This window comes from Aminobacter ciceronei, from assembly GCF_014138625.1.
Lineage (GTDB): Bacteria > Pseudomonadota > Alphaproteobacteria > Rhizobiales > Rhizobiaceae > Aminobacter > Aminobacter ciceronei.
Genome location: NZ_JACJHY010000036.1, coordinates 1 through 57,173, shown reverse-complemented (window position 1 = coordinate 57,173; position 57,173 = coordinate 1). Strand labels below are relative to the sequence as shown.

53 protein-coding genes and 1 pseudogene (1 of these 54 running past the window's edge) are annotated in these 57,173 nt (G+C 64.0%); 34 read left to right on the top strand and 20 right to left on the bottom strand.

Going from position 1 to position 57,173, the window contains the following annotated elements; genetic code table 11:
* The 12 genes from HNQ95_RS27920 to HNQ95_RS27865 all read left to right on the top strand — a co-directional run.
* Positions 1-748 carry the final stretch of an ABC transporter substrate-binding protein gene (locus tag HNQ95_RS27920; RefSeq protein WP_246341009.1) on the top strand. It extends 779 nt beyond the left edge of the window, so the window shows 748 of its 1,527 coding nt (coding positions 780-1,527); its start codon lies off the left edge, out of view; it ends in the stop codon at positions 746-748.
* Between the two features lie 72 nt (positions 749-820).
* Positions 821-1,738, top strand: a complete 918-nt coding sequence (locus tag HNQ95_RS27915; protein WP_067956228.1) for an ABC transporter permease — start codon at positions 821-823, stop codon at positions 1,736-1,738.
* Position 1,739: 1 nt separating this feature from the next.
* Positions 1,740-2,639: an ABC transporter permease gene (locus HNQ95_RS27910; RefSeq protein ID WP_157097185.1), complete on the top strand. Its 900-nt coding sequence runs from the start codon at positions 1,740-1,742 to the stop codon at positions 2,637-2,639.
* Positions 2,640-2,641: 2 nt separating this feature from the next.
* Positions 2,642-4,276 carry an ABC transporter ATP-binding protein gene (locus tag HNQ95_RS27905; RefSeq protein WP_067956232.1) on the top strand — a complete coding sequence of 545 codons (1,635 nt, stop codon included), beginning with the start codon at positions 2,642-2,644 and terminating at the stop codon, positions 4,274-4,276.
* A gap of 1 nt (position 4,277) precedes the next feature.
* Positions 4,278-4,862 carry a chromate transporter gene (locus HNQ95_RS27900; RefSeq protein WP_182575688.1) on the top strand — a complete coding sequence of 195 codons (585 nt, stop codon included), beginning with the start codon at positions 4,278-4,280 and terminating at the stop codon, positions 4,860-4,862.
* A 3-nt stretch (positions 4,863-4,865) separates the two neighbouring features.
* Positions 4,866-5,411 (top strand): chromate transporter, encoded by a 546-nt coding sequence (locus HNQ95_RS27895; RefSeq protein ID WP_067956234.1) that lies wholly within the window; start codon positions 4,866-4,868, stop codon positions 5,409-5,411.
* 125 nt (positions 5,412-5,536) lie between these two features.
* Positions 5,537-7,435, top strand: a complete 1,899-nt coding sequence (locus HNQ95_RS27890; protein WP_154387017.1) for a sigma-54-dependent Fis family transcriptional regulator — start codon at positions 5,537-5,539, stop codon at positions 7,433-7,435.
* Between the two features lie 303 nt (positions 7,436-7,738).
* Positions 7,739-9,541: an NAD(P)/FAD-dependent oxidoreductase gene (locus tag HNQ95_RS27885; protein WP_182575689.1), complete on the top strand. Its 1,803-nt coding sequence runs from the start codon at positions 7,739-7,741 to the stop codon at positions 9,539-9,541.
* A gap of 137 nt (positions 9,542-9,678) precedes the next feature.
* Complete coding sequence (locus HNQ95_RS27880) at positions 9,679-10,644, top strand: helix-turn-helix domain-containing protein (protein WP_154387015.1); 966 nt, start codon at positions 9,679-9,681, stop codon at positions 10,642-10,644.
* An 88-nt stretch (positions 10,645-10,732) separates the two neighbouring features.
* Entirely contained in the window at positions 10,733-11,137 is a 405-nt protein-coding gene (locus tag HNQ95_RS27875) for a GFA family protein (RefSeq protein WP_067965970.1), read from the top strand.
* Between the two features lie 172 nt (positions 11,138-11,309).
* A complete protein-coding gene (gene adh, locus HNQ95_RS27870; RefSeq protein WP_067956238.1) occupies positions 11,310-12,827 on the top strand; it encodes an aldehyde dehydrogenase in 1,518 nt (505 codons plus the stop codon).
* A 153-nt stretch (positions 12,828-12,980) separates the two neighbouring features.
* Complete coding sequence (locus tag HNQ95_RS27865) at positions 12,981-13,334, top strand: DUF779 domain-containing protein (protein WP_067956239.1); 354 nt, start codon at positions 12,981-12,983, stop codon at positions 13,332-13,334.
* Positions 13,335-13,541: 207 nt separating this feature from the next.
* Here the strand turns inward: HNQ95_RS27865 and HNQ95_RS27860 are convergent, their stop codons facing one another.
* From HNQ95_RS27860 to HNQ95_RS27815, 10 genes are all read right to left on the bottom strand, one after another.
* The gene (locus HNQ95_RS27860; RefSeq protein WP_154387013.1) at positions 13,542-15,032 is read right to left on the bottom strand and encodes a sulfatase family protein; all 1,491 of its coding nucleotides are present in this window, start codon (positions 15,030-15,032) and stop codon (positions 13,542-13,544) included.
* A 69-nt stretch (positions 15,033-15,101) separates the two neighbouring features.
* Entirely contained in the window at positions 15,102-16,076 is a 975-nt protein-coding gene (locus HNQ95_RS27855; protein ID WP_371746551.1) for an aliphatic sulfonate ABC transporter substrate-binding protein, read from the bottom strand.
* 31 nt (positions 16,077-16,107) lie between these two features.
* On the bottom strand, positions 16,108-16,905 hold the full coding sequence (locus tag HNQ95_RS27850; RefSeq protein ID WP_067956241.1) for an ABC transporter ATP-binding protein: 798 nt from the start codon (positions 16,903-16,905) through the stop codon (positions 16,108-16,110).
* The gene (locus HNQ95_RS27845; protein WP_371818650.1) at positions 16,902-17,597 is read right to left on the bottom strand and encodes an ABC transporter permease; all 696 of its coding nucleotides are present in this window, start codon (positions 17,595-17,597) and stop codon (positions 16,902-16,904) included. The genes HNQ95_RS27850 and HNQ95_RS27845 overlap by 4 nt, the downstream gene beginning before the upstream one ends.
* Positions 17,598-17,707: 110 nt before the next feature.
* Positions 17,708-18,835: an ROK family transcriptional regulator gene (locus HNQ95_RS27840; RefSeq protein WP_067956247.1), complete on the bottom strand. Its 1,128-nt coding sequence runs from the start codon at positions 18,833-18,835 to the stop codon at positions 17,708-17,710.
* Between the two features lie 181 nt (positions 18,836-19,016).
* Positions 19,017-19,820 (bottom strand): sulfite exporter TauE/SafE family protein, encoded by an 804-nt coding sequence (locus tag HNQ95_RS27835; protein ID WP_182575690.1) that lies wholly within the window; start codon positions 19,818-19,820, stop codon positions 19,017-19,019.
* A gap of 98 nt (positions 19,821-19,918) precedes the next feature.
* Positions 19,919-20,863, bottom strand: coding sequence for a sugar ABC transporter substrate-binding protein (locus tag HNQ95_RS27830; protein ID WP_182575691.1), 945 nt, complete (start codon positions 20,861-20,863; stop codon positions 19,919-19,921).
* Positions 20,864-21,165: 302 nt separating this feature from the next.
* Complete coding sequence (locus HNQ95_RS27825; RefSeq protein WP_067965975.1) at positions 21,166-21,816, bottom strand: GntR family transcriptional regulator; 651 nt, start codon at positions 21,814-21,816, stop codon at positions 21,166-21,168.
* An 81-nt stretch (positions 21,817-21,897) separates the two neighbouring features.
* Complete coding sequence (locus HNQ95_RS27820; protein WP_182575692.1) at positions 21,898-22,833, bottom strand: 2-hydroxyacid dehydrogenase; 936 nt, start codon at positions 22,831-22,833, stop codon at positions 21,898-21,900.
* A gap of 100 nt (positions 22,834-22,933) precedes the next feature.
* Positions 22,934-23,338: a VOC family protein gene (locus HNQ95_RS27815; protein ID WP_182575693.1), complete on the bottom strand. Its 405-nt coding sequence runs from the start codon at positions 23,336-23,338 to the stop codon at positions 22,934-22,936.
* A 212-nt stretch (positions 23,339-23,550) separates the two neighbouring features.
* Here HNQ95_RS27815 and HNQ95_RS27810 point away from each other — a divergent pair, with 212 nt between their 5' ends.
* Genes HNQ95_RS27810 through HNQ95_RS27800 form a run of 3 tightly spaced genes read left to right on the top strand, consistent with a single transcriptional unit; the run spans position 23,551 to position 25,828 of the window.
* On the top strand, positions 23,551-24,507 hold the full coding sequence (locus tag HNQ95_RS27810) for an alpha/beta hydrolase (RefSeq protein ID WP_067956255.1): 957 nt from the start codon (positions 23,551-23,553) through the stop codon (positions 24,505-24,507).
* Positions 24,508-24,512: 5 nt separating this feature from the next.
* Positions 24,513-25,427 carry a dihydrodipicolinate synthase family protein gene (locus tag HNQ95_RS27805; protein WP_182575694.1) on the top strand — a complete coding sequence of 305 codons (915 nt, stop codon included), beginning with the start codon at positions 24,513-24,515 and terminating at the stop codon, positions 25,425-25,427.
* The gene (locus HNQ95_RS27800) at positions 25,424-25,828 is read left to right on the top strand and encodes a RidA family protein (RefSeq protein WP_182575695.1); all 405 of its coding nucleotides are present in this window, start codon (positions 25,424-25,426) and stop codon (positions 25,826-25,828) included. The genes HNQ95_RS27805 and HNQ95_RS27800 overlap by 4 nt, the downstream gene beginning before the upstream one ends.
* Before the next feature lie 104 nt (positions 25,829-25,932).
* Here HNQ95_RS27800 and HNQ95_RS27795 read toward each other — a convergent pair whose 3' ends face one another.
* Both HNQ95_RS27795 and HNQ95_RS27790 read right to left on the bottom strand, forming a co-directional pair.
* Complete coding sequence (locus HNQ95_RS27795) at positions 25,933-26,532, bottom strand: malonic semialdehyde reductase (RefSeq protein WP_182575696.1); 600 nt, start codon at positions 26,530-26,532, stop codon at positions 25,933-25,935.
* A gap of 11 nt (positions 26,533-26,543) precedes the next feature.
* The gene (locus HNQ95_RS27790) at positions 26,544-27,353 is read right to left on the bottom strand and encodes a glutathione S-transferase family protein (RefSeq protein WP_182575697.1); all 810 of its coding nucleotides are present in this window, start codon (positions 27,351-27,353) and stop codon (positions 26,544-26,546) included.
* Between the two features lie 130 nt (positions 27,354-27,483).
* On the opposite strand from HNQ95_RS27790, the gene HNQ95_RS27785 reads away from it, so the two are divergent.
* The 6 genes from HNQ95_RS27785 to HNQ95_RS27760 all read left to right on the top strand — a co-directional run bounded on the left by HNQ95_RS27785 (position 27,484) and on the right by HNQ95_RS27760 (position 32,290).
* A complete protein-coding gene (locus tag HNQ95_RS27785; protein ID WP_246787021.1) occupies positions 27,484-28,395 on the top strand; it encodes a fumarylacetoacetate hydrolase family protein in 912 nt (303 codons plus the stop codon).
* A 41-nt stretch (positions 28,396-28,436) separates the two neighbouring features.
* The gene (locus HNQ95_RS27780; protein ID WP_182575698.1) at positions 28,437-29,435 is read left to right on the top strand and encodes an ABC transporter substrate-binding protein; all 999 of its coding nucleotides are present in this window, start codon (positions 28,437-28,439) and stop codon (positions 29,433-29,435) included.
* Between the two features lie 28 nt (positions 29,436-29,463).
* Positions 29,464-30,006 (top strand): VOC family protein, encoded by a 543-nt coding sequence (locus HNQ95_RS27775; RefSeq protein WP_208993677.1) that lies wholly within the window; start codon positions 29,464-29,466, stop codon positions 30,004-30,006.
* A 154-nt stretch (positions 30,007-30,160) separates the two neighbouring features.
* Positions 30,161-30,925 carry an ABC transporter permease gene (locus HNQ95_RS27770; protein ID WP_182575699.1) on the top strand — a complete coding sequence of 255 codons (765 nt, stop codon included), beginning with the start codon at positions 30,161-30,163 and terminating at the stop codon, positions 30,923-30,925.
* A gap of 23 nt (positions 30,926-30,948) precedes the next feature.
* Positions 30,949-31,761 carry an ABC transporter ATP-binding protein gene (locus tag HNQ95_RS27765; RefSeq protein WP_182575700.1) on the top strand — a complete coding sequence of 271 codons (813 nt, stop codon included), beginning with the start codon at positions 30,949-30,951 and terminating at the stop codon, positions 31,759-31,761.
* A gap of 97 nt (positions 31,762-31,858) precedes the next feature.
* Entirely contained in the window at positions 31,859-32,290 is a 432-nt protein-coding gene (locus HNQ95_RS27760) for a GlcG/HbpS family heme-binding protein (protein ID WP_182575701.1), read from the top strand.
* 151 nt (positions 32,291-32,441) lie between these two features.
* Here HNQ95_RS27760 and HNQ95_RS27755 read toward each other — a convergent pair whose 3' ends face one another.
* Positions 32,442-34,250, bottom strand: coding sequence for a methyl-accepting chemotaxis protein (locus HNQ95_RS27755; protein ID WP_182575702.1), 1,809 nt, complete (start codon positions 34,248-34,250; stop codon positions 32,442-32,444).
* A gap of 797 nt (positions 34,251-35,047) precedes the next feature.
* Between HNQ95_RS27755 and HNQ95_RS27750 the strand changes: the two genes are divergently transcribed.
* From HNQ95_RS27750 to HNQ95_RS27720, 7 genes are read left to right on the top strand one after another with little or no spacing between them, the layout of a single operon-like run.
* Complete coding sequence (locus HNQ95_RS27750; RefSeq protein ID WP_157096981.1) at positions 35,048-35,191, top strand: hypothetical protein; 144 nt, start codon at positions 35,048-35,050, stop codon at positions 35,189-35,191.
* A gap of 59 nt (positions 35,192-35,250) precedes the next feature.
* Positions 35,251-36,219, top strand: a complete 969-nt coding sequence (locus HNQ95_RS27745; protein ID WP_067956280.1) for an ABC transporter permease — start codon at positions 35,251-35,253, stop codon at positions 36,217-36,219.
* Positions 36,220-36,236: 17 nt separating this feature from the next.
* Positions 36,237-37,187 carry an ABC transporter permease gene (locus HNQ95_RS27740; protein ID WP_067956282.1) on the top strand — a complete coding sequence of 317 codons (951 nt, stop codon included), beginning with the start codon at positions 36,237-36,239 and terminating at the stop codon, positions 37,185-37,187.
* A 5-nt stretch (positions 37,188-37,192) separates the two neighbouring features.
* Positions 37,193-38,386: an amidohydrolase family protein gene (locus HNQ95_RS27735; protein ID WP_154386998.1), complete on the top strand. Its 1,194-nt coding sequence runs from the start codon at positions 37,193-37,195 to the stop codon at positions 38,384-38,386.
* Positions 38,383-39,879 (top strand): amidohydrolase family protein, encoded by a 1,497-nt coding sequence (locus tag HNQ95_RS27730; protein ID WP_182575703.1) that lies wholly within the window; start codon positions 38,383-38,385, stop codon positions 39,877-39,879. Before HNQ95_RS27735 ends, HNQ95_RS27730 begins: the two co-directional genes overlap by 4 nt.
* Positions 39,872-40,855, top strand: a complete 984-nt coding sequence (locus HNQ95_RS27725) for an ABC transporter ATP-binding protein (protein ID WP_067956288.1) — start codon at positions 39,872-39,874, stop codon at positions 40,853-40,855. Before HNQ95_RS27730 ends, HNQ95_RS27725 begins: the two co-directional genes overlap by 8 nt.
* A complete protein-coding gene (locus HNQ95_RS27720) occupies positions 40,852-41,832 on the top strand; it encodes an ABC transporter ATP-binding protein (RefSeq protein WP_154386995.1) in 981 nt (326 codons plus the stop codon). Before HNQ95_RS27725 ends, HNQ95_RS27720 begins: the two co-directional genes overlap by 4 nt.
* 16 nt (positions 41,833-41,848) lie before the next feature.
* Here the strand turns inward: HNQ95_RS27720 and HNQ95_RS27715 are convergent, their stop codons facing one another.
* Complete coding sequence (locus tag HNQ95_RS27715) at positions 41,849-42,526, bottom strand: GntR family transcriptional regulator (protein WP_067965981.1); 678 nt, start codon at positions 42,524-42,526, stop codon at positions 41,849-41,851.
* A gap of 137 nt (positions 42,527-42,663) precedes the next feature.
* On the opposite strand from HNQ95_RS27715, the gene HNQ95_RS27710 reads away from it, so the two are divergent.
* Together HNQ95_RS27710 and HNQ95_RS27705 are read left to right on the top strand one after the other, a co-directional pair.
* Positions 42,664-43,299, top strand: a complete 636-nt coding sequence (locus HNQ95_RS27710; RefSeq protein WP_067956289.1) for a flavin reductase family protein — start codon at positions 42,664-42,666, stop codon at positions 43,297-43,299.
* Positions 43,300-43,310: 11 nt separating this feature from the next.
* Positions 43,311-44,057, top strand: coding sequence for an aspartate/glutamate racemase family protein (locus tag HNQ95_RS27705; RefSeq protein WP_067956290.1), 747 nt, complete (start codon positions 43,311-43,313; stop codon positions 44,055-44,057).
* A gap of 88 nt (positions 44,058-44,145) precedes the next feature.
* On the opposite strand, the gene HNQ95_RS27700 is transcribed toward HNQ95_RS27705, so the two are convergent.
* On the bottom strand, positions 44,146-45,621 hold the full coding sequence (locus HNQ95_RS27700; RefSeq protein ID WP_067956291.1) for an amidohydrolase family protein: 1,476 nt from the start codon (positions 45,619-45,621) through the stop codon (positions 44,146-44,148).
* Positions 45,622-45,814: 193 nt separating this feature from the next.
* Between HNQ95_RS27700 and HNQ95_RS27695 the strand changes: the two genes are divergently transcribed.
* Both HNQ95_RS27695 and HNQ95_RS27690 read left to right on the top strand, forming a co-directional pair.
* Positions 45,815-47,383, top strand: a complete 1,569-nt coding sequence (locus HNQ95_RS27695) for an ABC transporter substrate-binding protein (RefSeq protein ID WP_067956292.1) — start codon at positions 45,815-45,817, stop codon at positions 47,381-47,383.
* A gap of 118 nt (positions 47,384-47,501) precedes the next feature.
* Positions 47,502-48,980 carry an amidohydrolase family protein gene (locus HNQ95_RS27690; RefSeq protein WP_154386994.1) on the top strand — a complete coding sequence of 493 codons (1,479 nt, stop codon included), beginning with the start codon at positions 47,502-47,504 and terminating at the stop codon, positions 48,978-48,980.
* A 390-nt stretch (positions 48,981-49,370) separates the two neighbouring features.
* Here HNQ95_RS27690 and HNQ95_RS27685 read toward each other — a convergent pair whose 3' ends face one another.
* The 5 genes from HNQ95_RS27685 to HNQ95_RS27665 all read right to left on the bottom strand — a co-directional run bounded on the left by HNQ95_RS27685 (position 49,371) and on the right by HNQ95_RS27665 (position 55,646).
* Complete coding sequence (locus HNQ95_RS27685) at positions 49,371-50,531, bottom strand: M24 family metallopeptidase (protein ID WP_083948398.1); 1,161 nt, start codon at positions 50,529-50,531, stop codon at positions 49,371-49,373.
* Between the two features lie 66 nt (positions 50,532-50,597).
* Positions 50,598-52,112: an ABC transporter substrate-binding protein gene (locus HNQ95_RS27680; RefSeq protein WP_246341011.1), complete on the bottom strand. Its 1,515-nt coding sequence runs from the start codon at positions 52,110-52,112 to the stop codon at positions 50,598-50,600.
* Positions 52,113-52,218: 106 nt separating this feature from the next.
* Positions 52,219-53,814, bottom strand: a complete 1,596-nt coding sequence (locus HNQ95_RS27675) for an ABC transporter ATP-binding protein (RefSeq protein WP_067956299.1) — start codon at positions 53,812-53,814, stop codon at positions 52,219-52,221.
* 9 nt (positions 53,815-53,823) lie between these two features.
* Entirely contained in the window at positions 53,824-54,705 is an 882-nt protein-coding gene (locus tag HNQ95_RS27670) for an ABC transporter permease (protein ID WP_067956301.1), read from the bottom strand.
* Complete coding sequence (locus tag HNQ95_RS27665; RefSeq protein WP_067956302.1) at positions 54,705-55,646, bottom strand: ABC transporter permease; 942 nt, start codon at positions 55,644-55,646, stop codon at positions 54,705-54,707. Before HNQ95_RS27665 ends, HNQ95_RS27670 begins: the two co-directional genes overlap by 1 nt.
* A gap of 210 nt (positions 55,647-55,856) precedes the next feature.
* On the opposite strand from HNQ95_RS27665, the gene HNQ95_RS27660 reads away from it, so the two are divergent.
* Complete coding sequence (locus HNQ95_RS27660) at positions 55,857-56,564, top strand: GntR family transcriptional regulator (RefSeq protein WP_067956303.1); 708 nt, start codon at positions 55,857-55,859, stop codon at positions 56,562-56,564.
* 323 nt (positions 56,565-56,887) lie between these two features.
* A pseudogene (locus HNQ95_RS27655) lies at positions 56,888-57,173 on the top strand (hypothetical protein); the annotation flags it as partial.

Here is a 57,173-nt window from a genome sequence, read left to right as displayed (position 1 = left end):
CAGTGCGATGTTCCGTCTCTCCGCCGACATTCCGCCGCTCAACGACATTCGCGTGCGCAAGGCCTTAAACCTGGCGATCGACCGCAAGGCATTCCTCGGCAGCGTCATCAGCGACAAGGCGGAACTCGCCACCCAGCAGGTCGGCCCGAGCGTGCTCGGCCACAACCCGAACCTCGTGCCGTGGCCCTATGACCCCGAACAGGCCAAGGCGCTGCTCGCCGAGGCAAAGGCCGCGGGCGTGCCCGTCGACACCGAGATCCGCATGATCGGCCGCCCCGGCATGTTCGCCAACTCGAACGAGTTCGTCGAGGCGGCCGCCGAGATGCTGCGGGCCGTAGGCTTCAAGATCAAGCTCGACAATCTCGAGATGACACAGTGGCTGGAGGCGGCCAACAAGCCGTTCGCCGCCGGTCGCCAGGCCAACGCGCTGCTGACAATGCATGACAACAACAGCGGAGACGCCCAGTTCACCGCGTTCTTCAAGTATCACAGCGACGGCCGCCAGAGCGAAATCCACGACGCCAAGGTGGACAAGCTGATCACTGACGCCGGCATGGCCTCGGGCGAGGAACGCGCCAAGCTCTACCAGGAGACCTTCCGCTACATCTACGAGGACCTTGTCGCCGACGCGCCGCTGTTCCACATGGTCAACTACATGCGGGTCGGCAAGCGCATCGACTTCACGCCGACAATTGCCAACGCGGTCGAGCTGCAGCTTGCCAAGCTGGTCGTCAAGTCACCGTCGTAACACTGGAACGGCGCCGGCCGATCGCCGGCGCCGCCCTCCCGTGTCAACCATGTCCGGCGGAGGAGGCGGAGAATGGGCAATTTCATCTTCAAGCGATCGTTGCAGAGCGTGCTGTCGCTGGCGCTGCTGATCATCCTCGTCTTCTTTCTGGCCAGGTTCACCGGCTCGCCTGCAGACCTCTATCTGCCGCTCGACGCCACCGAGGAGATGCGCGACCAGTTCAACCAGCGCTTCGGATTCGACGATCCGGTCTATGTCCAGTTCTTCCGTTTCCTGGGCGGCCTGCTGCAGTTCGATCTCGGCGAGTCGATCCAGTATTCGAAGCCGGCCGTCGAGGTCGTGCTGCAGGCCTTCCCGACGACCCTGATGCTGGCGGCGATCACCATGCCGATCGTCATCGCGGTCGCCATCGTTACCGGCTCGCTCGCCGCCTTCCGTCCGGGCGGGCTGTTTGACCGCATCGCCAGCCTGATCTCGCTGATCGGCGCCAGCACGCCGAATTTCTGGGTGGCGATCGTCGGCGTGATCGTCTTCGCCGTCTGGCTGCGCGTACTGCCGACATCGGGCACCGGAACGCCCTGGCACTGGGTCCTACCGGTCGCAGTGCTTTGCCTCAGGCCAACAGGTGTCTTGGTGCAGGTCGTGCGCTCGTCGATGATCACGGCGCTGTCTTCGGCCTATGTGAAGACGGCGCGAGCCAAGGGCGTGCGCGCCAGGGCCATCGTCTTCGTTCACGCGCTGCGCAACGCGCTGCTACCTGTCATCACGGTCGCCAGCGACCAGGCCGCCGGCATCGTCAATGGGGCAGTCATCGTCGAAACGGTGTTTGGTTTTCCCGGCATCGGCAAGCTGATGATCGATTCCGTGCTGCTGCGCGACTTTGCCGTCATCCAGGCCGCAGTGCTGGTCACGGCACTTGCCGTCTTCATCATCAACATCGTTGTGGACATCACCTATGCGCTCGTCGATCCACGCATCCGGCACAGCTGAGATGGCCAGGCCCGCACAGGCAACGCCGTCGGCACTCCGCGACATCGTCTCGAGCCTGTTGCGCGACAAGGTCGCCCTGGTCTCGGCCGCCTTCCTGGCCATCGTCCTGGTTTGCGTTGCACTGGGGCCGACGCTGCTCGCCGACCAGGCCCGCGCCATGAACCTGATGCAGCGCAACGCAGCACCGTTCTCGTTCGATCGGCCATGGCTCTACATCCTCGGCGCCGACGCGCTCGGACGCTCGGTTCTCGCCCGCATCATCGTGGCGAGCCAGAATACCATCCTGATCGCCGGAACGGCGGTGCTGACTTCGCTGGTGGTCGGCGGTGCGCTCGGCCTCGTCGCCGGTTTCAAGGAGGGCGCCGTCAGCGCGATCCTGTTGCGCCTGGCGGACGCTATCATGAGCTTTCCGTCGCTTCTGCTCGCCGTTATCGTGCTGTTCGTGTTCGAGCCCGGCGTCGCCAACGTCATCCTGGTGCTCGCCATCTCGCGCGTGCCGATCTTCCTGCGCACGGTCCGTGCCGAAGTGCTCGAGCTGAAGGAACGGCTGTTCGTCACCTCGGCACGCGCCATGGGCGCCTCGACCTGGCGCATCCTGTTTCGCCATGTCGCGCCGATGGTGCTGCCGACCGTCATCAATCTCGCGGCGCTGGAAATGGCCTTCGTCATGCTCGTCGAATCCGGCCTGAGCTTCCTCGGCATCGGCATCCAGCCGCCCGAGATCACCTGGGGCCTGATGGTCTCGGACGGGCGCAACTACATCGGCTCGGCCTGGTGGGTGGCGTTCTGGCCCGGCCTCGTGATCATGCTCGTCACCATGTCGCTCAATCTGTTCTCGAACTGGCTCCGCGTCGTGACCGATCCGGTTGAACGCTGGCGCCTGCAAACCTCGGCGGAATGACAATGCCCGACACGAGACTTCTCAAGGTGCAGAACCTCAGCATCCAGTTCCCGACGCGCAAGGGCATCGTGCATGCCGTCAACGACGTCAGCTGGACTGTCGACAGGGGCGAAACGCTGGCCATCCTCGGTGAGAGCGGTTCCGGCAAGAGTGTCAGCGCCTCTGCGGTGATGAACCTCGTCGACACGCCGCCGGCGGTGATCTCGTCCGGGCAGATCCTGTTCCGTGGCCAGGACCTGCTGAAGGCCTCTGCCGAGGACCGGCGCCTGGTCAACGGCAAGAGCATCTCGATGATCTTCCAGGACCCGCTCGCCGCGCTCAACCCGGTCTACCCGATCGGCTGGCAGATCGCCGAGACGATGCGCGTGCACGGCATCGACGCCGACACGGCGCGGCGACGCGCCATCGACCTGCTCGGCCGCGTCGGCATATCGGATCCGGAGCGGCGCGCGCGCGACTATCCGCACCAGTTCTCGGGCGGTCAGCGCCAACGCATCATGATCGCCTCGGCGATCGCGCTGCAGCCCGACCTTCTAATCGCCGACGAGCCGACAAGCGCGCTCGACGTCACCGTGCAGGCGCAGGTGCTGGACCTGATGAAGGAGCTGCAGCGTGACAGCGGCATGGGCATGGTGATCATCACCCATGATCTCGGCGTCGTCGAAAAGGTCGCCGACAAGGTCGTGGTCATGCAGGGCGGGCGCATCGTCGAAGCAGGACCTGTGGCCAAGGTACTATCGCAGCCGAGCCATCCCTATACCCAGCGCCTGCTCGACGCGGTACCGGGGCGCCATGGCTTCAGCGTCAACGAGGCAGCCGAGGCGGGACCGACGCCGCTGCTCGAGGTGCGCAATGTCTCCAAGGTCTATTTCGGCCGCCCCAAGCTGTTTTCCAGCGCGCCGCAGCCACAGGTCAAGGCGGTCGACGACGCGAGCTTCAAGCTGTCGCGCGGTGCGACGCTTGGCATCGTCGGCGAATCCGGCTCCGGCAAGTCGACGCTGGCGCGCATGCTGCTCGGGCTCGACACACCCACGGCGGGATCGATCGACTTCGACGGCAAGGATCTGCTCAAGCTGTCGGCCGCCGAGACCTTCAAGGTCCGGCGGCGCGTGCAATTCGTGTTCCAGGACCCGACCGCTTCGCTCAATCCGCGCATGACCATTCAGCAGATCGTGTCGGAACCGTGGGCGATCCATGCGGGCGTGCTGCCGAGGCAGCAATGGCGTGAGCGTGTCGCCGAACTGCTCGAGAAGGTCGGGTTGCTGCCGGACCATGCCGAGCGCTACCCGCACCAGTTCTCCGGCGGCCAACGGCAGCGCATCGCCATCGCCCGCTCACTGGCGCTGCAGCCGGAGTTGATCGTCTGCGACGAGGCGGTGTCGGCGCTCGACGTCTCGATCCAGGCGCAGATCATCGACCTGCTCAAGGAACTGCGCCGCGACATGGGGCTGTCCTACATCTTCATTGCCCACGATCTCGCGCTGGTCCGCGACTTCGCCACCTCGGTCATCGTCATGTACCAGGGCAAGATCGTCGAGCAGGGCCCGACCGAGCAGGTCTACGGCAAGCCGCAGCACGATTACACCAGGCGACTTTTGGCGGCGAGCGAAGTGCAGCCGGGCGCGCTGGCGGCCTGAGATGACGTCGATTCCCGATCCGGTTGTAGAGCCGCAGCTGTTGAACGCAATGCGGCCTGCCCCAGGCCTGGGCGCGCTGTTCCTCGCCTGCCTGAAGATCGGGCTGCTGAGCTTCGGCGGCGGTTTGTCAGATTGGCTCTACCAGGAGTTCGTCTTGCGCAACCGCTGGATCAGCGACGAGGATTTCGCCAGCTCGCTCGCGATCTCGCAGATGCTGCCCGGTGCCAATGTCGTCAACCTGGTCATCTGCATGGGCGACGATTTACGCGGCCTTGCTGGCAGCATCGCCTGTGTGCTCGGCTTCCTCGTCGGCCCGTTCTTTGCCGTGATCGCATTGAGCGCAGTGTTCGACTCCCTGCCCGATGTGACCATGCTGGAGGCGGCGTCGAATGGCGTGGCCTATGCCGCGTTGGGGCTTTTGCTGGTGATCTGCCTGAAGGGTGTCCAGCGCGCCATGAAGTTTCCACCGAGCTTGGTCGTGATTGCCGTCGTCGCCATCGCCGTCGGGCTGATGAAGCTGCCGCTGATCCCCGTCGTCCTTGTCGTGGCACCGATCAGCGTCGCCCTTGCCTGGCGTCCGAGCTGATCAATGCGCGACGACGACCTTGTCACCCTGATCGCCGTTTTCGTGCCGTTTTCGCTGCTGTCGATCGGCGGCGGCTCGGCGATCATCGCCGGTATCCAGCACGAATCCGTCGCGGTGCACAGCTGGATCAGCAGCCGTGAGTTCATCGACCTGTTTGCCATCTCCCGCGCTGCACCCGGACCGGGCACTATGCTTGCGACGCTTATCGGCTGGAAGGTCGCCGGCTGGTGGGGAGCGCTGGCCGCGACCATGGCCCTGTTCGTGCCGTCTTCGCTGCTCTGCTACGGCGTCATCAAGGTGTCCAATGCCCACAAGGCAAAGCGGTGGCACAAGGCGATGCGCGAGGGCCTCGCCCCCGTCGGGGTGGGGCTGATCATTGCGGGCGTCATGGCCATTTTCCAGCTCGCTGGCGGCGGTCTGCTTGCAGCCGGGATCGCCGTGGCCTCGGCCGCACTGCTGCTCTGGATGCCGCGCTGTCCCACCGTCGGCGTGCTTGTCGCCGGGGCGGGGACGATGCTGCTGTGGGCCCAGTTCGGAGCTACGGGCTGACAAGGCTGGAGGCGTGTGCCCCCTGCTGCATCGGTTGCGTCCTTTACATTACCAACATGCCATGCAGTCATGTGGCATCAGGAGGAAATGGGAGGCGGGGCGTTGGGAGGCGTGCTGCAGTGCCGATGTTTTCGCATTCCGACCATATTCGCGAGATCGAAAGCGTCAGCCTCGGTGCCTCGACCGGGCGTGACGAGCAAGTGGTCAAGTCGTGGCTGCGCTGCATCGAGCAGCATCGTCTCGACCCTACCCAGGCGTGCGAGGCCTATATCCTGCCCGATGGCGAATTGCGCGCGCATCGCCAGCAGTCCGAGGAACTGATCGCCATTGCCCGCTCGGGCCTCGAAAACCTGTTCCGGCAGGTGGCGGGCCAGAACTATGTTCTGCTGCTGTCCGACCGCAAGGGCGTGACGGTCGAGTTTCTGGGCGACCCGCTGTTCGACAACAATCTCCGCAAGGCCGGCCTGTATCTCGGCTCCGAGTGGTCGGAGGCGCGCGCCGGAACCTGCGCCGTCGGCGCCTGCCTGGAGGCGGGTGAGGCCCTGACGATCCACCAGACCGACCATTTCGACAACACGCACACGCCGCTGTCCTGCACCGCCGCGCCGGTCTACGATACCAGTGGCGATCTTGCCGCCGTGCTCGACATCTCCCTGTTGAGCTCGCCGATCCGCAAGACCAGCCAGAACCTCGCGCTGCATCTGGTCGCCGCCACCGTGCGCCGCATCGAGCTGGCCAATCTGATGGCCCAGACCCGGGACGAATGGGTGCTGCGCTTTGCCCGCTCGCCAGAGTTCCTCGACGTCGACCCGGAGGCGGCGATTTCCATCGATGGCTCGGGCCGCATCATCGGCATGACCCATGGCGGCGCCAAGATACTGGCGCGCTCTGTCGGACTCGACTGGCGCCAACCGGATGGGCTGATCGGTCAGCCGATCGCGCGATTCTTCGACATGGAGATCGACGACCTGCCGGATCTCACCCGGCGGCGGCCGACTCAGGATCGCCTGGTCTTCGCCCGCGACGGCAACGCGCTGTTTGCCCACGCCATCGAGCCGCACCACAAGGTGCAGGCGCCGGTGCTGGCGCGCGAGCAGATTCCGGTGTCGCTGCGTGGCCTGAGCGGCGGCGATCCGCAGATGGCGACTCTCCAGGCAAAGGCGGCGAAGCTGGCTGGCAAGCCGCTGCCGATCCTGCTCCAGGGCGAAACCGGCACCGGCAAGGAATATCTGGCCAAGGCCATCCATGACGGTGCTGCCGTCAAGGGCAAGTTCGTCGCCATCAACTGCGCCGCGATCCCGGAGCAACTGATCGAAAGCGAGTTGTTCGGCCACCTGCCGGGCGCCTTCACCGGTGCTTCCGCCAAGGGGCGCAAGGGCCTGATAGAGGAGGCCGACGGTGGCACACTGTTCCTCGACGAGATCGGCGACATGCCGCTTTCACTGCAGAGCCGTTTCCTGCGAGTCCTGGCCGAACGGGAGGTGCTGCCGGTGGGCGCTGCGCGGCCAAGACCAGTGAACCTCAGGGTCATCTCGGCCTCGCACCGAGACCTCGGCTTGCTGGTGCGGGAGGGACGCTTCCGCGAGGATCTTTACTACCGCCTGAATGCGGCGACACTTTCGATCCCGCCGCTGCGCGAGCGCCGCGACTTCGACTGGCTGCTCGAGACGGTCGTAGCCCGCCACCGACCGGTCGGCGAGCGACTTGCAGTCTCGCCGGCGGCACTCCTGGCGTTGCGCGCCCATGGCTGGCCGGGCAACATCCGTGAGCTCGACAATGTGATCGCCGTTGCTGCAGCGCTTTGCCAGGACGGCGTGATCGAACCCGGCGACCTGCCGGAGACGCTGACGTCGGCGGCAGCGGTCGCCGTGCGGCTCGATGACGCCAGTGCCGGACCGGCGGCGCTGAAAGCGATGCTCGGGGCCTGCGGCTGGAACATTTCCGAGACCGCCCGCCGCATGGGCGTCGACCGCTCCACCATCCACCGCCAGATCAAGCGCTACGGCCTGACCGCGCTCAACTGAGCTGTTGCAGCTTGCCGCTGCAACAGCTGTGGCATGCGGCAGGCGCGGTGCAACAGGCCGCGCCTGCGTTTCCCCAGGAAATCAAGTCTTTTCCCGGCGCCGGCGACTTGGCACGGCGCTTGCTGTCCATGGATCGACTGGAATCGGAGGAAGCCATGTCGAACAGCCAGGGCCGCGACGGCCTGCTGAAAGCTGCGGAACAGCCGGAGACGAGAATCCGTCTCGCCGGCCGGACCGCCCGGGAAAGCGCGAGACCGCGCGCTCGCCATTTGAACAATCATCGGCAATTCGGAGGAAAACAACATGCTCGACGACAGCCCGCAGACCAAGATCGACAACATTCTCGCCAAGCTGGAAAAAGCGCTTGCCGGCGGCGACATCGAAGCGGCGGTGAACCTGTTCCAGGCAGACTGTTACTGGCGTGACCTGGTGACGTTTACCTGGAACCTCAAGACCATGGAGGGCCACGACCAGATCCGCGACATGTTGAAGAGCCAGCTGGCATCGATCAAGCCGGGGCGCTTCCGCCAGGACGAAAAGGAGCTTGCCAGCCAGAATGATGGCATCACCGACGGCTGGTTCGAGTTCGAGACTGCAGTGGCGCGCGGCTATGGCCATGTCAGGCTCAAGAACGGTCTCATCTGGACGCTGCTGACGACGATGAGTGAGCTGAAGGGTCACGAAGAGCCCAAGGGCCTTCTGCGTCCGATGGGTGCCGAACATGGCAGCGACGCCGGCCGCCGGACGTGGAAGGAAAAGCGCGAGGCGGAGGCCGCAGAGCTCGGCTTCTCCGAGCAGCCTTATGTCGTCATCATTGGCGGCGGCCAGGGCGGCATCGCGCTGGGCGCCCGACTGCGGCAGCTCGGCGTGCCCACCATCATCGTCGAACGCAACGAGCGGCCGGGCGACAGCTGGCGCAAGCGCTACAAGTCGCTCTGCCTGCACGATCCGGTCTGGTACGATCACCTGCCCTACATTCCGTTCCCCGAGAACTGGCCGGTCTTTGCGCCGAAGGACAAGATCGGCGACTGGCTGGAGATGTACACCAAGGTGATGGAGCTCAACTACTGGAGCTCGACCAGTTGCAAGTCCGCCAGCTATGACGAGGCCACGCGCGAGTGGACGGTCGTGGTCGAGCGCGACGGACGGGAGATCGTGCTGAAGCCGAAGCAGCTGGTGCTGGCGACGGGGATGTCGGGCAAGGCGAATGTTCCCAAGTTCAAGGGGCAGGACGTCTTCAAGGGCGAGCAGCAGCATTCCTCCCAGCATCCGGGGCCCGATGCCTACCGGGGCAAGAAGGTTGTCGTTGTCGGCTCCAACAACTCGGCGCACGACATCTGCGCGGCCCTCTGGGAGGGTGGCGCCGACGTCACCATGCTGCAGCGGTCCTCGACCCACATCGTCAAGTCGGACTCGCTGATGGAGATCGGGCTCGGCGATCTCTATTCCGAGCGCGCGGTCGCTGCCGGCATGACGACACGTAAGGCGGACCTGATCTTCGCCTCGTTGCCCTACCGTATCATGCACGAGTTCCAGGTGCCGATTTACAACAAGATCCGCGAGAAGGACGCCGCCTTCTACGAGCGGCTGGAGAAGGCCGGCTTCATGCTCGACTTCGGAGACGACGAGTCCGGCCTGTTCATGAAGTACCTCCGGCGCGGCTCCGGCTACTACATCGACGTCGGCGCCTGCGAGCTGGTTGCCGATGGCCGGATCAAGCTGGTCAGCGGTGTCGGCGTCGAGAAGCTGACGGAGACCTCGATCGTGCTCGAAGACGGGCGCGAGCTGGAAGCCGACCTCATCGTCTATGCCACCGGCTATGGCTCGATGAACGGCTGGGCCGCCGACCTGATCAGCCAGGACGTCGCCGACAAGGTCGGCAAGTGCTGGGGACTTGGCTCGAGCACGACCAAGGATCCCGGGCCGTGGGAAGGCGAACAGCGCAACATGTGGAAGCCGACCCGGCAGGACGCGCTGTGGTTCCATGGCGGCAACCTGCACCAGTCCAGGCATTATTCGCAGTATCTGTCGCTGCAGCTCAAGGCGCGCAAGGAAGGGATCGCAACCGACATCTACGGGTTGCAGGAGGTCCATCACAAGTCCTGATGTCAAACCACGCGGCCGGCGGGCGTTGGCTCCGCCGGCCGGCATCCGCATACGTCTAAGGGCTACTTGACCCGATTTCGGAAGCAGGCAACGACTATGCGGTACGGGAAGAGGTGCAGACGCCGCCGGAGGAGAGGATGAGAGGCACCGCAGTCACCGAGCATGCCGACAAGGTGCAGGCTGCCCTGAAGTCGAGCGAGGCCGCGCGTTCGGCACTGGTCGCGTCCTGGCAGCGATCGTCGCATCACCATCTCGATCCGACCCATCGCAGCCCGCCCAAACGCTTGACCGAATCCGAGCTCGTGTTCGCCCGGCAGCGCATCGAGCCGCTCATCGCGGTCGCCCAGGCCAGCCTCGACCGGCTCTACCTCGCCGTCGGCGGGGTCGGCTGCTGCGTGCTCCTGGCGGATCGCGACGGCGTGCCGGTCGAGCGCCGCGGTGCGCTGGCCGATGACGAGACCTTCCATGACTGGGGACTGTGGACCGGCACGGTGTGGAGCGAGGAGAGCGAGGGCACCAATGGCATTGGTACCTGCCTTGTCGAGCAGCGACCGCTGACAATCCATCGCGGCCAGCATTTTCTGACGCGCAACACGGCTTTGTCCTGTACGACCACGCCGATCTTCGACCACGAAGGCAAGCTGGCCGCGGCGCTCGACGTCTCGTCCTGCCGTGCCGACCTGACCGAGGGCTTTGTCAACCTCATCGCGCTGGCGGTGGGGGACGCCGCCCGGCGCATCGAAGCCGACAATTTCCGGCTCGCCTTCCCCGATGCCCGCATCATGCTGGCGCCGGTGGCCGAACGCAGCGCCGGCGCCCTGCTTGCCATCGATGCCGACGATCTCGTCATCGGCGCGACGCGCAGCGCCAGGCTGGCGCTCGGGCTGACCGCCGAAAGCTTTGCCAAACCCATGCCGGCAGCCGACCTGCTGGGCGGCAGCGTGGTGGCGGAGCGAGAATTGCGCGAGGCCGAGCGGGCCGTGCTGCAGCGCGCGCTGGCCCGCGCCGGCGGCAATGTCGCGCTTGCCGCGCGTATGCTCGGCATCAGCCGCGCGACCTTGCATCGCAAGATGAACCGGCTCGATCTCCACCGCGCCACCTGACGAAATCAACGGATGCTGACAAGTCTCCTGACATCAAGATGGCAGGAGCCGGGTGGTATGTCGCGGCCAGTTCATCGAGGAGGACGTCGTGATCAAGACTTACCGGGGCAGCTGTCATTGCGGCAAGGTGCATTTCGAGGCTGACATGGATCTCGCGGCAGGGACTGCGCGCTGCAATTGTTCGATCTGCTCCAAGCGGCGCTCGTGGAACGCGCTGGTCAAGCCGGCACAGTTTCGCCTGCTGTCGGGCGAGGACGCCATGACCGACTACGGCTTCGGCACCATGCAGGGGCATCATCTGTTCTGTTCGACATGCGGCTGCGCGCCGTTCAGCCAAGGTCATGTCGAGGCGATCGGCGGCGACTTCGTTGCCATCCAGATCGGATGTCTCGACGACGTCGATCCGAACGAGCTTGCAGCGGCGCCCGTCAACTATGGCAATGGCCGCGACAATAGGTGGTGGGAACCGCCTGCGATCACCTCCTACATCTGAGGTCCCGGCACCGCCTTTCGGCCGGCTGCCAGTGCGTTTGGCAGATGTGTCGCAGAACTGCGACACATCGCGACGGGCCCCGCTTGCAGCCCGGCTGACAACTGTCGAAGTCCCGGCAAGTCTGCCTCCCGACGCGCCGCATGCCGCGGCGCTGCTTCTCGGGAGGAAGAGCATGAACAAGGTGGAATTCTCGCGTACCGCCAAGGTGCCGTTTGCCAAGCGTTATGACAACTATATCGGCGGTGCCTGGGTAGCGCCGAAGGCCGGCCGCTATTTCGAAAACATCTCGCCTGTCACAGGCCGGCCGCTCGGCGAGGTTGCCCGCTCCGATGCGGCCGACATCGAGGCGGCACTCGACGCCGCCCACAAGGCCAAGGACGCCTGGGGCAAGACAGCACCTGCGACCCGCGCGCTGATCCTCAATCGCATCGCCGATCGTATGGAGGAAAACCTCGACCTTCTGGCGCTGGCCGAGACCTGGGACAATGGCAAGCCGATCCGCGAGACGACCGTCGCCGACGTGCCGCTTGCCATCGACCATTTCCGCTACTTCGCCGGCGCGCTGCGCGGCCAGGAAGGCAGCCTGTCGCAGATCGACGACGACACTGTCGCCTATCACTTCCACGAGCCGCTCGGCGTCGTCGGCCAGATCATTCCGTGGAACTTCCCACTGCTGATGGCCTGCTGGAAGCTGGCACCGGCGCTCGCTGCCGGCAACTGCGTGGTGCTGAAGCCGGCTGAGCAGACGCCCGCCACCATCATGCTGTGGGCCGACCTGATCGGCGACCTGTTGCCCGAGGGCGTGCTGAACATCGTCAACGGCTTCGGCCTCGAGGCCGGCAAACCGCTGGCGTCGAGCCCGCGCATCGCCAAGATCGCCTTCACCGGGGAAACGACGACCGGCCGGCTGATCATGCAATATGCCTCGCAGAACCTGATCCCGGTGACGCTTGAACTTGGCGGCAAGTCGCCCAACATCTTCTTCCAGGACGTGACAGCGGAAGACGACGACTTCTTCGACAAGGCGATCGAAGGCTTCGTCATGTTCGCGCTCAACCAGGGCGAGGTCTGCACCTGCCCGAGCCGCGCGCTGGTGCATGAGAAGATCTACGATAGGTTCATGGAGCGGGCGCTGAAGCGCGTCGAGGCGATCGTCCAGGGCGACCCGCTCGACCCGGCGACGATGATCGGCGCCCAGGCTTCGTCGGAGCAGCTGGAGAAGATCCTGTCCTACATGGACATCGGCCGCCAGGAAGGCGCCGAGCTGCTGGCCGGCGGTGAACGCGCCAACCTGCCGGGCGACCTTGCCGGCGGCTATTACGTCAAGCCGACCGTGTTCAGGGGCCACAACAAGATGCGCATCTTCCAGGAGGAGATTTTCGGGCCGGTTGTCTCGGTCACCACCTTCAAGGACGATGATGACGCGCTGTCGATTGCCAACGATACGCTCTATGGCCTCGGCGCCGGAATCTGGAGCCGCGACGCCAACCGGCTCTACCGCTTCGGCCGCGCCATTCAGGCCGGCCGCGTCTGGACCAACTGCTACCACGCCTATCCGGCGCACGCTGCCTTCGGCGGTTACAAGCAGTCGGGCATCGGCCGCGAGACGCACAAGATGATGCTCGACCACTACCAGCAGACCAAGAACATGCTGGTCAGCTACAGCCCGAAGAAGCTCGGGTTTTTCTGAGCCTCTTCCTTCTCCCCGCTTGCGGGGAGAAGGTGCCCGAAAGGGGCGGATGAGGGGCGGCTCGAACCAGCAATGTCTGCGCTGCCCCTCACCTGCCTGCCGGCATCCTCTCCCCGTGAACGGGGAGAGGAAAGCTAACCCGGAACTCCGCCCATGCCCTCGCATCCTCCCCTCGACAAGGTCTCCGCCACGGTCGAAGCAGTCGCCCTGCTCGACGAGATCATCGCCGACCATGGGCCGGTGCTGTTCCACCAGTCCGGCGGCTGTTGCGACGGCTCGTCGCCGATGTGCTATCCGCGCTCCGACTTCATCGTCGGCGACAACGACGTGCGGCTGGGCACCATCGGCGAAACGCCTGTCTACATCAGCGCCTCCCAATACGAGGCCTGGAAACACACCGACCTGATCATCGACGTCGTGCCGGGGCGCGGCGGCATGTTCTCGCTCGACAACGGCCGCGAGAAGCGTTTTCTGACGCGCTCGACGGTGTGCGCCCGACCGGCCTGACAGCGCTCAGCCTGCTCATCGCATAGTGCCTGGTGCGCCGCAGAAGACAGCCGGACAAGCCGTCGCGGAAACGGAACGATTTGCCCGGCGGGGTCCGTGCCGTCGTTAGCGAGGTTCCGCTTTTCTTCGAACCGCGGAACCTCTCTATCTTCCTGCTTTTGCGCAATTCCGGACGGAAAACCGCTGCACACTTTTCCTGGAATTGCGCTAGCGCGTCGTTGCCGTCCGCGCCTTCGGGCCGGGATGGCGCTCTTCCAGCTTGTCCGCGTGATGGGCGCGGCCGGTGGCCCTCAGGCGTTCGAGATAGGCCGGCAACTCGCCCTTGCAGTGATAGGGACCGCCCTCGCGCAGGACGGTTACCAGCGGGTCGACGTCGGTCTCGCTGCGGGCAAGCGTGGCCGAACGCCAGTCCTCCAGGAGCTTGCTCGCATGGGCGACGATGTCGGGCCGCTCGACGGCGAGGTCGTGCTGCTCGTGCGGGTCGTAGGTCAGGTTGTAGAGCTCGATCGGTTCGAGGTCCTTGTAGCCGTCGTGGTAGGTGCGCAGCATCAGCCAGTCGGCATCCTCGCTGCGGAAACGCACGCCACGCTGCACCGCCCATGCGCCCTGCGACAGCACCAGAAAGTCGCGGCCACCCTGTTCACCCGCTGCCAGAGCAGGCGCGAAGGACTTGCCGTCCCAGACCTCGGGCACCTTACCGCCGAGCTTGTCGATCAGGGTCGCTGCCCAGTCGAAGTGATAGTGCAGGCCCTCGTTGACGCCGCGCATGTCGGCGACACCGGGCCAGCGCATGACCAGCGGCACGTTGCAGGTGTATTCGTCCGCGGTCTGGTGGTCGGCCCAGACGTTGAGTTCACCCATGTTCTCGCCATGGTCGGCACCGATGACGATGATGGTGTCGTCGAACAGGCCGAGGTCCTTCAGCGTGGCGACCAGCATGCCGACATGGTCGTCAGCATATCTGACGCCAGTGTCGTAGCCGTCGAACCAGGCCTTGGCCTTTGCGAGGTCATCGATGGGGACGGGCATGCGAGGGTAGCCGGAGGGATCGGCGTCATAGCCGCGCGGCTCCATCGGGCTGTGTGGGCCATAGCCTTTCATCTGCTCGGCAAGGACCTCGCGCGTCATCCATGACGGGATCGGATCGTCCCTGAACGGGTCGCCGAAGCTTTCAGGTACGCGGTAGGGGGTGTGCGGATCCCAGACATTGACATGCAGGAACCATTTCCTGGACTTGCCGTTGCGGCGCAGCCAGTCGACGGCCACCGGGACGACGTCGTCGGCATTCTCCATGCCACCCTGGCCGGGATTGAACATCTCGTTGAAGCCGGCATACCAATGCCAGCAGCCATGGCGCTCGCCGAAGGACGAGATCGTGGCGGTGTGGTAGCCGAGGTCGCGCAGCGCCTTCATCCAGCCTTCCTCGTAGAAGGTGCCGGCCCAGGCGCGCTCAGCACCCTCCCGAAAAGGTTCGCAGGCGGTGCCGCCATGACCGACGACGCCCGTCCGCAACCCGTGCCGGCCACTCCAGAGAGCGGTGCGCGACGGATGGCAGGGCACGTCGGAGACATAGACGTTCTCGAAGCGGATGCCGTCTGCCGCCAGAGCGTCGATCGCAGGCGAGGTGTTGCGGTGGTAGCCGTAGCAGCCGAGATGGTCGCGGCGGAGACTGTCGATGTCGATGTAGAGAACGTTCATGGGGTCACGCTTGGATGGGAGAGGTCGGGAAAGGCCCCGCCGCCAAAGCGGCGAGGCAAGCAGGCTCGATCAGCCGGCGTAGAGATCGCCGAGATAGTAGTCCTTCGGATCGAGCGGGTCCTTCAGCTTGCCGAAAGCGACAAACTGCTCGTTGAGGCCCTTGAGCCAGCCGGCGACGGTGCCGTCCTTGGTGGCGGCGGCAAGTTCGGCACTGGTCAGGTACTTGCCGTTCTTGCTCTCGGTTACCAGCGGGTCTGCCGGAACGCCGAGGAATTTGGCGGTGATATCGACCGAGCGCGGAACGTCGGCGGCACGGAAGTCGTTGGCGTCCTTGAGCACGGCGATCATCTTCCGGACCGTGTCCTGATCTTCCGCTGCAACCTCGTTACGGGCGACGAAGGCCGAGGGGAAGGAATTGGCGGGAAAGAAATCGGCACTCTGGGCGACCTCGACCAGGTCGGGCACGGTCTTCTTGATGACGCCGACAAGCGGGTACCAGATGCCGGCACCGTCGATCTGCTTGGAGGCGAAGGCCGAGACCACGGTGCTCGGGTCCATCTTGACCACCTCGACGTCGGAGAGCTGCATGCCTGCCTTGGCGAGCGCGAGGCGCAGCAGCATGTCGCCGGATGTGCCCTCGGGCACGCCGACCTTCTTGCCCTTGAGGTCGGCCATCGAGTTGAAACCGGCCTGGGCGATGACGCGATCGGACAGGCCAAGCGCGTTCATGGCGACGATCTTGGCTTTGCCAGAGGCGGGCAGCCACAAGGCGCCGGGACCGACATAACCGAAGTCGAGGCTGCCGGCGCCGAGCGCCTGGACCTGGATAGGACCGTTGGTGAACACCTTGAGTTCCGGTTCGAGGCCATGTTTGGCCCACAGGCCCTGGTCGCTGGCAACGGCTGTCAGGCTGGTGCCGAAATAGTCGGCGATGTAGCCGACGCGCACCGGCTTGGCCTGTGCGCGGGCCGGACTGCCGAGCGACAACACTGCGGGTGCGGCCAGCGCGCTTCCGGTTGCGGCGAGAAAGCCGCGCCTGGTCAGTTTGATCTTCATTGTAGTCCTCCCTTTGGTGTCAGGCCTCGACCTGCGGCTTCTGGTGGTAGACCGAGTGCCAGACCTGGTTGCGTATCTCGGTGAATTCCTTGGACAGGCGCACATCCTCGTTGCGCTCGGCCGGCAGGTTGACCGGTATGATCTTGTGCAGGCGCCCGGGCCGGGCGGCCATGACGATGACGCGGTTGGCGAGATAGACCGCCTCGTCGACGTCATGGGTGATGAAGAAGACGGTGCGGCGCTCGCGGCTCCAGGTGTCGAGCAACTGGTCCTGCATGTGCACCCGGGTCAGCGCGTCGAGCGCGCCGAACGGCTCGTCCATCAAAAGCATCGTCGGGTCGACGGCATAGGCGCGGGCAATCGCGCAGCGCTGCTTCATGCCGCCCGACAGAGTCTTGGGCAGCGCGTCGGCGAAATCGCGGAGCCCGACCAGCCCGATGAAATGGTCGGAGATGCGGCGCCGCTCCGACGCCGGCAGGCCCTTGATGCGCAGTCCGAACTCGACGTTCTGGCGCACCGTCAGCCACGGGAACAGGGCGTATTGCTGGAAGATGACGCCCCGTTCCGGCCCCGGGCCGCTGACCGGCCTGCCGTCGACGAGAACCTTGCCGTCGGAGACGTCCATCAGGCCGGCGGCGATGTTCATCGCCGTCGACTTGCCGCAGCCGGACGGGCCGACGACGGTGACGAACTCGCCGTCGGCGATGTCGAGGTTGAGCCGGTCAAGCGCCAGGAACGACTTGTCGCCTTCGCCGAAGCGGCGGCTGACATTTTGGAAGGAAAGTTTGGGCTGGAAGGAAAGCTTGGGCTGGCTCATTGGGCGCGCTCCTGCCAACTGGTGAGGCGGCGTTCGGTCGCCTGAAGCAGGCGATCCATCAGCAGGCCGAGCACGCCGATGGTGATCAGGCTGACGAAGATGGTCGGCAGGTCGTAATAGAGCTGGGCCTGCTGCATCCGGAAGCCGAGGCCCGACTGCGCCGCGATCAGCTCGGCCGCGACGACAGTTGCCCAGGCCGATCCCAGGCCGATGCGGACGCCGACGAGGATGAAGGGGGTCGACGCCGGGATGACGACCCGCGGGAATATGACCCTGTCGCTGGCACCGAGCACGCGGGCTGCGTTGATCAAAGTGCGGTCGACGCTGATGACTCCCTGATAGGTGGCGACGACGCAGGACAGGAACGAGGCAAGGAAGATGACGAAGATCTTGGGGGCCTCGTCGATGCCCATGGTGACGATGGCGAGCGGGATAACCGCCAGCGGCGGGATCATGCGGAAGAACTGGACGTAAGGTTCGATCAGCGCGCGGGCGATCTTGTACCAGCCCATCAGGAAGCCGACCGGGATGGCGAGTGCTGCGCCGAGCAGGAAGCCTGTGAGCACGCGCTTAAGGCTGGAGAAGATGTCGAGCGCGAGCTGGCCGTTGGCGGCGAGTTCGATGGCGCGGACGAACACTTCCTGCGGCCCGGGCAGGACAACCAGCTTGGCTGCCGTGATCGCCCACCAGATGGCGAGGCCGACGAGGAAGGCGAGGGCGTTGAGAGCGAGGCCGGGGAGGTGTGGTCCGACGCGCGAAAGAAGCGTGCCAGTGGAGGCCGCGACGGTCGACGAGGCGGCGCTCAATGGAGTGCTCCCGAATAGAAGAACTGGTCGAGTGCAACGGCCGCGCCGCCGATGGCGCCGGACTGCGCTCCGAACGTGGCGCGGCGGATGCTCAATATGTCGCGCATATGCGGCATGATGCGGAGCGGCAGGTCCCGTTCCAGCCGCTCGAACAGTGATTGCGGCGCGTCGCCGAGATGACCGCCGAAGACGATCAGGTCGGGGCTCAATATGTTGACGGCGCTGGCGAGCGCGGTGGTGAGGTGGCGAACGACGACGTCCCAGGCGGCGGTGTTCTGCTCGACCCTGGCGAGCAGGTTGTCGGGCGCCGCGCCCTTGAGGCCGGCGGCGTCCATCAAAGCGCGCTCGCAGACGAAGGTTTCGAGGCAGCCGACATTGCCGCAGGCACAGCGCTTGCCCTCGGCCACGATCTGGATGTGGCCGAGTTCGACCGCACCATGGCCGCCCGGCCTGAACGGCGCGCCATCGACCATCAATCCGGCGCCAAGGCCGGTGCGCAGGTAGATGTAGAGCAGGGCCGGCACATTCTTGCCGATGCCGTAGTGGCTTTCGGCCAGAGCCATGGCGCTGACATTGTGTTCGACCGTCGTCGGCAGTCGAAGCGCATCTTCGAGCTTGTCGGCGAGCGGCACGTTGCGCCAGCCGACATTGATCGAGGCGAGCGCCGTGCGGCGCGCCGGATCGACCGGGCCGGGCACGCCGATGCCGACGCCAAGCAGTCTGCTGGTCTCGACCTGCACTTCGGCGGCAAGCTCGGTGACAGTCCTCGACACCTGACCGACGATCTCGTCGGGATCGGCAGCCTCGGTGTCGAAGGCAAAGGCGGCGGTGGCCTTGGGGCGGGCGAGGAGATCGGTGATCGCCACCTGCACATTGCCGGCGCCGATATGGACGCCGGCGACGCTGCGGGCGTCGGGCGCCAGCTTCACCGCCTGGGCGGGGCGGCCGACCACGCCGTTGGGCAGGCTGGTGTCGCCTTCGAGGATCGAGCCATCACGCAGCAGGGCAGCCGTGACATGGGTCAGCGTCGTCGCCGACAGCTTCGACCGGCGCGACAGGTCGGCCCGCGACTGCGGTCCTTCATCCCTGAGGATGCGCAAGATATGGCCGTGATGAACACCCATCCGGTTCCTCCCATATTATTTTCTAAACTTTAGAAATTAATATGGGAGGAGTCAACAGATTCGGTTGGCGGAGCAAAGGATCGACATCCGAACCGACGAACGGCCAGAGTGTCCCGGCTGGCGAATGAGATCGGCGCGCTCCCCTGTTCGATAGCGAGCCCGAAGCGGTGCCGTGCTCCCGCTATGCCAGCAGCGACCAGGCGAACTGGGCCGAGACGGCGAGCAGGAAGACGCCGAAGGACACTTCGAGCGCGCGCTTGGAGGCAGCATGAGCCATACGCGCGCCAAGGGGGGCAGTGACGAGCGATATCGGCATGATCAGCGCCACGGCAAGCATGTTGACGTAGCCGAGCGAGAATTCGGGCAGGTCGGTCTTGTGCCAGCCGGCGACGATCAGACCGATGACGGCGGGGATGGAAATAAGCACGCCGACGCCAGACGAGGTCGCCACCGCCCGCTTGATCGGCTGGTTGTAGAGCATCATGAAGGTGTTGTTCATGATGCCGCCGCCGATGCCCATCAGCGTCGAGAGGAAGCCGATCAACAGGCCGTAGAGTGAACGCACCGGCTGGCCGGGCAGGTCCTGGGCGACGATCCAGCCCGGCTTGTTGATCAGCATCTTGACGCCGACCATGGTGGCGATCGCGGTGAAGATCCACTTCAGGCTGGCGCCGGAAATGACGGCTGCGACCGCCGAGGCGAGAATGGCGCCGATAGGCAATACGATTGCCCAGCTTTTGAGCAGCGGCATGTCGACCGCGCCATGCTTGCGGTGGGCCATGAAGGAGCGGATCGAGGTCGGCACGACGATGCCGAGCGAGGTCGCCACCGCCAGATGCATGCGGATGCTTTCATCGACGTCGAGCATGGCAAGCGCCTGCACCAGGACGGGGACGAGGATGGCGCCGCCGCCGATGCCGAACAGTCCGGCCAGAAGGCCGGCCACGGCGCCGGAGAGGACGAAGGCAATTGCAAGTGTCAACATCGCTTGATTTCTCTGGGCTGGTAAAGACGAGGGGAACCCGGGCCGGCCGGATTCCCCTTTGCTGATGTGTCAGGCTGAAGTGCCGCCGGACGTTGCGCTTACGGCTGGTAGTCGGCCGGGGCTATGATCTTGGAGAAGTCGTAGCCGGCGACCTTCTCCTTGGTGACGAGCAGGGCCGGCGCTTCGATGCGGCCGAGCACCTTGCCGCCTTCGATCGCGGCGATCGCCTCGCGGGCGGCGTCGCGGCCCATGGCCACCGCCGGCTGCAGCGAGGCGCAGGTCAGCTTGCCGTTTTCGAGGGCAGCGCGAGCGTCGTCGTTGAGATTCGAGGTCGAAACCCTGATCTTCTCTACGGACGCGCCGAGCTGGTTGATCGACTCGACGGCCATGGTGTCGGCGGCGGTGAAGATGCCGTGCATGTCGGGATGAGCCTTGGCCCATTCGACGGCGGCGACGCCCGCATCCTTGGTGCCGCCGGCCTTCTCGGCGACGATCTTGATGTCGGGGAAGTCGGCTTCCATGGTGTTCTTGAAGCCGGTGACGCGCAGCTTGGCCCAGATTTCGTCGGGTCCCGCAAACAGGCCGACCTCACCCTTGCCGCCGATGGCGCGGCCGAGGCAGATGCCCTGCAGGCGGCCCATGCCGATATTGTCGGCGCCGACGAATGAGGTCAGGCGGTCGGACTTCGGCGGCACCGACAGTGCGATAACAGGGATGCCCTTGTCGATGGCTTCCTCGACCGCCGGGCCGACGGCTGCGGCGTCGGCGGCGCCGATGATGATGGCGTCGACCTTCTTGTCGATGTAGCTGCGGATCTGCTCGATCTGGACCTCGGCCTTGTCCTTGGCGTCGCCCTTCAGCACCGTGTAGCCCTTTTCCTTTCCGGCGGTCTCGACGCCGTAGAGCCCGGCCTTCCAGAACGGCGAGCCGAAATAGGGGACCGTGACGCCGATCGTCTTCTCGGCCGCCATGGCCGGTGCCGACAGCATGCCTGTTGCCGCCATCGCCAGAGCCAAAGTCAAATACCGTGCATTCTTGCCCATGATTTCTCCTCCAGAATTCGGGTCTTGAATATCGCCGTTGCTCGATGTGCCGGCGGCTACAGGTACCTTGTAGTATGCAATGCGATTATCATGTATGCACAGATGAGTTTGAGAATGCAAATGATTTGATATGCACATCCGCATTCTTGTATACCTGCGTCCGCAAAAGCGTGCGGCTGCGCGGGCGGCGAGGCGTGAGTTGGCGGGAATGCAGGGTGTTGCTCGGTCAGCCCAAGGCGAGCGCAAGTGGCCCGGCCGGTGGCCAGGCAAGGTCAACTTCGGTGTCGGGATGATGCCTTGGGCTACTTGGCCGCTTCGGCGGCGAAGCGGCTCATCACACCGGCGCTGAGGCGGGCGTTGTGCTGGTAAAGGGCGGCGAAGGCAGCCGGACCGTCATTGGCGCGGATCGCGTCGACGACCTTCTGGTGCTCGTCGAGCGACTGCTGCAGTCGGATGTCGGCGGGACCGGCCTGATGCTGGCGGAAAGGGGCGAGGCGCACGCGCAGGTCGACCGCCATCGCGGTGATGGTGACGCTGTGGGCGCCACGGCAGATGGCGTCATGGAACTTGCGGTTGATGTCGCGGCAGCCCTCTATGTCCTTTTCGGCGGCGCAGGCCGCGTATTGGCGGTGCAGTTCATAAAGCTGCTCGCGCTCGAGCGCGCTCATGCGCTGGGCGGCGAGGCGGGCGCACAGGGCCTCGATCTCGCATTCGGCCTCCAGCATGTCGGCCATCTGTTCGGTGTCGATGCGGGCGACGACGCCGCCGCGGCGCGGATTCATCTCGATCAGGCCGCGGGCGCCGAGTTCGCGCAGGGCGTCACGCACCGGCGTTCTGGAGACGCCGAACTTCTCGGCGATGACCTTTTCTTCGAGCTTCTGGCCAGGAACCATCACGCCCTTGGCGATTTCCTCGGCGAGGGCCTGGTAGATCTGCGAGGCGATGGTGGTCATGCGTTCGGCTTTCCGGTTCTCACGGCAAATGGCGATCTGCCGCGAGGCAAATCCCAAATCGATTTAGTGACAGCCCGAGATTTATGCAAGCTGGGCTTTGAGTATACCGCCGTTGCGATGCGCGGCGAGGTTGTGGAGAAAAACGTCGATCTGTGCGTTTTCCGCCGCCGGTGAGCGTCCGGCCATGTGCGGTGTCAGCACGGCATTGTCGAGGTCGGCGAGGCCGGCGGGCAGCTCAGGCTCGCCTTCGAAGACGTCGAGGCCGGCGCCGGCAATTCGGCTTTCACGGAGGGCTTCGACCAGTGCCGCTGTGTCGACGACCATGCCGCGCGAGACATTGACCAGGAACCCGTCCGGCCCGAGTGCCGCGAGCATGCGGCGGTCGACGAGATGTCGCGTTGACGGCCCGCCGGGGCAGGCGATGACGAGGAAATCACTCATCGATGCAAGCATGATCGGGTCGGGCACGTGCTGCCAGTCGACATCGGTTACTGGATTGCGGGTGGTGTAGGCGACGCGCATGCCGAAGGCTTTGCCGCGCCTTGCCACGCCTTGGCCGATGTTGCCGAGGCCGATGATGCCGAGGGTTGCGCCCGACAGCGTCGGCCGGGCCGAGCGGATCGCGCCCCAGGCACCCTCTCGCAGGCGGCGGTCGCGCCGGCAGATGTCGCGCGAGATCCCCAGCATCAACGCGAGCGCATGGTCAGCGACAGTCTCCGTGTTGGTGTTCGGCGCGTGGGTGACGTGGATGCCGCGGCGCCTTGCGGCCTCGACGTCGACATTCTCGTAGCCCGCGCCATAGGCGGAAACCAGCTTTAGGTCCGGCAGCCTATCCATTTCGCCGTCGGACATGCCGGTGCTGCCGTTGGTGAGCACCGCCCAGACGCCGCTGAAATCGATCTCCGGTGATCCGCTGCCCAGTCCTGCGGGCAGCGTGATCACGTCGTAGGATTGGGACAGTCGCGACAGGCAGGTGTCGGAGACGGGGATCGTCACCGCGATCTTGGACTTGGCCATCTCGATTGCTCCATTCCGTTGTTGCCGCCGCCCAAGCCGGCGGCCGTGACATGGCCCGATGCCGGGGGTGCTAGTTGCCTCGGCATTGGTTCGGGCCAGGTCAGGCTGACTTGACGTTCTTGACCGCGCCCTTCCAGCCGTTCTCGGTGACGTCGAAAACGATGCCTTCGGGGGTCTTGTACTTCACTTCGTAAAAGACGTTGGGGTTCGATTCCTTGCGGCCGTTCATGTACGAACCGCCGGCAGCCTTCACCAGTTCGTCGGTCTCCTCGACCGAATCCACCCACATGCCGAAGTGGATGATGCCGTTGTAGTCCTTCTCGGTCTCGAAGCCCGGAACCGGCTCTTCGCCGAAGTTCAAAAGGGCGACGTTCATGACGCCGTCGGACATGTAAACGCCGCGCATCGCCTGACCGGCGCGGGTCATGCCGAAGGCCTTCTCGAAGAACTGGGCGGCCGCTTCCGGGTCGGACACGGCGATGGCGAGATGGCGCAACTTGGCCATAGGTTTTCCTTTCACAGGGTTTGACGGCGAGGCGGCAGCCGCCCCGCAACACAGACTCTCTTCATCTGTGTATTCAAATACTAATCTGTGTATGCAAATATGTTGTCAAGTGTGAAATTGACTGCTATCCAGCGACAAATGAGGGGGGTGGGTACACCGGAGTGGGTACGCCTGCTTGAGGGCCCCCTCTGCGAGGAGCAGGGACAGCGAAAATGCGATTTGCCGGACTTTCGCCTGATGAGCGGGCGCGACTGGATGCCATAGGCAGGGTCTGGAACGACGATCTCGGCGCGAGCCGTAAGGTGGTGCTCGACGTCTATCGTGACCATCACCAGGAAAAGGCCGCCAATGACGGCATCGTCGTCCACCGCGACCTGGCCTATGGCGCCGATCCCGCCCATCGCCTCGACGTCTTCGAAAGCAGCAGCCGTTGCGCGTCCGGGCGCGGCCGGCCGGTCGTCGTCTTTGTCCATGGCGGCGCGTTTACGCGCGGCTCGAAAAGCGTGGACGGCCTGATCTACGACAATGTGCTGCGCTGGTTCAGCCGCCAGGGCCTCGTCGGCGTCAATGTCGAGTACCGGCTGGCGCCCGGCGCGCAGTACCCCGAAGGCGCGCGCGACGTGGCGGCGGCGATCGACTGGATCGCCGCAAACATCGAGCGTTTCGGCGGCAATCCGCGCGCGATCCTGCTTGTTGGCCATTCCGCCGGCGGCTGCCATGTCGCCGGTTACCTCCACGACCCCAATGTCGGGCGGCTTCCGAGCCCCGACATCAGAGGGGCGGTGCTGATCAGCGCGCGGCTCAGGGCCGACAGCCTGCCCACCAATCCCAATGCCAACAACGTCCGCCAGTATTTCGGCGACGACGAGGCGGCCTACGACGCGCTGTCGCCGGTCATTCATGCGGGAACCAGTGCGCTGCCGGTGATGGTCGCCGTTGCCGAGTTCGAGAACCGCTACATCGACGCCTATGGCGCCGAGTTCGTCCAGCGGCATGCGATGCGCACCGGCAAGGCGCCGCGCTTCGTCCAGCTGAGCCGCCACAACCACACATCCATCGTCGCGCATTTCGATACGCACGAAGAGGAACTGGGACACGAGATCATGCGCTTCGCCATCGACGAATGCGGTCTCTTTCCCTGCGGATTGTCCTGTCAAAAGCGAAAGTGAGACCCATGACCCAGGAGCTTCTCTCCGTCTACGCCCCGGTTCTGACGCCGTTCAATCCGGACCTAACAGTCAATTCGCAGCATTTCCTCAGCCATTGCCGCTGGGTCGTCGAGCAGGGTGCCGGCCTTGCGATCTTCGGCACCAACAGCGAGGCAGCTTCGCTGTCGATTTCGGAAAAGCGTCGCCTGCTCGATGAGGTGGTTGCTGCTGGCATCCCTGCCTCGGCGCTGATGCCCGGCACCGGCAACAATTCGCTCGGGGAGACCGTTGAGCTGACGCGCGCGGCGGTCGACGCGGGTGCGCCCGCCGTGCTGGTGCTGCCGCCGTTTTTCTTCAAGCCGGCAACGACCGAAGGGCTGATCCGCCACTATGGCCGCCTGATCGAAGCTGTCGGTTCGGACAAGCTGCAGGTGGTGCTCTATCACATCCCGCAATTCACCGGCGTGCCTGTTACCGTCGAACTGGTCGAGGGCCTGCGTCGCCGCTATCCCAACGTCGTCGGCATCAAGGACAGCTCGGGCGACCGCGAAAACCTGGCGCGTTATCTCGACATCGGCGACGGCTTCAAGGTCTTCCCGGCTTCCGAGATCCTGCTCGGCGAGACGATGGCCAGGGGGTCGGTCGGCTGCATCTCGGCGACCGCCAACGTCAATGCCAAGGGCATGGTCGAGGCGGTGGTGAACACGCCAAAGATGGGCGTGACCGACGCATTCGCCCAGGCTGTCACCGTGCGCACGCTGTTCCAGCAGTTCCCGATGATCCAGGCGATGAAGTCACTGATCGCGCGCGAACTCGGCTCCAACGATTGGCGCACCGTGCGCGCGCCGCTGGTCGAACTCGACGCGCAGGCCGAGCAGACGTTCTTCGCTGCGGTCGACCAGGCCGGCTTCTCGCCCTGGGCGCTGGAGAAGGCGGCGTGAGCACTGCTGCAGCCGACAGGCCGAAGCCGCTCGCCAACTATCCTTTCCTGCGTGAGGCGGGCGGCCTGCTGTTCCTGTCAGGCGTCAGCGCCCGGCAGAAGGACGGCACAATTGCAGGTGTCTCCAGGCAGGCGGGCGAAGCAATCTACGACGTGGCCGAGCAGTTCCGGGCGATCGTCACCAACATCACCGAGACGTTGCGCGCGGTCGACGGCAGGCTCTCGGATCTGGTCGACGTCACGATCTTCCTCACCGACATGGCCTACTATCCAGCCATGAACTGCGAATACAACAAGTGGTTCGGGCCTGACGGCCCGGCCCGCACCACCGTCGGCGTCCGCCAGTTGCCGCACCCGGACATGGTGGTCGAGCTCAAGGTCGTGGCGCGCCGGCCGGACTGATTTTCAGGCAGACCTGTTTCAAGACTTTTTCAGACCGCCTGTTACCACACCCATAGCCTGCCCCCGGCGCTTGCGTCGGGGGCTATTTTCTTTTCAGGCGCAGATCAAAGCACCGTGCAGGCTTCGTTGAAGGGCAGGCGCGGGTGGCGGGGAAACAGCTTGGCCGGATCGCCATGGCCGATGCCGCAGATGAAGTTTGAACGAATGGCCGTGCCGGCAAAGAAGATCTCGTCGGTGGCGGCACGGTTGAAGCCGGAGATCGGCCCGCAGTCGAGGCCGAGCGCACGCGCCGCCAGCATGTAATAGGCGGCCTGCAGCGTGGCGTTGCGGAAGGCTGTGTCGTCGACGAGATGCGGATTGCGCTCGAAATGGCCTTTGCCGTCGGTGTGCGGGAACAGAAACGGCATCTTCTCGGCAAAAGCGTAGTCGGTGGCGAAGATGGCGACGACCGGGCAGGTCATGATCTTGGAGACGTTGCCCGCAGCCAGCGCCGCCTTCAGCTTGTCGCGTGCCGCATCGGTCGCCAGGTAGACGATACGCAGCGGCGAGCAGTTCATGCTCGTCGGCCCCATCCTGGCGATGTCGTGGATTCGTTCGAGCAGCGCGAGATCGACCGGCCGGTCGAGCCAACCATTCTGGCTGCGGGCGTCGAAGAACAGGCGGTCGAGCAGGGTCTTGCCGTCGTCCAGTGTGTCGATCTTCATGGCGTGATCCATCAGAAGCGTTCCATTTCCAGTGTTGGAGCTTGCCCGTGCGCCTCGGCGATCAGCGTGGACACGGCAGCTGTGTTGACGAGTGGATCGGGGCGAGCGTTGTCCGGGCCCTGGGCCTCGGCGAATGACTTGAGGGCGCGGATTCGCGTCGCCCAGTCGGACGTTTTGGGAAAGGCGGCGAGCAAGGCGGGCATGGCCAGTCGGTCGAGCCTGTCGACGAAGGCGGCCATGGCCACGTCGGCGAGCGAAAAGCTGTCTGCTGCCAGCCAGTGTCTTTCAGCCAATGCTCGCTCCATCCTGGCCATCACGTCGCGGAACGTCCTGATCGAGGTGACGACGGCCGCGTGATCGAAGGGCGCGTGCGCCGCGGCCAGATAGGCGTCGCGTCGTGCCGGCAGCGGATGTCGCGAGATCATTTCGGCGAATGTGGCAGGGGCGATTTTCGCCACACGCTCCTTGAGGATGAGATTGAAGGTCGGCGGGCGGATGGCCGGGTGCACCACCTCGTCTTCGAAGCGAGCCCAGCTTCGCGCGCGTGCGCGTTCTTCTATCGAAGATGGCAGCAGCCTGCCGCCGGCAATGTCGACGAGCAGCTCGTTGATGTCGGAGGATTCGACGAAGACCTCGCCGTTCCAGCGTAGCGCCGGCACCAGCCCTTTGGGGTGCACTGTGAGATAGGCCGGGGAGAGATTGTCGAAACGCGTCAGGTCGATGCGGCGCGAGGTCCAGGGAAGGTCGAGCTCGGCCAGGCACATGCGGACCTTGAAGGACTGAACCGAACCCCATTCATGGAACAATTCGATTTCAGACATCGTTAGAAACTCGCTCTCCGTGCGCACCTCATGCTTGACATGCATACACAGATGATGAAATGTATGCAACAACGATAGCAGGCAACAAGGAAGGAGCCAGCCAGTGGTGTGGCACGCGCTAGGACAACGAGTGATCAGGGACGAAGTTCGGCCCGTATTGGTGACGGAGCAGGGCGTCTATGACCTCGCGCTGGTGGCACGCCTTACGGGTAAGGACGCACAGGCCTGGGACAAGTGGATTTCAGCCGGCGTGGCGGGCATGCTCGACCGCTGGCTGGACGTGGCGCCGGCTTTGGCGGCTCTCGCCGAGAACGTTGCCGCTGCAGGTCCAAAATATGAGCCGCTGGGAACGGGAACGCAGCTTTGCGAGCCCTATCGCCCGATCCGCATTTTCGCCACTGCGTCCAACTATGTCGAGCATGCCCAGGAGATGGGCACGGTGCTGGCCGCCAAGTCGGAAAGCCAGCCCTATGTCTTCATGAAGGCGGATTCGAGCGTCATCGGTCCCGATGCGGCGGTGATCCTGCCGGAGCGGGCGCAGAAGGTCGATTGGGAGGTCGAGCTGGCGGCAGTCATTGGCATCGGCGGCCGCGACATTCCGGTCGAGAAGGCACTCGAGCATGTCGCTGCCTATTCGGTCATCAACGACATCACCTCGCGCGATCTCACGCGCCGCTCCGATTTCCCCTTCAAATTCGACTGGTTCCGGGGCAAGAGCTTCGACACGTTCGCCCCGCTCGGTCCGTGGCTCGTGCCGGCCGCCTGCATCGGCGATCCGCAGAGCCTGCGCCTGACGCTGGACGTGAACGGAACGCGCAAGCAGGACGACAGTACCGGTTCGATGATTTTTTCCGTCGCCGAGCAGATCTCCTATCTGTCGTCGATCCTGACGCTTCGGCCGGGCGACCTGATCGCCACCGGCACGCCTGACGGCGTCGGCATGGGAACCGGCGAGTTCCTCAATTGCGGGGACATCGTCACGGCTGCCGTAGAGAAGGTCGGCGCCATAACAAATCCGATCCGGTCCATGCCGGTCGGGTAAGAAGCATCCAAAAAACCAGGCCCAACACTGAGGAGGACAGTATGGCAATGAGTTTCGGGAAAGCACTGCGCGGGCTCGCGCTGGCAGGTGCCGTTGCAAGCATGACGGCCGCCGCCTCGGCGGCCGAGAAGGTCGCATTCAACATGTCGTGGCTGCCGCAAGGCAGCGTCGGTGGCATCCTAGTCGCCAAGGCCAAGGGTTTTTATGACGAGGCTGGCCTCGACGTCACCGTCTACCAGGGTTATGGCGGCCAGCGCACCGTCAACGAGATCGACCAGGGCCTGTTCGACATCGGCTATGGCGATCCTGTCTCGGTCATTCTCAACCGCGCCAATGGCGGCAAGGCCGTTTTCGTCGGCTCGATCAACACGGTGTGGCCGGGCGCGCTCTGCTACCTGACCAAGGACGGCGAGGGCGAAAAGAAGCTCGCCGACTTCGCCGGCAAGTCGGTCGGCGGCGGCGCCACATCGCCGGTGCAGAACATCGTGCCGAGCTGGCTCGTCGACAATGGCCTGCCCAAGGATCACCTCAAGCTGCTGCGCATGAACCCGGCCGTCATCACCTCGTCCTTCCTGGAAGGCAAGGTCGATCTCGCCGAGTGCTGGGAAGGCGCCAGCCTGCCGATCCTGACAGAGAATGCCGGCGAGAGTGGCAAGAAGATCGGCATGATCAAGTATCGCGACTTCGGTCTCGACATGTATGGCAGCGGCTTCGTCACCACCGAGCAGATGCTGGCCGAGAAGCCCGAGGTCGTCGACAAGTTCCTGGACGCTTCCTACCGTGGCTATGAGTTCCTCGCGCAGAACCCGGATGAATCCGCCGATCTGATCGTCAAGCAGTATCCGACGCTCGAAAAGAGCATCGTGCTGGAGCAGATCAAGCAGATCAACGCGCTTGTCCGCGATCCGAACGCCGAGAACAAGGAGCTGGGTTTCGTCCGTGCCGACCGCATGGAAAAGACCATGGGCTTCGTGCGTGAAGCTTTCGTCGTCGACGACAGCATCAAGACCGACGACCTCTACCGCAATATCAGCCGCTGAGGGCTGACTTCACTCCTGGATGAGGAACATGAAGAAGAAGATCAACGTCAGGAAGCTGGGCCACATGGTCCTGATGGTTCGTGACATCCACAAGTCCGTCGACTTCTACACCAATGTCGTCGGCCTCGAGGTCTCGGACTGGATCGAGGACAAGATGGTGTTCCTGCGTGCAGGCGCTGACCATCACGACCTCGCCTTGTCGCAAATTCCGGCTGACTCGCCCGATCGCGACGACCTGCCGAAGTATTCGAGGCCCGGCCTCGAGCACTTCTCCTACCTGGTCGACAGCCTCGAGGACATGGAGGCAGCGGCCGAGATGCTGCAGGAGCGCGGCGTGGAAATCGTCCGCGGCATCGGCAAGCATGGCCCGGGCGCCAACTGCTTCCTCGTGTTCAAGGATCCCGACGGCAACAACTGCGAGATCTATTGCGACATGATCCAGGTCACCGAAGACAACCCGCATGTCGCACAGGTCTGGGCGCGCAACATCGACGCCTTCGACCAGTGGCATTTCAAGCGCTTCCTTGTCCCGCCGCCCCACCAGGTGGTGAAGGACAAGCTGGGCGAGTAGGCCGAGGACCTGCAAGCCACCGAGACGAGGGGCGCCGGCCATGCTGGCGCCCTTGCTCAAAGAGCGCACCGGACAGACCGGATGCGACACACAGATTTGTCGGGGCTGCTGCCTGTGAGGCCCACCCCCCGGACGCCTATCAGGAGGAGCCAATATGTCAGGCGTAAGTCCAAGACTTGTCGCATACGCGCAAGTCGTCTCGTTTTTCGGAGCGTTCCTGCTCTTCTGGGAATACGGCGTTCGCTATTTCGAAGTGAAAAGCTACATCCTGCCGCCGATCTCGGCGATCGCGGTGGCGATCTGGGAGTCACGCGACCAGATCTTCGAGCACTCCATGTACACGCTGGCCGAAGTGCTGATCGGCTTCATCGCCGCCGTCGTCGTCGGCATCATCATCGGCATGATCGTTTATGTCTCGCCTTTCGCCCAGCGCACCATCTATCCGCTGGTGACGGCGCTGCAGACGACTCCGAAAAGCGCCTTGGCGCCGCTGATGATCGTCTGGTTCGGCTACGGCTTCGTCTCCAAGGTGGCGATGGCCTTCCTGTTCGCCTTCTTCCCGATCGTCGTCGCCACCCTGGGCGGCTTTGCCGGCACGGCCAAGAACCTGGAAGAGCATTTCCGCGCCCTCAATGCCGGCCCGTGGACGACCTTCACGACGCTGCGCCTGCCAAGCGCGCTGCCGGCTTTCATCGACGGCTGTCGCGTGGCGATGCCGCTGGCGATGATCGGCGCCATCATCGGCGAACTCGTCGGCTCCGACCGCGGCCTGGGCAACCTCATCATGCTGGGCACTGCCTCGTCGCGCACCGACCTCGTCTTCGGCTGCATCATCGTCATCACGCTGATCTCGCTGGTGCTCTATGCGGCCATTGAATGCGCGGCCAAGTCGGTCTGGTGGCGGGGTATCCAGGTATGAATATCGCAGTTCGGGAGGACACCATGTCGGCTACGGCGACCATCGAGGCGAACAAGGGTGGCGCGCAGCCGGCCGCACAGCCTCTGGCCAACCACATCGAAGCCAAGGGGCTCAACAAGCACTTCGGCAAGGTCGCGGCGCTCGAAGACATCAATTTCGGCATCCGCAACCAGGAATTCGTCTCGGTGCTCGGGCCGAGTGGCTGCGGCAAGAGCACGCTTCTGCGCATCATTGCCGGCCTGATCCCCTATGAGAGTGGCTCGGCGACTGTCAGGGGCGAGGTGATTCACTCGCCGCGACCTGACATCGGCGTGGTCTTTCAGACCAACAACATGCTGCCCTGGCTCACCGTGCGCAAGAATGTCGAGCTCGGCGCCCGCATCCGAAAGATGCCGGCGCAAGCCCGCGACCACGCGGTCGACAAGGTGCTGGAGGTTTTGTCGCTCTCAAAGTTCGCCGACGCCCACCCGCACCAGCTGTCGGGCGGCATGCGCCAGCGCGCCTCGATCGGCCAGGCGCTGGTGCTCGATCCGCCGATTCTCTTGATGGACGAACCCTTCGGCGCGCTCGACGCGCTGACCCGCGACAAGCTCAATGTCGAGCTGCTGCGCATCTGGCAGGAGCACCGCAAGACCGTGATGTTGATCACCCACAGCATTGCCGAGGCCGTGTTCTTGTCCGACCGCGTGCTGGTCATGGCCGACCGGCCGGGCAAGATCATCGAAGAGGTGGTGATCGATCTGCCGCGTCCGCGCGACGCCGCCGCCACCCGCGCGCTGCCGCAGTTCGGCGAATATGTCGCCTATCTCGGCAAGATCATGGGCGTGACGAAGTAGTCACCTCGCCGGACACTGACGGCATTTCGATCGCACTCTCGCGGCTGCCACGGGCTGGCGGCCGCTTTTTTTGACCCAGAATTTCCGAGGAAACCACATGACTGAACTGACGCTTTCCATAGCCAACACCATCATCGCTGCAGCCTTCGAAAAGGGCGCCGAGGCGAAGATAAAGCCCCTGACAATTGCGGTGCTCGACGCCGGTGGGCATCTGAAGGCCTTCCAGAAACAGGACGGTGCCTCGCTGCTGCGCTACGAGATCGCCGCGGGCAAGGCCTATGGTGCGCTGGCGGTCGGCATGGGGTCGCTCTGGCTCGACCAGACCGCGAGGGAGCGGCCGCACTTTGTCGAGGGGCTCAATGCCGTCTCCGGCGGCAGGATCGTGCCCGTTCCGGGCGGCGTGCTCGTGCGCGACCAGGCCGGCAAGCTCCTCGCCGCCGTCGGCGTCACTGGTGACACGTCGGACAATGACGAACTCGTGGCCGTTGCTGGGATCGAGGCGGCAGGTCTCAGGCATCAGGTCGAGTGATGGTCTGAACGAGCCATCGAAGGCGACGGCGAGGCGGTTCGTCATAGCCGCCAGCAAGGTCGCCGATTCTGCCAAGTGTCTTCAACGTTAGTTCCGGCGCAGCCTCTCCGGCGATTTGCCGGAGAGGCTGTTGCGGTTCAGCTGTGGGCTGTCAGGCTGCGCGACGCTGGCTCTGAGGTGGCGAAGTCTCGGCAAGCGCGAACTGCGCGATCAACTGGCGCAGCCGGGCGGCCTCGCCGGCAAGCGTCACGCTGGCGGCGGTGGTCTCCTCGACCATGGCGGCGTTCTGCTGGGTGACCTGGTCAATCTGGTTGACCGCGGTGTTGACTTCGCCGAGGCCGGTCGACTGCTCGTGCACCGAGGTGGCGATCGCGTCCATGTGCTGATTGATGGTCACGACATAGGTCTCGATGGTCTTCAGTGCCTCGCCGGTTTGCCGCACCAGCTTGACACCGGCCTCGATCTCGACGCTCGAATTGCGGATCAGTTCCTTGATTTCCCTGGCCGCCTTGGCCGAGCGCTGCGCCAGTTCGCGCACCTCATGGGCGACGACGGCAAAGCCCTTGCCAGCATCGCCCGCCCGCGCCGCCTCGACGCCGGCGTTGAGCGCCAGAAGGTTGGTCTGGAAGGCGATCTCGTCGATGACGCCGATGATGTTGGAGATCTGGCCGGAGGCTTCCTCGATCCGGCCCATGGCCTCGACCGCGTTCCCCACCACAGCGCCCGACTGGGCGGCGCTGGCATTGGCCCGCATCGCCACGGCACGCGCCTCGTCGGCGCGCTTGGCGGAGTTGGAGACATTGACGGTGATCTCGTCGAGCGCGGCGGCCGTCTCTTCGAGCGACGCTGCCTGCTGTTCGGTGCGGCGCGACAAGTCGTCGGCGCTGACGCTGATCTCGCGGGTTCCGTTGTCGATCGATCCGGCCGACAGGGTGATGGCCGACAGCGTGTCGCCGAGCTGGCCGATCGCGGCGTTGAGATCATGGCGCAGCGGCTCGAAATCCGGCGCAAAGGCTTGATCGAGCTGGAACGACAGGTCGCCCGAGGCAAGCCGGCGCAAACCGGCCGCAAGCCCCGATGTCGCTTGCTCCAGTCGCGCCTGGGCTGCGGCTTCGGCTTCCTCCGTCAGGCGGATGCGGTCGCTCTCGGCCCGTGCCCGCGTGGCTTGCGCCTCCTCTTCCATGCGCCGGTTGGCAATGGCCGCCTGGCGGAACACCTCGACCGCTCCGGCCATATCGCCGATCTCGTCGCGGCGCCCGGAATATGGAACTCCTGTCACCGTGTCGCCCGACGCCAGCCGGCGCATTGCCTCTTGCATGCGCTTGAGTGGGGTCGTGACGCCGCCGATCACCAGCCAGACCGAGAAGGCAACGATGGCCAACGAGACGACCGCGAGCGCGCCCATCCACAGGACGATGGTAGATTTCAGCTCGTTTGCGGCGGCAAATTCCTCCTGCGCCACGCGAAGCTGGAGCGAGACCAGGTCGCTGATGGGCGTGGCAAGCGGATCGATCGTCGGATAGAGCCGCTCGCCGACGAAGCGATCGAGGGCTGCCTGATCCTTTCGCGCGATGATACCGACCAGAGTGTCGATCTCACTTCTCGAACTCTCGCGAAGCCCTGCGAACCCGTCGGCCAGCGCCTTTTCATCCGATGTCATCGTCGTTGACGCATAGGCCGTCCAGGAGCGGTCGATGGCATCGATGGCGACACGCAACGCCTTTTCGCCTTCCGCCCAATCGAGCGCGCCGCTTCTGACCTTGTGGGCCGTGTCGACGATGTTGACGGCATACATGTCCGCGACGGTCTTCAGATGGGTCATCGGCTCGACGCGATCGACGACAATGGTGCGGGTGCGCTCCGACACTGATTGCAGCGCCAAAAAGGCGGTGCCGCCTGAAATCAGCAACAAAGCGGCGAGAAGGGCGATACTGGCAATGAGCTTTAATCTAATCGTCATGACGGGTTCCGGCTCGATTTGATATGGCTCAGTACCGCGCCGCAGATTGCAACTTTATTAAACTGTCATGTATCGGCACCACAAAACTCTCTATCGCAATGCGGGAATAATTTCGAGATGCCGCAACCAGGGCGATTTCAAAAGAACTTATAGATTCATTTTTGTGTTTATACTTTGATTCAACGAAATAAATCAGTGTTGATGCGCGCTTGGTCATCGAAGCGCGACATGCAGCGTCCAAGGCAGGCAAAGAACAATCGCCCGACGACACGCCATGTGAGGGGGGCGTTGTTGCAGAATTTACGTCGTCGGACTTGGTTTGCCGGGCTTTGACGATTGACGGACCGAGCGATGTCTCAGGCCGATCTTCCAGAGCGGGCGGGAGATCCCGGCGATGTTCGATGAGCGCCTCGGGCCCTCTCCGCTGGATGCGGCTGCAAGCACCGGTGGCCGGCAAGAAGGTGGGGCTTGGGCGCAGATCTTTTCAAAGATGCGGCAGCATGCCGGTGGCTGGGCCGACCTGCAAGCAGGCTGACGACACCGCCATTGGTCCGGCTGTCGGCCGCTCATGGCTGGTTTGAGTCGTCTGTTGGCAAAAATAAAGAAGATTGTCAACAATATGGTTGACATGTGTGTTGCGACTTCGTAGCTTTTGGCACGCAGGCGGCAATCGGCAAGGCAGTGGAGGTGCAGCCGGTTGATGCGGCGAGCAGATTGGCGGCCCCGAGCCGCCATCGCTTCATGAAAAGATCCCCGCCTAAGGGGGCTGGGGCAAAACGAAGTGGTGGAGAACTCACATGTTCAGGAAGCTGATCCTCGCGGCAGGCCGCGGGCTTTTCGACGCCTTGCCATGCGGAGCCCCTCAAGAGGATCTCCGCGCTGATATCGCGCAGCTTACCGAGAACAAGCCGCACCACCGGCTGACTCATTTCGCCCAGTAAACACCACGTGGAGCCGGCGCAGCAGGCGCTCCGGCTCCGTCCACCCCGCGAGGCTCCACATGCTGGTCTTCACTATAAGCCGCATTGCCAATGCCATCATGGTCATGCTGGCGGTCGCCATGCTCGCCTTCCTGATTTTCCGTCTCGCCGGCGATCCGGTCGAGCTCATGGTCACCGAACAGACGACGCAGGCGGACCGTGATGCCATTCGCGAGCGGCTGGGTCTCGACGACGGCGTTGCCACCCAGTTTGCGCGCTTCGTCGCGAATGCGGCACGGGGCGATTTCGGCATCTCCTACCGCAATGGCCAGGACGTGCTGACCCTGATCGGAGAGCGCTTCCCGGCTACGTTGGAGCTGGTTCTGGTGGCGACACTGATCTCGCTGGTCGTCGGCCTGCCGCTCGGCGTGCTGACCGCGATCAAGCGGGGGAGATGGTACACGGAGTCGCTGCAATTCCTGTCGATCGTCGGCGTGTCGCTGCCGAGCTTCGTCGTGGGCATTCTCCTGATCCTGGTGTTTTCTGTCATCCTCGGCGTGTCGCCGTCCTTCGGTCGCGGCGAGGTCGTGCAGTTGGGATGGTGGTCGACCGGCCTTCTGACGCCGTCCGGACGCGCGGCGCTGATCCTGCCGGCGGTGTCGCTGTCGCTCTACCAGATCACGCTGATCATGCGCCTCGTCCGCGCCGAGATGCTCGAAGTGCTGCGCTCCGACTATGTCAAGTTCGCCCGCGCCCGCGGCATTCCGCGCTGGCGCGTCTATTTCCGCCACGCGCTGCGCAACTGCCTGATGCCGGTGGTGACCATGACCGCGATGAACATCGGCTCGCTGATCGCCTTCGCGCTCATCACCGAGACCGTCTTCCAGTGGCCGGGCATGGGCATGCTGTTCATTCAGGCGGTGACGTTCCTCGATATCCCCGTCATGGCCGCCTATCTCTGCATCATCTCCTTCATCTTCGTCGCGCTGAACACGCTGGTCGACATCACCTATGCCGTGATCGATCCGCGCCTGCGTGCCTCGCACTGACAGCTGGAGTCCAGTCGATGACGACAGACGTTACCAAAACCGGCGCTGCCGCCCGTCCCGGCCTGCTCAAGCGCATCCGCAACAGCGATGTCTGGTGGTCCTTCACCCGCAGCAAGTCGGCGATGATCGCCGCCGTGATCCTGGCCGTGCTGGTGTCGGCTGCGGTGTTTGCGCCGCTGATCGCACCGCAGAACCCTTATGATGCTGCCCAGCTCGATATGTGGAAGGCCGAGCTTCCGCCGATCTGGGAGCCAACGGGTGAGTGGCCCTACCTGCTCGGCACCGACACGCAAGGGCGCGACATGCTGTCGGCCATTCTCTACGGCACGCGCATATCCATCGTCATCGGCCTCTTCTCGGTGGTGCTGTCCTTGCTGATCGGCATGACCGCGGGCCTGTGCGCCGGCTTCTTTGGCGGTGTCGTCGACAATCTCTTGATGCGCTTCGGCGACATCACGTTGTCGATCCCGACGATCCTGATCGCCATCCTTGTGTCGACCGTCGTGCGCCAGATGTTGCCGGATGATCTGCGCGAGATCGGTGCCGCGGCCGTGCTGGTGTTCGCGATCGCGCTGTCGTCCTGGGTGCAATATGCGCGCACCGTGCGTGCACAGACCATTGTCGAGCGCAACAAGGAATATGTTCAGGCGGCTCGCCTGCTGAAAGTGCCCGCTCGTCGTATCCTGGCGCATCACATCCTGCCCAACACGCTGACGCCGGTACTGGTCGCCGCCACGCTGAACTTCGGCATGGCGATCCTGACCGAGGCGACGCTGTCGTTCCTTGGCATCGGCATGCCACCCGGCCAGCCGTCGCTCGGAACGCTGATCCGCATTGGCAACCAGTTCCTGTTCTCCGGTTCGTGGTGGATCGTGCTGTTTCCGGTGATCCAGCTCTGCCTGCTCGTCGTCGTCGTCAACATTCTGGGTGACTGGCTGCGCGACCTGCTCAATCCGAAACTGAGGTAAGCGTGATGACCAACCTGTTGCTTCGCAACGTTCGTCCTTATGGCGGTGCGAATTCCGATCTGCTGATCCGCGACGGGCGGATCGCCGGCATTGGCCGTTTCGAGCCAGACCCCGGCATGCCGGTCGAGGATGGCAAGGGCGCCATCGCCATTCCGGGCCTGATCGACGCGCATACCCATCTCGACAAGACCACCTGGGGCATGCCCTGGCACGAGAACAATCGCCGCGCCGTGCTGCGCGAGCGCATCGATTTCGAGCGCGAGCACCGCATCGAGATCGGCATCGACCCACATCGCCAGTCGATGCGCCATGCCATCGGCCTGGCCGCCCATGGCGCGACGCATATCCGCAGCCATGTCGACATCGATCCGGTCCACAAGCTGGCGCTCGTCGACGGCATCATGGAAACCCGCGAGAAGCTGAAAGGCGTCATCGACATCGAGATCGTCGCCTTCCCGCAGTCGGGCCTGATGGTCATGCCTGGCACGCTGGAACTGCTCGACGAGGCACTCAGCCAGGGCTGCGAGGTTCTTGGCGGCATCGATCCCTGCGGCATCGACCGCGACCCCAAGGGCCAGCTCGACGCGCTCTTCGCCCTGGCGCTGAAGCACCAGTGCCCGATCGACATTCACCTCCATGAGGCGGGCGATCTTGGCGCCTTCACCATGGAACTGATGTTCGAGCGCATCCGCGCCAACGGCATGCAGGGCAAGGTTGCGATCAGCCACGCCTTTGCACTCGGCATGAACGACTATCTGCGCGTCGGCCAGCTGATCGAACAGATCGCCGAACTCGACGTGGCGATCCTGACCACGGGTGCGCCGTCGGCCACCGTGCCGTCGATCATGCGCCTCAAGCAGGCAGGCGTCCGCGTCGGCGCCGGCTGCGACGGCATCCGCGACACCTGGGGCCCCTGGGGCCAGCCCGACATGCTCGACCGCGCCAAGGTGGTCGGCATGAAGAACGGCCTGCGCTCGGACATCGAGCTGGCGCATGTGTTGCACGTCGTCTCGCAGGGCGGCGCGGATGTCATGCGCATCGAGGGCTACGGCCTCGCCGAAGGCTGCAACGCAGACCTGACCCTGCTGACCGGCGAGACGCTGGCCCACGCCGTGGTCGATGTCGCGCCGCGCCCGCTGGTCGTCAAGGGCGGTCGCGTCACCGCGCGCAACGGCCAGGCCACGGTGGAAATGCCATGACAAGACAGGTTCTCGACACGCTCGAACTCGGCAAGCGTCCCGAAGGGCGCACGCTCATCACCGCCGCCTGGGTGCTCGGTCACCGCGATGGTGGCCACCGGCTGATCCCCAATGGCCAGGTCGTCATCGACGGTGGCGAGGTGATCTATGTCGGTACCGATTTTGCCGGCGAGGTCGCCCGCCGCATCGATTTCGGCAATGCACTTGTCAGCCCCGGCCTCATCGATCTCGATGCGCTGTCGGATCTCGACACCACCATCCTGGGCATCGACCACCATCCGGGTTGGGCCAAGGGCCGTGTCTGGCCGCGCCACTACGTCGAAGCCGGCCCCTACGAGATGTATTCGCAGGAGGAGTTGGCCTTCCAGAAGCGTTTTGCCTTCGGCCAGCTGCTGCTGAACGGTATCACCACGGCTGCGCCCATCGCCTCGCTGTTCTATCGCGAGTGGGGCGAGACGGTTGCCGAGTTCGACGCGGCGGCCGATGCGGCCGGAGAGCTTGGCCTGCGCGTCTATCTCAGCCCGGCCTATCGCGCCGGCGGCATGGTGCTTGAAGAGCCGGGCCGCATGGAAGCGGTGTTCGACGAGAAGCGCGGCCTCGCCGGACTGCGCGACGCCGTCGACTACATCGGGCGGCAGAACGGTCGCCATGGCGACCTGGTGCGCGGCCTGCTGGTGCCGGACCGTGTCGAGACCTGCACCGAGGAGCTGCTGCGCCAGACGCAAGCCGCGGCTGCAGAACTCGGTTGCAAGATCCGCCTGCACATGGCGCAGGGCTCGATGGAAGTCGACACCGTGCGCAAGCTGCATGGTGCGACAGCACCTGTGTGGCTGGCACGCGCCGGTCTGCTCAACGACCGACTGATCGCGCCGCATGCCACCAACGCCACCGAGGAAGACCTCGGTCTCTATGCCGAGAACGGTGTGTCGATCGTGCATTGCCCGCTGGTTTCGGCCCGTGGCGGCAGCACGCTCAACTCGTTCTCCAAGTGCAAGGAACGTGGCATCAACATCGCGATGGGCACCGACACGACGCCTGCCGACATGCTGATGAACCTGCTTGTCGGCCTGATCGCCTGCCGCATCAACGACCGGGCTCCGGACCGTGTCCGGAGTGCCGATCTGTTCGACGCAGCGACACTCGGCGGCGCCAAGGCGCTGGGCCGCGACGACCTGGGCAAGCTGATGTCAGGCGCGCGCGCCGACATCGCCGTGTTCGGCCTCGACGACGCGGTCATGGCGCCATCTATCGATCCGATCACCACGCTGGTAACCGGCGGATCGGGCAAGGTCACCCAGGCCGTGTTCGTCGACGGGCGCCTGTCGATGCGCTTCGGCAAGGTTGCCGGCATCGACATGAAGGCCGCGCGCCAGCTTGCGCAGCGCCAGTTCGACGGTCTCATCGCCAAGTATCCGGAACGCAGCTGGGGCAACCCGCCTGTTTCGGAAATCTTCCCGCCCAGCTATCCGATAGAGGTCAACGACAATGGCTGAAGCCGAGAAGGCAGTGCTTGAAGTACGCAACCTCAAGGTCGAGTTTCCCGGCCGCCGCGGGGTTGCCACCGCGCTCTCCGACGTGAGCCTTTCGATCCGACCCGGCGAGATCCTCGGCGTCGTCGGCGAGTCCGGTGCCGGCAAGTCGATGACGGGCCTGGCGATCCAGGGCCTGCTCGAGCGGCCGGGCCGCATCGCCGAAGGCGAGATCTGGCTTGGCGATCGCCGCATCGACCAGCTCAACGACCGCGAGATGGAGACGATCCGCGGCCGCGAGATCGGTGCGATCTTCCAGGACCCGCTGACTTCGCTCAACCCGCTGTTCACCGTCGGTGCACAGCTGACCGAAACCATCCGCCAGCATCTCGGCATGGGCAAGGCCGAGGCCAGGGCACGGGCGATCTCGCTGCTCAAGGATGTCGGCATTCCTTCGCCGGAGGATCGCTTCGGCCAGTATCCGCACCAGTTTTCGGGCGGCATGCGACAGCGCGTGGTGATTGCGCTCGCGCTGGCCGCTTCACCCAAGCTGATCATCGCCGATGAGCCGACCACCGCGCTCGACGTGTCCATCCAGGCGCAGATTACCTCGCTGCTGCGCAAGTTGTGCAAGGAGAAGCAGACGGCGGTGATGCTGGTGACGCACGACATGGGCGTCATTGCCGAGACCGCCGACCGCATTGCGGTGATGTATGCCGGTCGCCTCGTCGAGATCGGACCTGTCGCCGAGGTGCTGCATGCGCCCAAGCACCCCTACACGCGGGGGCTGATGGCTTCGATCCCCGCACTCGGCGCGCGCGTCAAGCAGCTGAATCAGATCGACGGCTCGATGCCGCGGCTCGACGCCATTCCCGATGGCTGTGCCTTCAACCCGCGCTGCAAGGACGCTGGGCCACGCTGCTCGCGTGAACGGCCGGGTCTTGTGACTGCGGGCAACGGGGCAAGCGCTTGCTGGATAAATGCAGGAGGAACCGCATGACCGCGATGACTTCACACAAGACCTCGGCGCTGAGCGTCAACGGGCTGGTCAAGACGTTCGACGTGTCGGCGCCGTGGCTGAACCGCGTGGTCGAGCGCAAGCCGCGCCAGTACCTGCAGGCGGTCAACGACATCAGCTTCGAGGTGCCGTTGGGCGGTTGCCTCAGCCTGGTCGGCGAAAGCGGTTGCGGCAAGTCGACGGTCGCCCGCCTTGTGACGGGCCTCTACCGGGCCAATGGCGGCGAGATGCGCTTCGCTCCCGGCGAGGACGGCAAGCCGCTGGCGGCCCAGATGATCTTCCAGGATCCCTACGCCTCGCTCAATCCGCGCTGGCGGGTGAAGAACATCATCGCCGAGCCGATCCGCGAGCTCAAGCTCAGGAACACGGCGGCGGAGATCGAAGAGCGCGTGGTGGAGCTGTTGAAGACCGTCGGCCTGTCGGCGTCGGACGGCGACAAGTTCCCGCACGAATTCTCCGGCGGCCAGCGCCAGCGCATCTCGATCGCGCGTGCGCTTGCCGGCGAGCCGCGCTTTCTGGTCTGCGACGAGCCGACGTCGGCACTCGACGTCTCGGTGCAGGCGCAGGTGCTGAACCTCATGCGCAAGTTGCAGGACGAGTTCGGCCTGACCTATTTGTTCATCAGCCACGACATGAGCGTGGTCAGGCACATGTCCGACCGCATTGCGGTCATGTATCTCGGCCGCATCGTCGAAGAGGGGGAGACGGAGGCACTGTTTGCCAAGCCGCGCCATCCCTACACGCAGCTGCTGCTCGAGACGATCCCCAACGTCAAGGATCCGCACCGGGATCGCGTCGTTGCAGGTGGCGAGGTGCCAAGCCCGCTCAAGCCGCCGTCGGGCTGTCCGTTCCATCCGCGATGCGCGATGGCCACCGCACGCTGCTCGTCCGAGCTCCCGGCGGTGCGCACGCTCGCGGGTGGAACGCGCGTGGCATGTCACCTCGTGACCGATGAATGACGTTGAGGGATGCGGTTTACGCCAAGGCGGCCTTGAGGTCGTGCGACATGTCGCGGACCTCCCTGAGGTCCAGCTCGGACTCGACATGGTCGAGATGATGTTGCATCAGCCGCGAGGCCTTTTCGACATCGCCGGCGGCAATGGCCTCGACGATTTCGTCATGTTCGTCCGGCCCGCAATTGAAGCGCGCGGTGTTGCGATACACGGCGGTGATCAGCGAGGTGCGCGAGATCAGGTCGCGCATCATGCCGAAGAGGAAGTCCGATCCGGAGAGCTCGGCGAGCAGGAGGTGGAAGCCACCGGACAGCTTGATGATGTCGGTGGTGGCGTCGTTGGCGTTTGCGACCCTTTCGCGCGCGACATGGCTGCGCAACCTGAGGACGTCGGCCTTCGACCGCGACGTGCAGATGCGCTCGATGACGCAGCGCTCAACCGATCGGCGCACGAAGAACACCTCCCGGGCCTCGTCGACGGATGGCTGGCACACGAAAGCGCCGCGATTGGGGATGATGGTGACAAGCCCTTCGCGCTCGAGCGCGGTCAATGCCTGGCGAATGCGCGCGCGGCTGACGTCGAAGATTTCGGCCAGTTGGCCTTCCTTGAGCTGGACGCCCGGACGCAGCCGCCGCTCGGCAATAGAAAGCCATACTTTTTCGACGATCTGCTGTGTCGAAACGCTTGCTTGTTCGGTCATGAAGCGCTGCCTCCTGCGATGGCCGACATTCGTCATGGACACTTAAAAGTCAACATTCCAATAAATTACCCGAATCCCATTTTGCGGACAATCCAGCATAAAATTGTGTACCAAGCGGTTCGGGTTTGAGAGGGCATATGGAGTTCGATTTCACCAGGCTGGAGATGGAAAGCCGCTATCGTCTGCTGACCAATTTCATTGGTCCGCGGCCGATTGCGCTCGTCACCACCCGCACGGCCACGGGGCGCAGCAATGCAGCCCCGATGAGCTTCTTCAACGTATTCTCGCATGAGCCGCCGATCGTCGTGCTGGGTATCCAGCCGCGTCTTTCCGGCGAGGACAAGGACACGGTGGTCAACATCCGGCGGACCGGCGAGTTCGTGGTCAATATGGTCGACATGGCGCTGTCGCAGCAGATGCTGGTCTGCGGCCTCGGCTTCGAAAGCGATGTCGACGAACTCGAGATGGCGGGGCTGCCCACCGCTCGCGGCGCCCAGATCGACGTCGACTATGTGACCAACGCGCCATGTGCATTCGAATGCCGTGTCGAACGGCTGATCGAATATCCGCGCCGCCTGCTCGTGCTGGGCGAAGTGGTGCACATGCATGTGCGCCGCGACTGCCTCGACGAGGCGGGACGGTATGTAAACCCCGAAGTCTACCAGCCGATCGCCCGGCTTCACGCAGACAACTACATCACCTCCGACCGCCAGTTCGTGCTGAAGGCACCGACGATCGCGGATGTGCTCAAGGCAAACGAACGCGGCGAGTAGGATCCAGCAAAGTGCATATCCGCCTGATCAATCCGAATTCGACCGCTTCCATGACCAACCAGGCGCTGGAAAGCGCGCTGCGCGTTGCCAATGCGGCGACGCATGTGAGCGCCGTCAACCCGACCAGGACGCCTGTCAGCATCGAAGGCAGCGCCGACGAGGCGCTGGCGGTGCCGGACATGCTGTCGGAAATCCGCAAGGGCGAGCGCGAGGGCGTCGACGCCTATGTGATCGCCTGCTTCGACGATCCGGGCCTGCATGCCGCCCGCGAAGTCGCCAAGGGGCCGGTCATCGGCATCTGCCAGGCAGCCGTGCAGGTGGCCATGACCATCAGCCGCCGCTTCTCCGTCGTCACCACGCTGCCGCGCTCGGTGCCGATCATCGAGGACATCGTCCAGGCCTATGGCGCCGGGCACCATTGCCGCGCCGTGCATGCCATCGATCTGCCTGTGCTTGGGCTCGAGGAAGACCCCGAGACGGCAGAGCGGCTGCTGGTCGAGACGATCGAGCGGGCAAAGCTCTATGACCGCGCCGAGGCGATCATCCTCGGCTGTGCCGGCATGTCGAGCCTGTGCGATCGTCTGGCCAAGGCGACGGGCGTGCCGGTCATCGACGGCGTCACCGCCGCGCTGAAGATCGCAGAGGCGCTTGTCGGCGCCGGCTATGTCACGTCGAAGGTCAACGCCTATGATTTCCCGCGCCAGAAGGGACCGGCGCCTGCCGATGTCGATCTGCCGCTGATAGCGGCGAACAGCTAGTACCGGAAACGACAAAGGGGCCCTTGGACCCCTTTGCTTTGGTGGATGGTGGCTGCCTGCTTCGGCAGGCAGCCATCGATGCCCGATCTTACAGAACCGGTGGCGCCGGTGGCACCACCGCTTCCTCGAAGGTGCGATAGAGCTTGCCCCAGGCGGGATCGTGCATGTGCGCCTTAAGGCCTGCCCGTTCGACAAGGGCCTGCGCCTCGCGCTCGCCGAAATCGAGCGCCTGTTCCGTGTCGGTGGTCAGCACCTTGCCGCCCTCCATCAGGATCTTGCCGTCGACGATGACGGTGTCGACGTCGCTGCCGAGAACCTGCTGGACCAGCCGGTGAACGACCATCCAGTTCGGCGTCAGATGCGGCTGGCGCATGTTGATGATGGCGATATCGGCTTTCTTGCCGACCTCCAGCGAGCCGATCTCGTGGTCCATGCCGAGTGCTCTCGCGGCGTCGATGGTGATCATCTCGAACATCTTGCCCGGCGGCAGCAAATAGCGGTCGTGATTGTGCAGCAGGTGCTGCGTGTACTGGGCAAGCCGCGCCATCTGGAACATGTCGAAGTGGCGGCTCGGCGAGACGCCATCGGAGGTGACGGCAACCGGCACACCCTTGGAGATCATGTCGAGGATCGGCGTCGAGCGGCCGGGTGGGGCGTGCGTGACGAAGGTGCCGGTCTCGGCAAGAATGTCGACCTCTTCATGTGATATGCCCCAGCAGTGCTGCAGGTGGACGTCGGGTCCGAGGATGGCGTTTTCCTTGTCCTGGAAGGCCATGCGGATCTGGCCGGCGAAGGCGTCGGAGTGGATACGAACGCCCCATTTGCGGGCGGTTTCGCGCACGCGGCGGGCCTGCATGCGGTCATTGTCGGTGAGCTTGACCGCCCGGTCCGGTGTGCTGGCGTTGGACGGATCGAGCGACGGCACGATGGTGAAGGGCGTCAGGAACACCTTGATGCGCCCGTCGGCGCTGCCGTTCAGCTCCTGGATCGTTGCCTCTGCGCCCTCGATCATCTGCTCGAAGGAGATGTGTCGGCGTTCCGGCTTGCCGCTTTCCCAGCGTGTGACCGGATGCGGCCAGGGCAGGCCGGCCGGGCCGACGCAGATGATCTCGCGCAGGCCGATCTCGCCATAGGCCTTGGCATGGTTGCTGGCAAAGACCGGATCGTCGCTGCGCGGCATCGACGCAATGATGCTGACACCTGTCGTGACGCCGGCGCGCAGGCGCTCGAGGCCCGATACCAGGCCGTCGGCATACCAATAGTCGCGCGTCATGTAGTGGTAGTAGGTCGGGGTGACGATCTGCATCCACATCGAGTTTGTGTCTGCTGCGACGCTGCGGATCAGCACGTGCCCGGCATGGCCGTGGGCGTCGATGAGACCGGGGATGATCAGCTTGCCACGGCAGTCGACAACCTTCTTGTCCTGATGCCGTGGTTCGAGCTCGCTCGCCGAACCAATGTCGACAATCCTGTCATCCCTGATCGCGATTGCGCCGTCTTCGATGATGCGTCGATCGGGGTCGACGGTGACGATGGTTCCGTGCAGCAACAGCAGATCGCTCATGCGGTTTTTCCTCCATTTCCGCTGGCCGCCGGCCTTCTGGCAGCCCCGTCGGTTGGCTCGACGCCGCATGGCGTCAGCGTGACCCGACGTAATTTTGCTACCGATTCAGCGAAATTGCGTCAACAAGATTGTTGACAATCCTGTCGATCAGATCGATGGTGGGTTCCAGTAAGCGCGATCCTTGGGAGGTAAAATGTCTCGCTTTAAGAAACTCATTCTCGGTGCCGTTGCAGCAATCGCCATCTCGGCACCGGCCAGTGCCGAAACCCTGCGTTGGGGCGGCCGCGCCGATATCTATTCGCTCGATCCTGATTCGATCGCGTCGACGTTCAACCTGTCGTTCCTCAACCACATCTATGAGGGCCTGGTTCGCTACGACGCCAACTTCAAGATCGAGCCGGCGCTGGCGACCAAGTGGGAGCTGATCGACAACAAGGTCTGGCGCTTCACCCTGCGCCAGGGCGTCAAGTTCCACAACGGTGCCGACTTCACCGCGGACGACGTGATCGCCTCGCTCAACCGCGTCACCGATCCGGCCTCGCCGCTGCGCGGCAACATCCCGCTCTACGTCAGCAGCAAGAAGGTCGATGACCACACGGTCGACATCGAGGTCTCGGCGCCGACGTCGCTGTTCCTCAACGACATGACGAACATCTTCATGTTCAGCGGCAAGTGGCTGAAGGACAACAACACGGAGAAGCCGACCGCCGTCGACACCAAGACGGAAGGCTTCGCCACCCACAACACCAACGGCACGGGCCCCTTCAAGCTCGAAAGCCGCGTCGCCGACAGCAAGACCGTGCTGCTGGTCAACGATCTCTGGTGGGATGAGAAGAAGCACAATCTCGACCGCATCGAATACATGCCGATCGCCTCGCCGGCGACCCGTGTCGCAGCACTGCTGTCGGGCGAAGTCGACCTCGTCGACTCCGCGCCGATCCAAGATTTGCCGCGTCTCGAAAGCACGCCCGGCCTGACGGTGCTGAAGAAGCAGGAGTTCCGCACGGTCTTCCTCGGCTTCAACCGCAAGGAGAAGCTGGAAGACGGTCGTCCCAGCCCGTTTAACGACGTGCGTGTACGTCAGGCCGTCGAGGCTGCGATCGACCGCGACCTGATCAACGCCAAGGTGATGCGCGGCCTCGCCCGGCCGTCCGGCTCGCTGATCGCGCCTGAGATCGCAGGCTATGCCAAGTCGCTCGACACCTACAGCAAGGCCGATCCGGAACGCGCCAAGGCGCTGCTCAAGGAAGCCGGCCAGGAAGGCCTGAAGTTCACCTACATGTGCTCCAACGACGAGAGCATCAACGAGGAGGACTTCTGCGCCGGCATCGCCAACATGCTGAAGCGCGCCGGCTTCGACGTCTCGATCGACATTGCGCCGCGCGCCGTCCAATCGCCGAAGCGCACGCAGGGCAAGGCCGACATGTTCAACCTGAGCTGGGCCAACGAGCCGACGCTCGACGCCTACTCGATCTTGGCCCAGGTGCTGTCGACCAAGAACGACAAGGTCGGCGTCTCGAACTATGGCGGATGGTCGTATCCGGAGCTGGACAAGCTGGTTGCGCAGGCCGTGCAGGAACCTGATGTCGCCAAGCGCCTGGCGCTGGAAGAAGCAGCCCTCAAGATCGCCAAGGACGACACGATCCTCGTTCCGCTGCACCAGCAGCCGATCGCCTGGGCGACGCAGGCCAAGGTCAAGAGCGTCGACTTCCGCTCGGACAACAAGCCGCGCCACTGGCTGACGCAGATGGCCGGCGACTAAGCCCAGCCAAACCGTAACTCCCAAGAAGACCTGGGCGCTTCATCCTGAAAGGTGAAGCGCCCTTTCTTTGGCAGCGCCCGCTCGCCGGCAGGCGCGACGACTTCAGACTGGATTGGCGATGACACGTCCCGAAGAGCTGACCCTTGGCCAGCGGCCGGCCGGCCGTACCCTCATGACCGCCGACTGGCTGCTTGCCTATGACGGCGAAGGGCATCGCCTGGTGCCGCGCGGAGAGCTGGTGGTCGAAGGGGGCGAGGTCATCTTCGCCGGCCGCCGCTTCGATGGCGAGGTGGCGAGACGCATCGACTTCGGCGCAGCCCTGATCAGCCCCGGCCTGATCGACCTCGATGCGCTGTCCGACATCGACACCTATGTGCTCGTCCACGACAACCAGCCCGGATGGGCCAAGGGCCGCATCTGGCCGCGCTCCTATGTCGAGCGTGGACCCTACGAGATGTATTCGCCCGAGGAATTGGCCTTCCAGAAGAAGTTCGCCTTCGGCCTGTCCTTGCTGAACGGCGTCACGTCGGCAGCACCTATTGCCTCGCTCTACTATCGCGAATGGGGCGAGACGGCCGCCGAATTCGATGCGGCAGCGGACGCGGCCGGTGACCTCGGTCTTCGCGTGTTTCTCAGCCCCGCCTACCGCTCGGGCGGCATGGTGCTGGAGGCGCCGGGCAAGATCGTGCCTGACTTCAACGAAGCACGAGGGCTGGCCGGTCTCGACGATGCGATAGCTTTCATCGAGCGCCAGCACGGCCGGCATGGCGGGCTGGTCAACGGCATGCTCGCGCCCGACCGGGTCGAGACCTGCACGCTCGAAGTCCTGCAGCGGACGATGGCTGCGGCGCGCGATCTCGATTGCCGGGTGCGGCTGCATATGGCCCAGGGCAAGCTTGAGCTCGACACCATGCACAAGCTGCATGGCGTGTCTGGGCCGCGCTGGATGGGCGATCATGGCCTGTTGAGCGAGCGACTGATCACCCCGCACGGCACCCATGCCTCGCTCGACGACCTGAAGCTCTATGCCGAAAACGGCGTCTCTATCGCGCACTCGCCACTGGTGTCGGCGCGCATGGGCAGCACGCTGAACTCCTTCGCCTCCTGCCGGAAGCTCGGCATCAACATCGGCATGGCAACCGACACGGCACCGCAGGACATGCTGATGAACCTGCTGATGGGACTCGTCGGATGCCGGATCAGCGAGAAGGCATCCGACGCCGTTCTCAGCAAGGATCTCTACGATGCCGCCACGCTGGGCGGCGCCAAGGCGCTGGGCCGAACCGATATCGGTCGGCTTGCCGCCGGCACCAAGGCCGACATCGCGATCTTCCGCCTCGACGACCCCTACATGACGCCGACTGTCGATCCGATCACCACACTGGTTCTCGGCGGCTCGGGCAAGGTCACGCAGGCGGTGTTCGTCGACGGACGCCTGTCGATGTTCGAGGGCAAGCTCGCAGGTTTCGACATACTTGCCGCCCGCGAACGCGCCCAGCAGCAGTTCGAAGGGCTGATCGCCAAGTATCCCGACAGAAGCTTTGAGCATCCGCCGGTGTCGGAGATCTTCGCGCCGAGCTATCCAATCCTGAATTGAGGAGGACGGGGCAGTCGGCTGGCTGGAGCTTACGTCAGGCTTCGCCATCATCGCCGGCAACTGGATGCCGTCCCGGATGGTCGGTGATTTTCATCTTCGCATTGCTTGAGGCGGTGGGGATCGATGCCCAGGTGGTCGGGGTGTCGATCCCGCACCATTTCTTCCTGATCCTGCCCTATGTCGCCTCACTGGTTCTGCTCGCCGGCCTCAGGTCGCGCACGCACCACCCGAAGCGCTCTGCGTCCCCTGCAGCCGCGAATAGCCAAGTAGGGGGTGGCTGGGCTTCAACTGCTCAAGCCCGGTCAAGCGAAAGCTGGCCGGGCTTAAGTGTCCTTGACCCGCCGGTTCAGGGGACGGGGCCAGCTTTTGTTCGGCCGTCGTGGCCGACATTCACTTGATGCCGAACACGACCTCGTCCTGGGAGAGCGATTCAAAGCCATTATGCGTCAAGACGGATGGCATGCTGGCCGCGACGCAGCCGATGCCGTCCCTGTAGAGGCAGGGCACAACGTGAAAACACATGCCTTCCTCAAGCAACTGCTCGTTGCCACTGCGGATCGCCATCACATTGTCTTCTCCCCAACCTGGGGGGAAGGCCGCGCCGATGCTGTAGGCCGGTCGTGTTACCATGTATTCGGCGAACCCGGCCTTTTCGATGACAGTCTCGAAGATCCTGGCCGCTTCGTGCGACGTCATGCCTGGCCTGATTCGCGCGTAGCCTTCATCAAGGGACGAACGGCAGACGTCGAACATGCGCCGGACAATGTCCTGCGGCGCGCCGATCGAATAGAATCGGTAGATCGGGGTGTGGTAGTCATGAACCGATGCGGCCGGCTCGATGTTGATGAGGTCTCCACGCAGGATGGGCGCGCCGCACCAGGTGACATGCGCCCTTGCGCTGCGAGGCCCGGCGCAGACATTGGGCATCTGTGCCATGCGACCGCTGCCATTGCGCAGCAGGCTGTCGGTAACCACGGCTGCCAGGGCGCTGTCGGTTATACCTTCGGTGAGCGCTTCGAAACCGTCGCGGCAAGCGCGCGCCGCCATCACGCCCGCACGCTTCATCAGGTCGATCTCCGCCGTACTCTTGATGCGGCGCAGATGTTCGACAAGTCCTGAGGCGTCCACCAGTTTCCGCCCATCATTGCGTGGACCGACAAAGCCCCTGAGGATGGGTTGAACGGCTGCAAACTCCATGGCCACGACGGCATTTGCATCGGCAAGGTCTGCTATGGCGGTGTTGAGCACTTCGGCGTGGCTATCACCGTCAGCGACGCCGATGCCTTCATTGACCCAAAGCTGGTCGGCAAGCGCCCGGACGTTACTGAGTTCCGTGCGGCGCATGACCCACACTGCCTTGCCATCGACCCGCATGACCAATGCGGTCGCGCCATAGGCGAGCGAACCGAAACCGGTCAGGTAGTAGGTGTTCTCGGTCGTGGTAAGAACCACGACGTCGATGCCGCGTTTCACCATTAGCGCGCGCAGGGCGTCGCGTCGCGCCAGATATTCTTCAGGGGCGAAAGCAAGTCGGTCGAATTTCTCGGTCATTTCCACGTCTCGGATTGGGAGCAGGGACGGCGGCACTAGCGTGCCGCCGTCAAGTGAAGGTTCGCGTCAGTCGGCCTTCTTCAGATTCCAGAACACCGGCACGTCATTGGTGGAGAGAAGCCCGGAAACCTTGTCCGAATGCGCGAGGTAGGTGGTCCACTGGCCGAGCGGCACGTGATGACCGGTTTCGAAGCCGCGCGTCGAGTATTCAGCTGCCACCGCCTTCTTCGCTTCCACGCCTTCGGCCATCGCCCATTTCAGGCGCAGGTCTTCGAGCTGCTGATCGCAGGGCCAACCGAATATTCCCTTCTCGCATGCCGCCGAGTAGGTGATGCTCCACACCGGAGTGGAAACAACCTGACCACCCACACTTGAATGGACCAGGTTCCAACCGCCATTGCTGGTTTGTTCCTTGGAGTTGCGGCGCTTGAGCACCGTCGCCCAATCCATCGCCTGCACATCGACATTGAGCCCGATGTCGCGCATCGCCTGGACGGTTACGACGGTTGCCGGATGGGCGACCGACTCGTCGGTCGGATCCAGAATGACGATCGGCCTGGAGAAATCCCAGCCGGCTTCCTTGAACAGTTCCTTGGCCTTTTCGGGGTTCGGCGCCTTCAAGGCGTCAAGTCCCGCGTCGGTTTCCATCGGCGTGCCGCAGATGAAGAAGGAGGCACAGGTGCGGAAAAAGTCCGGATTGCCGTTGATCGCCTGCAGATAGGCCGTCTGGTTGGTCAGCCAGAACATCGCCTGACGCGCCTTCGGGTTGTCGAAAGGCGGGATCACATGGTTGAAGAAGAGCAATGCCTGCCTGCCCGTCTTGTTGACGGTTTCGGTCTTGATGCTTGGCGTGGCTTGCAGCACAGGCAGAAGATCGAGCGACGGGTTCTCCCAGACATCGACCTCGCCGCCGAGCAATGCGGAAAGTGCCGTCTGCTGGTCGCGGATCACGAGCCATTCGATGCGGTCGGCGTTGGCGATCTTGCCGCCGGCAAATGCGCTGGCCGGCTCCGAACGCGGAACATAATCGGCGAACTTCTCGTAGACGACCTTGTTGCCGGGAACCCATGCCTCCTTGACGAAGCGATACGGTCCGGAACCGACATATTCCTCGATTTCCTTGAACGGGTCCGTCTCGGCGATGCGCTTGGGCATCATGAACGGGATGTTGGAGGCGACCTTGCTCAGCGACTCAAGCACCAGCCCGTAAGGCTCCTTGAAGACCAGTTCGAAGGTCTTGTCGTCCACCACCTTCATTTCCGACAGGACGCGGTTCATCAACTGGCCGGCCGCGTCGCGGGCGGCCCAGCGCTTCAGCGAAGCAACGCAATCCTCGGCCTTGACCGGCTGGCCGTCATGCCATTTCAGCCCGTCGCGCAAGGTGAAGCGATAGGTCTTGCGGTCTTGCGACAGCACCATCTCTTTCACCATCTGTGGCTGCGGTACGAACGTCTCGTCGAGGCCGTACAGCGTGTCGTAGATCAGGAAGCCGTGCATCTTCACGATGTCGGCGGTGGAGCCCATGGGGTCGAGCGCCTGAAGGTCGGCGTGCGGGACGAACCGCAGCGTTGTCTCCGCCATGGCCGTTCCAATCCCGCCCAACAGAATGGCGGATGCCAGGAATGTACGACATGCACTTTTCATTTGTGACAGCATGATAGGTCTCCTCCTTGGATCTTTTGTCGCCTCAAGCGGCGGCTGCGACCTGCCTGCCGGGAATAGAGTCCAGCAGGCGGCGTGTGTAATCGTGTGATGGCGAGGCAAAAACGGCACGTACGCTGCCTTCTTCGACCAATTGGCCACGGTGCATGACGAGGATGCGGTCACATATCTGGGCTGCGACGCGCAGGTCGTGGGTGATGAACAGGATGGCAAGATTGAAGCGTTTCTGAACGTCGTCGATCAGCTTCAGCACCTGGGCCTGAACAGAAACGTCAAGCGCCGAGACGGCTTCGTCCGCCACCAGTATTTCCGGCTCCATGGCCAGGGCGCGCGCGATCGAAATGCGCTGCCGTTGGCCGCCCGAGAACTGGTGCGGGTAGCGATTGAGCGCCTTCGGCTCCAAGCCCACAAGCGACATCAGTTCGCGGGCCTTGGCCCAGGCGTCCGCCTTCGAGGCGCCGAAGTTCATCGGTCCTTCGATGATCGATTGCCCGACGGTGCGGCGCGGATTGAGGGAGCGGTAAGGGTCCTGGAATACGACCTGGATGCGCCTGCGGAAGGGCTTGCCGCCGGCTTCGCCGACCAGCCTCGCCGCACCGGCCGTCGGCTCGATCAACTGGGTGATGCAGCGCGCCAGCGTCGACTTTCCCGAACCGGACTCGCCGATGACGCCAATCGTTTCGCCACGATGCAATGTCAGTGAAGTCGGCTTGAGCGCGACGACCTCGCGCGCCGCGCCGAAGGTGCTGCGAACGCTGTAGGTCTTGGCGATGCCGTTGACCTCCAGCGCAAGCGGCCCCTGCGTGGGCTCCTCGGGCCTTGCCGCATGCAGCGTCGGAACCGCAGCGATCAGCATGCGTGTGTAGTCTGCTTCCGGCCGGGTGAGAATGCGATGCACCGGACCGCTCTCGACGACCCTGCCGGACTTCATGACCACAACCCGGTCGGCGATCTCGGCAACGACGCCTATGTCGTGCGTGATGAACAGAATGCCCATGCCGCGGCTGCGCTGCAGGTCGCGGATCTGCCTGAGAATCTGCGCCTGGGTGGTGACATCGAGCGCGGTGGTTGGCTCGTCGGCAATGAGCAATCGCGGTTCAAGGATCAGGGCCGCCGCGATCAGCACGCGCTGGCGCTGACCGCCTGACAGCTGGTGCGGAAATGTGTGATAGAGCCGGCTCGGATCAGGCAAGCCGACTTCTTCCATCGCATTGACGACGCGGTCGAAACGCTCGTCGGACGGGAGCGAAAGATGCGTGCGCAGCACTTCGTCGATCTGTGCGCCGACGGTATGGACCGGATTGAGTGCGGTCATCGGCTCCTGGAAGATCATGCCGATGTCGCGGCCCCGCAACGCCCGCAATCGCTGCGTCGAGGTGTGGAGGATGTCTTCGCCGTCGAACATGATGGCGCCGGACGGGCGTGCGAATGTCTTGGGCAGCAGCCCCATGATGGCCTGCGCGGTTACCGATTTCCCGGAGCCTGATTCACCGACGACGCAGACGATTTCGCCTTTAGAGACCGAGAGCGATACCTCCTCGACCGCGCTGCGGCGGTCGCCGCCGATCGGCAGTGATACGGTCAGATTGCGGATATCGACGATAGGTGGCTGAGTGGTCATGTCTCTTGCTCACATCCGTTTGGCGATACGGGGGTCCAGCGTGTCCCGCAGACCGTCGCCGAGCAGATTGATGCCGAGGACCGTCAACGCCAGGAAAAGGCTTGGAAGAAAGACGAGGCGCGGGGTCACCTGAAAGAAGGTCCGCCCCTCGGAGATCATGTTGCCCCAGCTCGGAATCTCGGGCGGAAGCCCGGTGCCGAGGAAGCTCAACCCGGCCTCGATCAGGATTGCCTGGGCGCAGATATAGGTGCCGAGCACCAGCAGCGGTGCGATGGTGGACGGCAGGATATGGCGCACGAGGATCAGTGGCGCGGGCGTGCCAACCGAGATGGCGGCCTCGACATAGGACTCTTCTCGCACAGTCAGCACGACGCTGCGCACAAGCCGCACGACGCGGGGGATTTCGGGGATCGTCAAGGCGACGATGACCGTCCCGATGCTGGCGCGAGTGAGCGAGACGAGAGCGATCGCCAACAGGAAGGTCGGGATCGCCATCAGCCCGTCCATGACACGCATGACAATGATGTCCATAGCGCGGAAGTAGCCGGCAACGAGACCGACCAGCACGCCGAGGGAGATCGCCACGGCCGCTACGCTCAAGCCAACGAGGAGGGAACTGCGGGCCCCATAGACGATGCGGCTGTAGACATCGCGTCCAAACAGGTCCGTGCCCATCCAGGCGAGATCCGACGGCGGCTTCAACCGCATTCCCGGATCGATGCGGACTGGATCGACGGTGCCGAGCAGCGGCGCCGCGAGCGCCATGATGATGATTGCCGCGACAATGGTCCCGCCAATCAACACGGAGGGATTGCGAAACGCCTGGAAGGCGAGATCGAAGAGCGGGTTGCGCGGCTCGTCGCCGGCAACGGGTTGCGACAGCATCGTCATTAGTAACGCACCCTCGGATCGAGCAAGGCATATCCGATGTCGATGGCCAGATTGACCAGGACATAGACAGCCGAAAAGATCAGGATCACGCCCTGGATGACCGGATAGTCACGCTTCAGAATGGCATCGACGACCAGGCGACCGATGCCGGGAATGTTGAAGACCGTCTCGATCACCACGACGCCGCTGATCAGCAGTGCCACGCCAATTCCAATCACGGTGAGGATCGGGATCGCGGCATTGCGCAAGGCATGACGGGTTATGACCAATCGTTCGGAGACCCCTTTGGCGCGGGCCGTGCGGATGAAATCTTCGCCCATCATTTCAAGCACGCTGGCGCGTGTGATGCGTGCGATCAGCACCAGATAGGCCAGCCCAAGCGTCACCGTGGGCAGTGCGATGCTCCGCAAGAATGGGAGGATTCCCTCGGATATGCTGGTGAAGCCTTGCACGGGCGCCCAGCCCAGTCGCAGCGAGAACACATAGATCATGCAGTAGCCGAGCACGAAAGCGGGGACCGAGAAGCCGATAACGGAAACCGCCATCAGCGTGCGGTCGAGCCAGCTTCCGGCGGTAGCGCCGGCAACTGTGCCCAAGGGAACGGCGACGAGAATTGCGAAGAGCATCGTGGCCAGAGCCAGCGAGGCCGTGGGCTCGATGCGCTGCGCGATCAGTTCCGTCACCGGGAGCTTCGAGAAGATCGACGTGCCCAGATCGCCGCCCAGCATGTTCCGGATCCAGATCAGGAACTGCGAGACAAGCGGCTGGTCGAGGCCCAGGGCCATCCGAATCCGCTCGACGGACGCGGCATCGGCATTCTCTCCGGCGATGACCAAGGCGGGATCGCCCGGGCTCAGCCGCAACAAGAGAAACACCACTATCGAGACAACGGCCATCACCGGGATGACTGCGAGCGACCGCTTGGCAATGAAGGCGAGCACGTCGAATTCCTCCCAAAGTGGACAATGTATTGTATACGATAGTGCCTATCATAAGCATACAAAACTGCGGACAACAATCGTTAATCGCTCATGAAACGTCGATTCTCATGGTTTCCGCTGGCGGCCGCGTTCACGACGGTCTATGAAGAACGCCTCGATCGTAGTGGATTTATGAGCAATGTTGTATGCAATTTGGGTGGGGAAAACCTGATGCGGCGACTTGAAAAAAAGGGCAATGGCGGACGTGCTCAGGCGGTGCACCGTGCATTGAAAAGAGCGATCCTGGATCAGGCCCTCGGTCCTGGGGTGAAGCTGCCCGAAGATTCAATCGGCGAAGGACTGGGCGTCAGCCGGACCCTCGTGCGCGAAGCCCTGGTGCGCTTGAGCGAAGAAGGTCTGGTGGAACTGCGCCCCAATCGGGGAGCCGCAGTGGCCACTCCCAGTCTCGAGGAGGGGCAGGATCTGTTCAGCACCCGTTTTGCCCTGGAGCGCCTGGTGACGGAGACGCTGTCGGGGCGGCTGACAACGGCTCAGCAAATGCAGCTGAAGGAACACATAGCGGCGGAAGAGGCCGCGCGCAGCGGCGACAGCTCCGCTTCTATTCGGCTCGCGGGGGAGTTCCACACCTTGCTGGCGTCGATGACCGGCAACGCCACCCTTGCCCGCTTCGTCAATGAACTTGTCTCACGCAGCTCACTTATCCTTGCGCTTTACGGCCGCCCTCATTCTTCCGAATGCGCGGTTTCGGAACACCACGAAATACTCGGCGCACTCGTGGCGGGCGACCAAAAGCGCGCCGCAAACCTCATGATCCACCATCTTGAGTCCATCACCACGCGAGCCGTTCTGCCCAGGGATCGCCACGCTGACATTCGCGATGCATTGTCGAGCTACGCAGCGTCGGAGGGGCTGGGTTAGCATCGCTCAAAGGGTGTCGCGGCAGCCGGTGTCTTGACTGGCGGCATGACCTATGGCGGCGGGTGCAGATACATGAGCGCACTTGCCGTCACGAGCATGGCGTGCATGATCCGGCCCGTCGAAAAACGCTCGGCGAAACCATGCAGAATGGCCATCGCATCGCGCCCAGGGCCGCAACAATCGCAAAATGGGTGGGTCCGCAAGTTCCGCAAATAGCAGTTGGTGACAACACGTGGCTTGCCAAGATGGCATTGCCCGCATCAATTCGAATTGGACAAGTTGGGGCACAGGTTTGATTTGGCAACCCACGCGGGAACTGCGACGTGCAACGATTGGGACTGGCGCTACCGACCCGCGTCACCATCTCGCACGGCTTCGTGCTCGGCACGCTGCCCCAGAACGTCCAGGAGGAGATCGTCGAGAAGCTCGCGGAAGCGGGTGTTTCATGGACGACGGTTGCCATGGGCGGTACGGCGCCGCTTCCCTGGCAGCAGATGCGGCAACGTTCCGTGCCTCTCGGCCTAGGTGTCGTTTCCAAGAAGGTTGTTCAGTCTTTGGAACGGGCTGATGCCTCCAAGGGCCGAGTGTGGGCGTGCCAGGTTGTAGTTG

Coding starts and splice junctions, on each gene's coding strand:
- HNQ95_RS27685 (WP_083948398.1), bottom strand. CDS start 50,531: ATGACCGAGAAATTCGACCGACTTGCTTTCGCCCCTGAAGAATATCTG.
- HNQ95_RS27780 (WP_182575698.1), top strand. CDS start 28,437: ATGGCAATGAGTTTCGGGAAAGCACTGCGCGGGCTCGCGCTGGCAGGT.
- HNQ95_RS27770 (WP_182575699.1), top strand. CDS start 30,161: ATGTCAGGCGTAAGTCCAAGACTTGTCGCATACGCGCAAGTCGTCTCG.
- HNQ95_RS27825 (WP_067965975.1), bottom strand. CDS start 21,816: ATGACCACCATCGCCTCGCAGATCTACCAGGCCCTCGCCGAGGAAATC.
- HNQ95_RS27820 (WP_182575692.1), bottom strand. CDS start 22,833: ATGGCCAAGTCCAAGATCGCGGTGACGATCCCCGTCTCCGACACCTGC.
- HNQ95_RS27775 (WP_208993677.1), top strand. CDS start 29,464: ATGAAGAAGAAGATCAACGTCAGGAAGCTGGGCCACATGGTCCTGATG.
- HNQ95_RS27795 (WP_182575696.1), bottom strand. CDS start 26,532: ATGAAGATCGACACACTGGACGACGGCAAGACCCTGCTCGACCGCCTG.
- HNQ95_RS27675 (WP_067956299.1), bottom strand. CDS start 53,814: ATGACCACTCAGCCACCTATCGTCGATATCCGCAATCTGACCGTATCA.
- HNQ95_RS27690 (WP_154386994.1), top strand. CDS start 47,502: ATGACACGTCCCGAAGAGCTGACCCTTGGCCAGCGGCCGGCCGGCCGT.
- HNQ95_RS27680 (WP_246341011.1), bottom strand. CDS start 52,112: ATGGCGGAGACAACGCTGCGGTTCGTCCCGCACGCCGACCTTCAGGCG.
- HNQ95_RS27730 (WP_182575703.1), top strand. CDS start 38,383: ATGACAAGACAGGTTCTCGACACGCTCGAACTCGGCAAGCGTCCCGAA.
- HNQ95_RS27740 (WP_067956282.1), top strand. CDS start 36,237: ATGACGACAGACGTTACCAAAACCGGCGCTGCCGCCCGTCCCGGCCTG.
- HNQ95_RS27755 (WP_182575702.1), bottom strand. CDS start 34,250: ATGACGATTAGATTAAAGCTCATTGCCAGTATCGCCCTTCTCGCCGCT.
- HNQ95_RS27910 (WP_157097185.1), top strand. CDS start 1,740: ATGGCCAGGCCCGCACAGGCAACGCCGTCGGCACTCCGCGACATCGTC.
- HNQ95_RS27745 (WP_067956280.1), top strand. CDS start 35,251: ATGCTGGTCTTCACTATAAGCCGCATTGCCAATGCCATCATGGTCATG.
- HNQ95_RS27750 (WP_157096981.1), top strand. CDS start 35,048: ATGTTCAGGAAGCTGATCCTCGCGGCAGGCCGCGGGCTTTTCGACGCC.
- HNQ95_RS27895 (WP_067956234.1), top strand. CDS start 4,866: ATGCGCGACGACGACCTTGTCACCCTGATCGCCGTTTTCGTGCCGTTT.
- HNQ95_RS27765 (WP_182575700.1), top strand. CDS start 30,949: ATGTCGGCTACGGCGACCATCGAGGCGAACAAGGGTGGCGCGCAGCCG.
- HNQ95_RS27720 (WP_154386995.1), top strand. CDS start 40,852: ATGACCGCGATGACTTCACACAAGACCTCGGCGCTGAGCGTCAACGGG.
- HNQ95_RS27885 (WP_182575689.1), top strand. CDS start 7,739: ATGCTCGACGACAGCCCGCAGACCAAGATCGACAACATTCTCGCCAAG.
- HNQ95_RS27830 (WP_182575691.1), bottom strand. CDS start 20,863: ATGGGCAAGAATGCACGGTATTTGACTTTGGCTCTGGCGATGGCGGCA.
- HNQ95_RS27660 (WP_067956303.1), top strand. CDS start 55,857: ATGCGGCGACTTGAAAAAAAGGGCAATGGCGGACGTGCTCAGGCGGTG.
- HNQ95_RS27860 (WP_154387013.1), bottom strand. CDS start 15,032: ATGAACGTTCTCTACATCGACATCGACAGTCTCCGCCGCGACCATCTC.
- HNQ95_RS27865 (WP_067956239.1), top strand. CDS start 12,981: ATGCCCTCGCATCCTCCCCTCGACAAGGTCTCCGCCACGGTCGAAGCA.
- HNQ95_RS27760 (WP_182575701.1), top strand. CDS start 31,859: ATGACTGAACTGACGCTTTCCATAGCCAACACCATCATCGCTGCAGCC.
- HNQ95_RS27880 (WP_154387015.1), top strand. CDS start 9,679: ATGAGAGGCACCGCAGTCACCGAGCATGCCGACAAGGTGCAGGCTGCC.
- HNQ95_RS27670 (WP_067956301.1), bottom strand. CDS start 54,705: ATGACGATGCTGTCGCAACCCGTTGCCGGCGACGAGCCGCGCAACCCG.
- HNQ95_RS27790 (WP_182575697.1), bottom strand. CDS start 27,353: ATGTCTGAAATCGAATTGTTCCATGAATGGGGTTCGGTTCAGTCCTTC.
- adh (WP_067956238.1), top strand. CDS start 11,310: ATGAACAAGGTGGAATTCTCGCGTACCGCCAAGGTGCCGTTTGCCAAG.
- HNQ95_RS27810 (WP_067956255.1), top strand. CDS start 23,551: ATGCGATTTGCCGGACTTTCGCCTGATGAGCGGGCGCGACTGGATGCC.
- HNQ95_RS27890 (WP_154387017.1), top strand. CDS start 5,537: ATGTTTTCGCATTCCGACCATATTCGCGAGATCGAAAGCGTCAGCCTC.
- HNQ95_RS27715 (WP_067965981.1), bottom strand. CDS start 42,526: ATGACCGAACAAGCAAGCGTTTCGACACAGCAGATCGTCGAAAAAGTA.
- HNQ95_RS27735 (WP_154386998.1), top strand. CDS start 37,193: ATGACCAACCTGTTGCTTCGCAACGTTCGTCCTTATGGCGGTGCGAAT.
- HNQ95_RS27900 (WP_182575688.1), top strand. CDS start 4,278: ATGACGTCGATTCCCGATCCGGTTGTAGAGCCGCAGCTGTTGAACGCA.
- HNQ95_RS27835 (WP_182575690.1), bottom strand. CDS start 19,820: ATGTTGACACTTGCAATTGCCTTCGTCCTCTCCGGCGCCGTGGCCGGC.
- HNQ95_RS27815 (WP_182575693.1), bottom strand. CDS start 23,338: ATGGCCAAGTTGCGCCATCTCGCCATCGCCGTGTCCGACCCGGAAGCG.
- HNQ95_RS27850 (WP_067956241.1), bottom strand. CDS start 16,905: ATGAGCCAGCCCAAGCTTTCCTTCCAGCCCAAACTTTCCTTCCAAAAT.
- HNQ95_RS27710 (WP_067956289.1), top strand. CDS start 42,664: ATGGAGTTCGATTTCACCAGGCTGGAGATGGAAAGCCGCTATCGTCTG.
- HNQ95_RS27805 (WP_182575694.1), top strand. CDS start 24,513: ATGACCCAGGAGCTTCTCTCCGTCTACGCCCCGGTTCTGACGCCGTTC.
- HNQ95_RS27695 (WP_067956292.1), top strand. CDS start 45,815: ATGTCTCGCTTTAAGAAACTCATTCTCGGTGCCGTTGCAGCAATCGCC.
- HNQ95_RS27905 (WP_067956232.1), top strand. CDS start 2,642: ATGCCCGACACGAGACTTCTCAAGGTGCAGAACCTCAGCATCCAGTTC.
- HNQ95_RS27840 (WP_067956247.1), bottom strand. CDS start 18,835: ATGGGTGTTCATCACGGCCATATCTTGCGCATCCTCAGGGATGAAGGA.
- HNQ95_RS27725 (WP_067956288.1), top strand. CDS start 39,872: ATGGCTGAAGCCGAGAAGGCAGTGCTTGAAGTACGCAACCTCAAGGTC.
- HNQ95_RS27700 (WP_067956291.1), bottom strand. CDS start 45,621: ATGAGCGATCTGCTGTTGCTGCACGGAACCATCGTCACCGTCGACCCC.
- HNQ95_RS27915 (WP_067956228.1), top strand. CDS start 821: ATGGGCAATTTCATCTTCAAGCGATCGTTGCAGAGCGTGCTGTCGCTG.